Source organism: Stenotrophomonas sp. Sm2128, assembly GCF_030985535.1.
GTDB classification, from domain to species: Bacteria; Pseudomonadota; Gammaproteobacteria; order Xanthomonadales; family Xanthomonadaceae; genus Stenotrophomonas; species Stenotrophomonas maltophilia.
The window spans coordinates 111,844-162,595 of the sequence record NZ_JAPTFQ010000002.1 but is presented as its reverse complement, the minus strand read 5'-3'; the positions used below and the strand labels follow the sequence as shown (position 1 = coordinate 162,595).

At 61.7% G+C, this 50,752-nt stretch carries 41 protein-coding genes, 1 rRNA gene and 2 pseudogenes (1 of these 44 cut by a window edge); 28 read left to right on the top strand and 16 right to left on the bottom strand.

Annotated elements, in window-relative coordinates; all coding sequences use genetic code 11:
- Positions 1 to 540 (bottom strand): 16S ribosomal RNA (locus O0K41_RS01650); the annotation flags it as partial.
- A 519-nt stretch (positions 541 to 1,059) separates the two neighbouring features.
- A complete protein-coding gene (gene tyrS, locus O0K41_RS01645) occupies positions 1,060 to 2,271 on the bottom strand; it encodes a tyrosine--tRNA ligase (protein ID WP_005407778.1) in 1,212 nt (403 codons plus the stop codon).
- Positions 2,272 to 2,438: 167 nt separating this feature from the next.
- Here tyrS and O0K41_RS01640 point away from each other — a divergent pair, with 167 nt between their 5' ends.
- Positions 2,439 to 3,911, top strand: a complete 1,473-nt coding sequence (locus O0K41_RS01640) for a peptidoglycan DD-metalloendopeptidase family protein (RefSeq protein WP_005407777.1) — start codon at positions 2,439 to 2,441, stop codon at positions 3,909 to 3,911.
- A 65-nt stretch (positions 3,912 to 3,976) separates the two neighbouring features.
- Positions 3,977 to 5,104: an anhydro-N-acetylmuramic acid kinase gene (locus O0K41_RS01635; protein ID WP_164222215.1), complete on the top strand. Its 1,128-nt coding sequence runs from the start codon at positions 3,977 to 3,979 to the stop codon at positions 5,102 to 5,104.
- Positions 5,105 to 5,183: 79 nt separating this feature from the next.
- Here O0K41_RS01635 and O0K41_RS01630 read toward each other — a convergent pair whose 3' ends face one another.
- The 3 genes from O0K41_RS01630 to O0K41_RS01620 all read right to left on the bottom strand — a co-directional run bounded on the left by O0K41_RS01630 (position 5,184) and on the right by O0K41_RS01620 (position 7,662).
- Positions 5,184 to 5,414: a hypothetical protein gene (locus O0K41_RS01630; protein ID WP_005407775.1), complete on the bottom strand. Its 231-nt coding sequence runs from the start codon at positions 5,412 to 5,414 to the stop codon at positions 5,184 to 5,186.
- 77 nt (positions 5,415 to 5,491) lie between these two features.
- Complete coding sequence (locus tag O0K41_RS01625; RefSeq protein ID WP_049449546.1) at positions 5,492 to 6,865, bottom strand: muropeptide MFS transporter; 1,374 nt, start codon at positions 6,863 to 6,865, stop codon at positions 5,492 to 5,494.
- Positions 6,862 to 7,662 carry an exodeoxyribonuclease III gene (locus tag O0K41_RS01620; protein ID WP_024956358.1) on the bottom strand — a complete coding sequence of 267 codons (801 nt, stop codon included), beginning with the start codon at positions 7,660 to 7,662 and terminating at the stop codon, positions 6,862 to 6,864. Before O0K41_RS01620 ends, O0K41_RS01625 begins: the two co-directional genes overlap by 4 nt.
- A gap of 162 nt (positions 7,663 to 7,824) precedes the next feature.
- Here O0K41_RS01620 and pyrE point away from each other — a divergent pair, with 162 nt between their 5' ends.
- From pyrE to O0K41_RS01580, 8 genes are all read left to right on the top strand, one after another.
- Positions 7,825 to 8,484: an orotate phosphoribosyltransferase gene (gene pyrE, locus O0K41_RS01615; protein ID WP_005407772.1), complete on the top strand. Its 660-nt coding sequence runs from the start codon at positions 7,825 to 7,827 to the stop codon at positions 8,482 to 8,484.
- Positions 8,485 to 8,503: 19 nt separating this feature from the next.
- Positions 8,504 to 9,169, top strand: a complete 666-nt coding sequence (locus O0K41_RS01610) for a hypothetical protein (RefSeq protein WP_005407771.1) — start codon at positions 8,504 to 8,506, stop codon at positions 9,167 to 9,169.
- Between the two features lie 174 nt (positions 9,170 to 9,343).
- Positions 9,344 to 9,436, top strand: a complete 93-nt coding sequence (locus tag O0K41_RS01605; protein WP_005407770.1) for a potassium-transporting ATPase subunit F — start codon at positions 9,344 to 9,346, stop codon at positions 9,434 to 9,436.
- Positions 9,437 to 9,448: 12 nt separating this feature from the next.
- Positions 9,449 to 11,158 (top strand): potassium-transporting ATPase subunit KdpA, encoded by a 1,710-nt coding sequence (gene kdpA / locus O0K41_RS01600; protein ID WP_164222219.1) that lies wholly within the window; start codon positions 9,449 to 9,451, stop codon positions 11,156 to 11,158.
- A gap of 10 nt (positions 11,159 to 11,168) precedes the next feature.
- Positions 11,169 to 13,226, top strand: coding sequence for a potassium-transporting ATPase subunit KdpB (gene kdpB / locus O0K41_RS01595; protein ID WP_049449545.1), 2,058 nt, complete (start codon positions 11,169 to 11,171; stop codon positions 13,224 to 13,226).
- The gene (gene kdpC / locus O0K41_RS01590) at positions 13,223 to 13,873 is read left to right on the top strand and encodes a potassium-transporting ATPase subunit KdpC (RefSeq protein ID WP_049449542.1); all 651 of its coding nucleotides are present in this window, start codon (positions 13,223 to 13,225) and stop codon (positions 13,871 to 13,873) included. The genes kdpB and kdpC overlap by 4 nt, the downstream gene beginning before the upstream one ends.
- A 36-nt stretch (positions 13,874 to 13,909) precedes the next feature.
- Complete coding sequence (locus O0K41_RS01585) at positions 13,910 to 16,570, top strand: sensor histidine kinase KdpD (protein ID WP_164222221.1); 2,661 nt, start codon at positions 13,910 to 13,912, stop codon at positions 16,568 to 16,570.
- Complete coding sequence (locus tag O0K41_RS01580; protein ID WP_005412001.1) at positions 16,551 to 17,264, top strand: response regulator transcription factor; 714 nt, start codon at positions 16,551 to 16,553, stop codon at positions 17,262 to 17,264. The genes O0K41_RS01585 and O0K41_RS01580 overlap by 20 nt, the downstream gene beginning before the upstream one ends.
- 96 nt (positions 17,265 to 17,360) lie before the next feature.
- Here O0K41_RS01580 and O0K41_RS01575 read toward each other — a convergent pair whose 3' ends face one another.
- The 3 genes from O0K41_RS01575 to coaBC are packed head-to-tail and all read right to left on the bottom strand — an operon-like array spanning position 17,361 to position 21,448.
- Positions 17,361 to 19,703, bottom strand: a complete 2,343-nt coding sequence (locus O0K41_RS01575; RefSeq protein ID WP_164222223.1) for a phosphomannomutase/phosphoglucomutase — start codon at positions 19,701 to 19,703, stop codon at positions 17,361 to 17,363.
- Positions 19,704 to 19,715: 12 nt separating this feature from the next.
- A complete protein-coding gene (gene dut, locus O0K41_RS01570) occupies positions 19,716 to 20,189 on the bottom strand; it encodes a dUTP diphosphatase (RefSeq protein WP_005411999.1) in 474 nt (157 codons plus the stop codon).
- A complete protein-coding gene (gene coaBC / locus O0K41_RS01565; RefSeq protein ID WP_049449536.1) occupies positions 20,186 to 21,448 on the bottom strand; it encodes a bifunctional phosphopantothenoylcysteine decarboxylase/phosphopantothenate--cysteine ligase CoaBC in 1,263 nt (420 codons plus the stop codon). The genes dut and coaBC overlap by 4 nt, the downstream gene beginning before the upstream one ends.
- Before the next feature lie 228 nt (positions 21,449 to 21,676).
- Between coaBC and O0K41_RS01560 the strand changes: the two genes are divergently transcribed.
- The 5 genes and pseudogenes from O0K41_RS01560 (at position 21,677) to O0K41_RS01540 (ending at position 27,693) form a co-directional block, all read left to right on the top strand.
- Positions 21,677 to 22,303, top strand: a complete 627-nt coding sequence (locus tag O0K41_RS01560; RefSeq protein WP_049449535.1) for a response regulator transcription factor — start codon at positions 21,677 to 21,679, stop codon at positions 22,301 to 22,303.
- Positions 22,304 to 22,372: 69 nt separating this feature from the next.
- Positions 22,373 to 22,813: pseudogene (locus O0K41_RS01555) on the top strand (UPF0758 domain-containing protein); the annotation flags it as partial.
- Between the two features lie 617 nt (positions 22,814 to 23,430).
- Positions 23,431 to 24,180, top strand: a complete 750-nt coding sequence (locus O0K41_RS01550; RefSeq protein WP_143566034.1) for a site-specific integrase — start codon at positions 23,431 to 23,433, stop codon at positions 24,178 to 24,180.
- Positions 24,167 to 25,822, top strand: coding sequence for a hypothetical protein (locus tag O0K41_RS01545; protein WP_146257716.1), 1,656 nt, complete (start codon positions 24,167 to 24,169; stop codon positions 25,820 to 25,822). The genes O0K41_RS01550 and O0K41_RS01545 overlap by 14 nt, the downstream gene beginning before the upstream one ends.
- A gap of 956 nt (positions 25,823 to 26,778) precedes the next feature.
- Positions 26,779 to 27,693: a hypothetical protein gene (locus tag O0K41_RS01540; protein WP_143566036.1), complete on the top strand. Its 915-nt coding sequence runs from the start codon at positions 26,779 to 26,781 to the stop codon at positions 27,691 to 27,693.
- 1,062 nt (positions 27,694 to 28,755) lie between these two features.
- On the opposite strand, the gene O0K41_RS01535 is transcribed toward O0K41_RS01540, so the two are convergent.
- On the bottom strand, positions 28,756 to 29,169 hold the full coding sequence (locus O0K41_RS01535) for a hypothetical protein (protein ID WP_049426894.1): 414 nt from the start codon (positions 29,167 to 29,169) through the stop codon (positions 28,756 to 28,758).
- Between the two features lie 629 nt (positions 29,170 to 29,798).
- Between O0K41_RS01535 and O0K41_RS01530 the strand changes: the two genes are divergently transcribed.
- Both O0K41_RS01530 and O0K41_RS01525 read left to right on the top strand, forming a co-directional pair.
- Positions 29,799 to 30,791 (top strand): hypothetical protein, encoded by a 993-nt coding sequence (locus O0K41_RS01530; RefSeq protein WP_049418418.1) that lies wholly within the window; start codon positions 29,799 to 29,801, stop codon positions 30,789 to 30,791.
- 261 nt (positions 30,792 to 31,052) lie between these two features.
- Positions 31,053 to 31,442, top strand: coding sequence for a hypothetical protein (locus tag O0K41_RS01525; protein WP_146257717.1), 390 nt, complete (start codon positions 31,053 to 31,055; stop codon positions 31,440 to 31,442).
- Between the two features lie 146 nt (positions 31,443 to 31,588).
- Here the strand turns inward: O0K41_RS01525 and O0K41_RS01520 are convergent, their stop codons facing one another.
- From O0K41_RS01520 to O0K41_RS01505, 4 genes are all read right to left on the bottom strand, one after another.
- Positions 31,589 to 32,764 (bottom strand): PD-(D/E)XK nuclease family protein, encoded by a 1,176-nt coding sequence (locus O0K41_RS01520; protein WP_049418419.1) that lies wholly within the window; start codon positions 32,762 to 32,764, stop codon positions 31,589 to 31,591.
- Positions 32,764 to 35,139 carry a DEAD/DEAH box helicase gene (locus O0K41_RS01515; protein WP_111144207.1) on the bottom strand — a complete coding sequence of 792 codons (2,376 nt, stop codon included), beginning with the start codon at positions 35,137 to 35,139 and terminating at the stop codon, positions 32,764 to 32,766. The genes O0K41_RS01520 and O0K41_RS01515 overlap by 1 nt, the downstream gene beginning before the upstream one ends.
- Positions 35,140 to 35,725: 586 nt before the next feature.
- Positions 35,726 to 37,093 (bottom strand): DGQHR domain-containing protein, encoded by a 1,368-nt coding sequence (locus O0K41_RS01510; RefSeq protein ID WP_099470495.1) that lies wholly within the window; start codon positions 37,091 to 37,093, stop codon positions 35,726 to 35,728.
- Entirely contained in the window at positions 37,090 to 37,866 is a 777-nt protein-coding gene (locus O0K41_RS01505) for an HNH endonuclease (RefSeq protein ID WP_158230272.1), read from the bottom strand. Before O0K41_RS01505 ends, O0K41_RS01510 begins: the two co-directional genes overlap by 4 nt.
- A gap of 449 nt (positions 37,867 to 38,315) precedes the next feature.
- On the opposite strand from O0K41_RS01505, the gene O0K41_RS01500 reads away from it, so the two are divergent.
- The 7 genes from O0K41_RS01500 (at position 38,316) to O0K41_RS01470 (ending at position 46,147) form a co-directional block, all read left to right on the top strand.
- The gene (locus O0K41_RS01500; RefSeq protein WP_049419326.1) at positions 38,316 to 39,257 is read left to right on the top strand and encodes a DUF6884 domain-containing protein; all 942 of its coding nucleotides are present in this window, start codon (positions 38,316 to 38,318) and stop codon (positions 39,255 to 39,257) included.
- Positions 39,254 to 40,381: a DGQHR domain-containing protein DpdB gene (dbpB, locus tag O0K41_RS01495; RefSeq protein WP_049419327.1), complete on the top strand. Its 1,128-nt coding sequence runs from the start codon at positions 39,254 to 39,256 to the stop codon at positions 40,379 to 40,381. The genes O0K41_RS01500 and dbpB (O0K41_RS01495) overlap by 4 nt, the downstream gene beginning before the upstream one ends.
- Positions 40,381 to 41,661 (top strand): tRNA-guanine transglycosylase DpdA, encoded by a 1,281-nt coding sequence (gene dpdA / locus O0K41_RS01490; RefSeq protein ID WP_049419328.1) that lies wholly within the window; start codon positions 40,381 to 40,383, stop codon positions 41,659 to 41,661. The genes dbpB (O0K41_RS01495) and dpdA overlap by 1 nt, the downstream gene beginning before the upstream one ends.
- Entirely contained in the window at positions 41,658 to 42,752 is a 1,095-nt protein-coding gene (gene dbpB, locus O0K41_RS01485) for a DGQHR domain-containing protein DpdB (RefSeq protein WP_049419330.1), read from the top strand. Before dpdA ends, dbpB (O0K41_RS01485) begins: the two co-directional genes overlap by 4 nt.
- Positions 42,739 to 43,371, top strand: coding sequence for a 7-carboxy-7-deazaguanine synthase (gene queE, locus O0K41_RS01480; protein WP_049419332.1), 633 nt, complete (start codon positions 42,739 to 42,741; stop codon positions 43,369 to 43,371). The genes dbpB (O0K41_RS01485) and queE overlap by 14 nt, the downstream gene beginning before the upstream one ends.
- A 369-nt stretch (positions 43,372 to 43,740) precedes the next feature.
- Positions 43,741 to 44,502 (top strand): 7-cyano-7-deazaguanine synthase QueC, encoded by a 762-nt coding sequence (gene queC, locus O0K41_RS01475; RefSeq protein ID WP_049419335.1) that lies wholly within the window; start codon positions 43,741 to 43,743, stop codon positions 44,500 to 44,502.
- A 599-nt stretch (positions 44,503 to 45,101) separates the two neighbouring features.
- Positions 45,102 to 46,147 (top strand): IS3 family transposase gene (locus O0K41_RS01470; RefSeq protein WP_219630559.1). Its coding sequence is split into 2 segments (ribosomal slippage): positions 45,102 to 45,300 and positions 45,300 to 46,147, totalling 1,047 coding nucleotides; the frame shifts between segments, so codons are not numbered across the junction.
- Positions 46,148 to 46,183: 36 nt separating this feature from the next.
- Here the strand turns inward: O0K41_RS01470 and O0K41_RS01465 are convergent.
- The 3 genes from O0K41_RS01465 to O0K41_RS01455 form a co-directional block, all read right to left on the bottom strand.
- Positions 46,184 to 46,642, bottom strand: a complete 459-nt coding sequence (locus O0K41_RS01465) for an NIF family HAD-type phosphatase (protein ID WP_080354274.1) — start codon at positions 46,640 to 46,642, stop codon at positions 46,184 to 46,186.
- A 118-nt stretch (positions 46,643 to 46,760) separates the two neighbouring features.
- Positions 46,761 to 47,228: a cyclin-dependent kinase inhibitor 3 family protein gene (locus O0K41_RS01460; protein ID WP_232092436.1), complete on the bottom strand. Its 468-nt coding sequence runs from the start codon at positions 47,226 to 47,228 to the stop codon at positions 46,761 to 46,763.
- Between the two features lie 448 nt (positions 47,229 to 47,676).
- The gene (locus O0K41_RS01455) at positions 47,677 to 48,024 is read right to left on the bottom strand and encodes a hypothetical protein (RefSeq protein WP_049419342.1); all 348 of its coding nucleotides are present in this window, start codon (positions 48,022 to 48,024) and stop codon (positions 47,677 to 47,679) included.
- Positions 48,025 to 48,107: 83 nt separating this feature from the next.
- Between O0K41_RS01455 and O0K41_RS01450 the strand changes: the two genes are divergently transcribed.
- The 4 genes and pseudogenes from O0K41_RS01450 to O0K41_RS01435 all read left to right on the top strand — a co-directional run.
- Positions 48,108 to 48,332, top strand: coding sequence for a helix-turn-helix transcriptional regulator (locus tag O0K41_RS01450; protein WP_049419344.1), 225 nt, complete (start codon positions 48,108 to 48,110; stop codon positions 48,330 to 48,332).
- Positions 48,333 to 48,509: 177 nt separating this feature from the next.
- Positions 48,510 to 48,788: pseudogene (locus O0K41_RS01445) on the top strand (JAB domain-containing protein); the annotation flags it as partial.
- A 113-nt stretch (positions 48,789 to 48,901) separates the two neighbouring features.
- Complete coding sequence (argS, locus tag O0K41_RS01440; RefSeq protein ID WP_088436380.1) at positions 48,902 to 50,590, top strand: arginine--tRNA ligase; 1,689 nt, start codon at positions 48,902 to 48,904, stop codon at positions 50,588 to 50,590.
- A 21-nt stretch (positions 50,591 to 50,611) separates the two neighbouring features.
- A protein-coding gene (locus O0K41_RS01435; protein WP_088436379.1) for an SPOR domain-containing protein crosses the window boundary here: on the top strand, positions 50,612 to 50,752 show its 5' portion. It continues 759 nt past the right edge of the window; 141 of the gene's 900 nt are visible here — the first part of the coding sequence; the start codon lies at positions 50,612 to 50,614; its stop codon lies beyond the right edge, outside the window.

Genomic DNA, 50,752 nt, shown 5'->3' with positions numbered 1-50,752 from the left:
CTTCGTATTACCGCGGCTGCTGGCACGAAGTTAGCCGGTGCTTATTCTTTGGGTACCGTCATCCCAACCGGGTATTAACCAGCTGGATTTCTTTCCCAACAAAAGGGCTTTACAACCCGAAGGCCTTCTTCACCCACGCGGTATGGCTGGATCAGGCTTGCGCCCATTGTCCAATATTCCCCACTGCTGCCTCCCGTAGGAGTCTGGACCGTGTCTCAGTTCCAGTGTGGCTGATCATCCTCTCAGACCAGCTACGGATCGTCGCCTTGGTGGGCCTTTACCCCGCCAACTAGCTAATCCGACATCGGCTCATTCAATCGCGCAAGGTCCGAAGATCCCCTGCTTTCACCCGTAGGTCGTATGCGGTATTAGCGTAAGTTTCCCTACGTTATCCCCCACGAAAAAGTAGATTCCGATGTATTCCTCACCCGTCCGCCACTCGCCACCCAGAGAGCAAGCTCTCCTGTGCTGCCGTTCGACTTGCATGTGTTAGGCCTACCGCCAGCGTTCACTCTGAGCCAGGATCAAACTCTTCACTTAAAACTACATGATCCGAAGATCAAAATTTAAAGCTGCAGATGATTGATGCTGGCAACGTATCGCTTGCTTTAAAACAATTAATAGTTGCTTGATCAAACGTCTGCAAGATGGACAATCATCCTTCCTGCAGGCGCCTTCACAAGATACCTGCGCATACTTTCAAAGATCCGGGGAAGTGGCCTCAGCGCCGTTCCCGTGTGCTGCGAAGTTTCCTTCGAAGCGAGCCGCCCATTATGCCAGACTTTTTCAGTCCGTCAACACCTTCGTTCGATCATCTCGTTCGGCGGTGGTGGGCGCCCTGTTGCCGCTGAAGCCCCTTGGTGGCGACCCCTGCGACGGGGGAGGAGAAGTATGTCCCTATTCCCATCGTTTGTGAAGGGGGTGTGGCGATTTTTTTCACCGGATGTTGCATCCGTTCATCCGTCGCGCTGCGGGAGGACCGCCCGAAGAGCAGCCAAGCGTGGGCTTGGCTCTACAAGAGCATAAGGAAGGGCCGGCTGCGCCGGCCCTTCCTTTGTCTCAGGCAGCGACCAGGCGTACGCGGGCGAAGGTACGCTTGCCGACCTGCAACAGGCCTTCGAAGCCCGGCTGCAGCACCTGCTGGCCGTCTTCGACCACCTCACCGTCCACCTTGACCGCGCGCTCCTTGAGCTTGCGGTTGGCTTCGGAGTTGCTCGGGGTCAGGCCGGCCGCGGTCAGCAGCGCAGCGATACGCAGGCCTTCGACCGGGATCGCCACGTCCTGCAGCGGCAGCTGGGTGATGTCGCCCTGCCCGGTCACCGCCGCTTCCCAGCCGGCGATCGCCTGCTCGGCCGCTGCAGCGTCGTGGAAGCGGGTCGCCAGTTCACGCGCCAGGCGCAGCTTGACCACGCGCGGGTTCAGGCCGCCATTGGCCACCTGCTCGCGCAGCTGCACGGCTTCGGCCTGGCTGATGTCGAAGGACAGCAGCTCGATCCAGCGCCACATCAGGGTGTCGTCCACCTTCATGGTCTTGGTGACGATATCGATGGCCGGTTCGCTGATGCCAATGTAGTTGCCCAGCGACTTGGACATCTTGTTGACGCCGTCCAGGCCCTCCAGCAGCGGCATGGTCAGCACCACCTGCGGCTTCTGGCCGTGGTGCTCCTGCAGGCCACGGCCCATCAGCAGGTTGAACTTCTGGTCGGTACCGCCCAGCTCCACGTCGGCCTCCAGGGCCACGGAGTCGTAGCCCTGCACCAGCGGGTACAGGAACTCATGGATGGCGATGGACTGCTGGGCGGCGTAGCGCTTGGCGAAGTCGTCGCGCTCGAGCATGCGTGCCACGGTGTGCTGGCCGGCCAGGCGGATCATGTCGGCCGCGCCCATCTTGCCGAACCACTCCGAGTTGAAGCGGACTTCGGTACGGCTGCGGTCCAGCACCTTGAACACCTGCTCCTCATAGGTACGGGCGTTGGCCAGCACGTCCTCGCGGCTGAGCGGCTTGCGGGTGAGGCTCTTGCCGGACGGGTCGCCGATCATGCCGGTGAAGTCGCCGATCAGGAAAATGACCTGGTGGCCGAGGTCCTGGAACTGGCGCATCTTGTTCAGCAGCACCGTGTGGCCCAGGTGCAGGTCGGGCGCGGTGGGGTCGAAGCCGGCCTTGATCCGCAGCGGGCGGCCCTCCTGCAGGCGCGCACGCAGATCCTCGAGCTTGAGGATCTCGTCGGCACCACGGCCGATCTGGGCAAGGGCTTCTTCAATCGAGGACACGTGACTACTCCCGGCAACGCCGATTCTTGTGTGGGGTGTTAAAGCAAAGTTAACCCGATTGGCTTCACAAAAGCCAATGGGCACAAGGGTTTGACGCGGTTTTCTCAGGTGTCTATGGTAACCGGCGATCAGGCCCCCGCTCCCGGGCCACCAGGAAAAAACCGCCGATGCACAATTCCGAACAAGGGCGCGCACGCAAGCAGCGCTTCCAGGAACGCCTCCACGTCCTGCACGACAACGCCCTGCATCGGAAGCTCAGGCAACATCTTCCCGCCGCCTTCAACGAGCGCTGGACCCGGCGCCATTGGATGCATGCCAGCCTGTTCGCGACCATCGGCGCCCTGGTGGCGACGATCGTGCCGGGCTTCTCGCACACCATCGACGCCCCCTTTGCCGACAGCCATACCAGCCTGGCACTGCCGTTGCCGCCGCTGGCCATGGCCCGCCAGCAGCAGGTGCCCGGTGACAGCTGGCAGGTGCTGCGCGTGGAACGCGGCCAGACCCTGAGCGATCTGTTCGACAAGGCCGGTATCCCGGCGACCACCCTGCACCGGGTACTGGACCACCCGGGGGCGCGCGAGGCGCTGACCAAGCTTCGCCCGGGCGCCGAGATCGCCTTCGACATGCCGCTGTCCGGCGACCTGCGCAGCATCCGCTTCGACCGCGATGCCGACAACCGGGTGGAGCTGAGCCTGGCCGGTGACGACATCAAGGAGAAGGTGACCAAGCGCGAGACCTCCACGCGCACGGTGGTCACCAGTGGCGAGATCACCAGCTCGCTGTATGCCGCGGCCCGCCGCGCCGGGCTGTCGCCGTCGGCGATCGCGACGATGACCGACGACATCTTCAAGTACGACATCGACTTCTCGAAGGACCTGCAGCCGGGCGACCGCTTCAGCGTGGTGATGGATGAAACCTGGCGCGAAGGCGAGAAGGTGGACACCAGCAAGATTCTGGCGGCGACGTTCACCACCGGTGGCAAGACCTATTCCGGCTTCCGCTTCGACCGCAACGGCAAGTCCGAGTACTACGACATCAACGGCCGTTCGCTGAAGAAGAGCTTCATCCGCATGCCGATCCCGTTCGCGCGGCTGAGCTCGACCTTCGGTGCGCGCAAGCACCCCGTGCTGGGCAAGATGCGCATGCACAAGGGCGTGGACTACGCCGCGCGCACCGGCACCCCGATCATGGCCGCCGGCGACGCCCGCGTGCAGTTCGCCGGCGTGCAGCGCGGTTACGGCAACGTGGTGATCCTCGACCACGGCCGTGGCCACACCACCCTGTATGGGCACATGTCGCGCTTTGCGAACATCAAGACCGGCCAGCGGGTGGCCCAGGGCACGGTGATCGGTTATGTCGGCTCGACCGGCCTGGCCACCGGCCCGCACCTGCACTACGAATTCCGCGTCAACGGCGAGCACCGCAACCCGCTGACCGTGACCATGCCGCCGCCGGAGCCGCTGAAGGGCGCCGAGCTGGTCGCCTTCCGCGCGCAGACCGCGCCGGCGATGGCCCGCATCCAGGGCATGGAGAAGCTGATCTACGCCGATGCCAGCCCGGCACCGACCAGCCGCGACGAGGCCGCCCCCGAGGTGGCCAGCGCCAAGGACAAGAGCAGCACCGGCCGCAAGCGCGGCTGAGCCCCTGCGTTGACGAAGAAGGACGCGGCAGCACAAGCTTGCCGCGTCCTTTTTTTATGCTCGCCATGAACACGACTGCCGACACTGACGCCCCCCTGTACCTTGGCCTGATGTCGGGCACCAGTGCCGACGGCATCGATGCCGCGCTGGTGCAGTTTCCTGGCGGCGGAGGCTGCCGCTTCGTGCACGGCCTGACCGCCCGCTGGGAGCCGGTGCTGCGTGCACGGCTGGTGGCGCTGGGCGAAGGTGGTCCACTGGATTCGCTGGAGGAGCTGGGCGAGCTGGACGCCCGGATCGCGATCAGCTTCGCCGGGGCCGCCAACCAGCTGCTGGCCGAGGCTGGCGTGGACCGCAGCCAGGTGCGTGCGATCGGCTCGCATGGGCAGACCGTGCGTCACCGGCCGCTGGCCGACCCCGCCTTCACCGTGCAGCTGGGCGACGGCAACCGCATCGCCGAGTTGACCGGGATCACCACGGTCTCCGACTTCCGCCGCCGCGACGTGGCGGCCGGGGGCCATGGTGCGCCACTGATGCCGGCCTTCCACCTGGCCATGCTGGGCACGGCCGACGAAGACCGCGCCGTGCTCAATCTGGGCGGTATCGCCAACCTGACCCTGATTCCGCGCGAAGGTGCGGTACGTGGCTTCGATACCGGCCCGGCCAATGCGCTGATGGATGCCTGGTGCCAGCGCCACACCGGCCGCACCTTTGATGCCGACGGCGCGTACGCCGCCAGCGGCGCGGTGGACGAGGGCCTGCTGGCGGGCTGGCGCTCGGACCCGTGGTTCGCGCTGCCGCCGCCGAAGAGCACCGGCCGTGAGCAGTTCCACCTGGCCTGGGCCGAGGCGCACATGGCCGAGGGCCAGTACGCGGCGGCCGACGTGCAGGCGACCCTGCTGGAGCTGACCGTGGCAACGGTGGCCGACGCGCTGCTGGCGCAGCAGCCGCAGACCCGCCGCCTGCTGGTCTGTGGCGGCGGGGTACGCAACCGGCAGCTGATGAAGCGCCTCGCGGCCCGGCTGCCGGACGTGCAGGTGGAATCCAGCGCCGTGCACGGGCTGGACCCGGAGTACGTGGAAGCAATGGGCTTTGCATGGCTGGCGCAGCGGACGATGGACGGGCTGGCCGGCAACCTGCCAAGCGTGACCGGAGCTAAGGGCCCGCGGATCCTGGGTGCGATCCACCTGGCGTGAGGTGGCGCCATCCACGCGTGGCGTGGATCTACCGGGCAGCCGGACGTGGGCTCGTCTCTACAGCATTGCGGCGCGGCCGCTAATCGAAGCCCTGCCCTGCGGGCAAGGCCTGCAGGGCGGCAATGGCATCGGACAGGGCATCCACTTCCGGATCGCCGAAGCCGGAGCGGACTTCCAGTTCACTGCTGAACAGGCCCTGCTCCAGCAAGGCGGCACAGGTCTGTTCGTGGGTCCAGCCGCGGGCGACCGCGACGCGTTTGATACGTTCCAGCAGCAGCGGGTCCAGATCCCGCAGCACAACGTCGGCCATGCTCACTTCCCCGTTCGCAAGGCACCGCCCCCTCGGCGCGTCGGGGCGATGATCCCGCAGACCGGGCGGGCAGGCAATCAGGTCGAGCCGGCGGCCTGGCGACGGCGCTGCTGCAGGATCAGCAGGGCGCAAAGGATCACTACCGGGATCGCCACCAGCGCGGTACCGACGAAGAACAGCGCGTAGCCTTCCAGCAACGTCCGGCCCTGTGCGAGCGTCTGTACCGACCACCCCGAGAGCCCCTTGAGTGCCTTGCCGGGCATCGCGTAGAACGAACTCAGCAGTGCGTACTGGGTTGCGGTGTACCCGATGCTGGTCAGGCTCGACATGTAGGCGATCAGCGCCGTACCGGCGAAGCCGCTGGCGAAGTTGTCGATTGCCATGGCCACGGCGAAATGGGTTGTGTCCGGGCCGGAATAGGCCAGCCAGGCAAACGCCAGGTTGGAGGCCGGCCCCAGCACGGCGCCTACCATCAGCGCCGCCAGCACCCCCCAGCGGACCGAGACCAGGCCCGCTGCGGCAATACCGACGAAGGTCGCGACCAGCCCGACCGAGCCACGCACCGCGCCCACGGTGTCCTCGTCCAGGCCGAGATCGACGTAGAACGGGTTGGCCATCGGTCCCATGACGAAGTCGGCCATGCGATAGACGCTGATGGCCACCAGGATCAGGATCGCGCCGCTGCGATGCTCGCGGACGAAGGCGATGAACGGTCCCGCTACGGCGTCGAACAATCCGCGCGGTGTCCACAGCGAGGTCGCCTGTGCCTGCACGGCAGCCACTTCCCGCGCGGGTTCGCGGGCCATGACCACGGCCACCACGCCAAGCGCCATCAGCACGGCCATGATCTCGTAGGAAACCTGCCAGCCGACACGGGCCGCGATGATCAGGATCAGCGCATCGGTGACCAGCAACGCAGTGCGGTAGCCCAGTGCCGAGGATGAGGTCAGCAGTCCAAGCTGCTCGCTGTTGTCAGCACTTTCAATGCGCCAGGCATCGATGACGATGTCCTGGGTGGCCGAAGCAAACGCCACGATCACGGCCATCACGCCGAACACGACGATGTGCTGCCAGGCGATACCCAGGAGCTGGATCTGGCCCCCCTTGGGCTGGACCAGCGCCATGCCGACCAGGCCCACCACCACAACCAGCTGCGACAGCAGCATCCAGCCACGGCGGCGGCCAAAGCGGCCGAACAGAGGCACGTCGGTCTTGTCGACGATCGGTGCCCACAGGAACTTCATGGTGTAGGCCAGCCCGACCCATGACAGGAAGCCGATCGTACTCAGCTCGATGCCTTCCTTGCGCATCCAGAAGCCGAGCGTGTTGCCCACCAGGTAGATCGGCAGGCCGGAACTGAAGCCGAGCAGCAGCATCGCCAGCACCTTGCGCTGGCTCAGGTTGGACAACACCTGCTGCCACGGTCGGCGCGGCTTGGCAGCCTCGGTCACAGGTCGTAGTCCACGGTGAACGGGGCGTGGTCGGAGAAGCGCTCGTCGCGGTAGATCGAGCAGCTTCGCAGGCGGTCACGCAGGCCCGGGGTGATGAACTGGTAGTCGATGCGCCAACCGACATTGTTGGCACGGGCGGCGCCGCGGTTGCTCCACCAGGTGTAGTCCTCTCCGGTGGGGTTGAGCAGGCGGTAGGCATCGGCCCAGCCGCGACCGGCAGCGACATCGGTGGCCTGGCCGTGGTCGGCGCAGAGGGCGTTGAGCCAGTCGCGTTCCTCCGGCAGGCAGCCGGAATTCTTCTGGTTGGACTTCCAGTTCTTGATGTCCAGCGCCGAACGCACGATGTTCCAGTCGCCGCACAGCACGTAGTCGCGGCCGCTGCGCGCCCACTCCTCCAGGATCGGCCGCAGCCATTCCATCACTTCGAACTTGAAGCCCTGGCGCAGGTCGCCCGAGCTGCCGGACGGGATATAGAAGGAGACCACGCTGAGGTTGCCGTAGCGTGCCTCGATGTAGCGGCCTTCGTCGTCGAACGGGGCCCAGCCCAGCGAAGTGATGACCTGGTCCGGCTCGCGCTTGCTGTAGATCGCCACGCCGCTGTAGCCCTTCTTGGTAATGGCGTCGCGGTAGAAGCAGTGGTGGCCGTCCGGGCGGAACATCGGGTCGCTCAGCTGGTCTTCCTGGGCCTTGGTTTCCTGGATGCACAGGACATCGGCATCCTGGGCACGGAACCAGTCGAGGAAGCCCTTGGTCGCGGCGGAACGGATGCCATTGGCGTTGAAACTGATGATGCGCATGCGGAAGACCTACGGCGGGAAACCGGGCAAGCATACCGGTTGACTGCAGGGCTGCGCAGTCCGCCGGGTGGGCCCGCCAGCGCCTTCACACGGGGCCGGACGAGCGCGAAACGCCCAGCTGGATTAGGATTTGTGCTCCAAATGAAGATGAATCGAGTTTTGATGAGCGACCACCGCCACCGTTTCCTGCAGCTGGCCCTGACCGCCGACGCCCTTCGCTTCGGCCAGTTCACCCTCAAGTCCGGCCGGCTGAGCCCCTATTTCTTCAACGCCGGGCGCTTCGACTCCGGCTCGCTGCTGTCCCAGCTCGGCGCGTGCTATGCCGATGCCATCGATGCCAGCGGGATCAAGTACGACGTGGTGTTCGGCCCGGCCTACAAGGGCATCCCGCTGGCCACCGCGATGGCCTGCGAGCTGGCCCAGCGCGGCCGCGACCTGCCGCTGTCGTTCAACCGCAAGGAAGCCAAGGACCATGGCGAGGGTGGCCAGCTGATCGGCGCCGACATGCAGGGCAAGCGCGTGCTGATCGTCGACGACGTGATCACCGCCGGTACCGCGATCCGCGAAGCGCTGGGCATCATCCGCGCCGCCGGTGGCACCCCGGCCGGCATCGTGGTGGCACTGGACCGCCAGGAGATCGCTTCGGAGACCGACCGCCGTTCTGCCGCGCAGTCGGTGGCCGAAGAAGCCGGTATCCCGGTGATCGCCGTGGCATCGCTGGCCGATCTGCTTGATTTCGCCTCCGGCAACCCGGAACTTGTGGGTTACCGGCAGCCGCTGGAAGCCTACCGGGCCCAGTACGGCGTTCGTTCGATCCGCTGACCGACCCAGGGGAAAGGTCATGTCCCGAGTTCCTGCTGTCCTCTTCGCCGGCCTGCTGCTGGTCGTGCCGTTCACCGTACCGGCGCAGTCGCGCGACAGCGGCAAGGCGGAAAAGAAGCTGTACTGCTGGAACGAGGGCAAGGAGCGGATCTGCAGTGATTCGCTGCCGGCCGACGCGGTCAACCATGCCCGCGAGGAATTCAATGCGAGCACGGGCCTGCGCAATGCGCAGGTCCAGCGCGCGTTGACCGACGAGGAGCGTGCCGCTGCCAGCACCGCTGCGCAGCAGCAACAGCTGGACCTGATGGCCGAGCAGACCCGCCAGCGCACCGAGCAGGCCATGTTGTCCACCTACGGCAGCGAGGCCGACCTGCGCCGGGTGTTTGCCGAGCGCCAGGAAGTGCTGGACAACAACCTGAAGACAGCCGAGTACAACGTCACCAGCCTGCGTGAGTCGCTGGTGGCGCTGCTGTCGGCGGCGGGGGACCGCGAGCTGGCCGGCGCCAAGGTGGCCGACAAGCAGGCCGAGGCGATCCGCAAGCGGCATGCGCAGCTGCAGGCGCAGCAGCGCCTGCAGGCCGGGCTGGTGCAGCAGCAGCAGGCGTTGAAGGCCGAGATCGACAGCACCCTGCAGCGCTATCGCGAGCTGAAGGGGCTGGTGCCGGCGGACGCTCCGGCGGGCTGACGGCGCTGCCTTCGCCGGGCATGGCCCGGCGCTATCCCGGGCCTGGTTACGGGTTGGCCCACGGAATTTATGCACTCTTTACGCGTCGGCCCGGTCCGGCGCGTAGTGCGTTTATGGGGGGTAGGACGACGATGGCGGCCTGAGGTGGAGGGGTTCCACCAGGACGCTATTGCAATGTCCCCCTGGCTGTCGTTGTTGTGTGGCGTGCTGGTGCTGGTTGCCGCCGCCTATCTCCTTTATGTCGTGCTGCGGCCCGAGTCGTTCTGAGCGGAGCCGGCCATGACTGAGATGCTTGTGATTATTGCCGCCAGCCTGCTGCTGGCGTGGCCGCTGGGCCTGTACCTGGCCCGCGTGATGCGCGGCACGCCGATGAAGATCGACGTGCTGTTCCACTGGATCGAGAAGCCGCTGTACAGGGTGTTCGGGGTCGATCCGTCGCGGTCGATGTCCTGGCGCGGCTATGTGCTGGCCTTCGTGCTGAGCAACGTGGTGGTCGCGGTGCTGACCCAGGCGGTGTTCATGACCCAGGCCTGGTTGCCGTTGAACCCGGACCAGATCCCGAACATGCGCTGGGACACCGCGCTGCACACGATGATCTCGTTCCTGACCAACACCAACCAGCAGCACTATTCGGGCCAGGCGCAGCTGTCCTACTTCTCGCAGATGACCGGCATCACCGGCCTGCAGGTGGTGACGCCGATGATGGGCCTGGCGCTGGCGGTGGCGACGCTGCGCGCGTTGTTCTCGCGTGCGCCGCAGGCTGCGGCGACCACCGGGGCCGGCGATGACCGCCAGGTGGCGGTGGGCAACTACTACGTGGACGTGGTGCGCCTGTGCGTGCGCTTCCTGCTGCCGCTGTGCCTGGTGTGGACGCTGGTGCTGACCAGCCAAGGCGTGCCGTCGACGATGGCCGGTGGCCCACAGGCCACGCCGATCGATGCCAGCGCCGGCATGGCCGAACAGAAGCTGCCGTTGGGCCCGGTAGCGGCAATGGTCGCGGCCAAGCAGCTGGGCGCCAACGGTGGCGGCTGGTACGGCCCGAACAGCAGTTTCCCGCTGGAGAACCCGACCCCGCTGTCGAACGCGCTGGAGATCGTCGGCATCCTGCTTGTGCCGATGGCGGTGATCTTCATGATCGGTGCGTTCACCGGCCGGCGCCGCTTCGGCGCGCTGGTGTTCAGCTGCATGCTGGGCATGTCGCTGCTGTCCACCGGCGCGATGATGTGGAGCGAAGGGCATAGCGCCAGCGCCGCCACCCCGCTGCTGATGGAAGGCAAGGAAGTGCGCTTCGGCGCCGACGGCACTGCGCTGTGGGCGGCGGTGACCACCCAGGTCTCCAACGGCTCGGTCAACGGCATGCACGATTCGCTGGCGCCGCTCAGTGGCGGCATCGCGATGGTCAACATGCTGGTCAGCGCGATCTGGGGCGGCATCGGCTGCGGCCTGCAGCAGTTCATCGTGTACCTCCTGCTGGGCGTGTTCCTGGCCGGTTTGATGACCGGGCGTACGCCGGAACTGTTCGGCCGCAAGCTGGAGACGCCACAGGTACGCCTGCTGGCCCTGCTGGTGCTGCTGCAGCCGATCACCCTGCTGGTGTTCACCGCGATCACCCTGGCCGTACCCGGCCTGGCGGGCACCTCCAATCCCGGCTTCCATGGCATCAGCCAGGTGTTCTACGAGTACGTCTCGGCCTATGCCAACAACGGTTCGGGCTTCGAAGGGCTGGGTGACGCGACGCTGTGGTGGAACCTGAGCTGCTCGCTGGTGCTGCTGCTGGGCCGCTTCCCGCTGCTGATCATCCCGCTGGTGGTGGCCGCACAGCTGGCTGCCAAGCGCCAGGCGCCGGAGTCTGCCGGCAGCCTGCAGATCGAAACGCCGACCTTCGCCCTGACCCTGGTCTCGGTGATCATCATCCTGACCGTGCTGCAGTTCATGCCGGCGCTGGTACTCGGCCCGATCGCCGACCACCTGAGCCTGGGACTGCACTGAGGACACCGCAATGAGTACCCACGCAAGTTCAACCCGTAGTTCCCTTGCACCGCGCCCTGCCCTGCTGGATGGCGCAGGCCTGCGCCGCGCACTGGTCGAGGCAGTGCGCAAGCTGTCGCCGATGCATCTGGTGCGCAGCCCGGTGATGGCGGTGGTGATGGCCGGCACGATCGTGGCCGCGATCGTCACTCTGACCGGCAATGCGCCGCTGGGCTTTGGCCTGGCGGTGACCGCGATCCTGCTGGTGACCGTGCTGTTCGGCAATTTCGCCGAAGCCGTGGCCGAAGCACGTGGCCGTGGCCAGGCCGCATCGCTGCGCCGCGCCCGCCAGGACCTGGTGGCGCGCCGCCTGGCCGCACCGCAGCCGGATGCCGCGGAAACCCAGCTGCCAGCCGCCGAGCTGCGCCCGGGCGACCATGTGATCGTCAGTGCGGGTGAGCTGGTACCGGCCGATGGCGAGATCGTGCAGGGCCTGGCCACCATCAACGAAGCAGCGGTGACCGGCGAATCGGCACCGGTGCTGCGCGAGGCCGGTACCGACCGTTCCGGTGTGATCGGCGGGACCAAGGTGCTGTCCGACCAGATCATCGTGCGGGTGACCGCCGAGCCGGGCCACAGCTTCCTGGACCGGATGATCGCGCTGGTGGAAGGCGCCAACCGGCAGAAGACGCCGAACGAGATCGCACTGACCCTGCTGCTGGCGGCGATGACGCTGACCTTCCTGGTGGTGGTGGCGACGCTGCCGGCCATTGGCGCAGCGGTAGGCGTGCAGGTTGACCCGCTGCTGCTGATCGCGCTTCTGGTCTGCCTGATCCCGACCACCATCGGCGGCCTGCTGCCGGCCATCGGCATCGCCGGCATGAACCGCGCGTTGGCCGCCAACGTGCTGGCCAAGTCGGGCAAGGCGGTGGAAGTCGCGGGAGACGTGGACGTGCTGCTGCTGGACAAGACCGGCACCATCACCTACGGCGACCGCCAGGCCAGCCACTTCCATCCGCTGGCCGGCATCGACGCCAGCCAGCTGCGCGAGGCGGCACTGCTGTCCTCGCTGGCCGACCCGACCCCGGAAGGCAAGTCGATCGTGCGCCTGGCGCGCGAACAGGGCTGCGCCACCGCCGAGCCGGACCATGCCGACTACCTGGCCTTCAGTGCGCAGACCCGCATGTCCGGCGTCGATCTGGAACATGGGCGGCAGATCCGCAAGGGTGCCGCCGATGCGATCCGTGCCCACGTGCAGGCACTGGGTGGCAGTGTGCCGGCTGAACTGGCCGGGCGTGTCGAGCAGGTCGCACGCAACGGTGCCACCCCTCTGGTGGTGGCCGAGGGCCGCCACGTGCTGGGCGTGATCGAACTGTCGGACGTGGTCAAGCACGGCATGCGCGAGAAGTTCGCGCAGCTGCGGGCGATGGGCATCCGCACGGTGATGATCACCGGCGACAATCCGCTGACCGCCGCTGCGATCGCTGCCGAAGCCGGTGTCGACGACTACATCGCCGAGGCGCGACCGGAAGACAAGCTGGCGCGCATCCGCCAGGAGCAGGCCGGTGGCCGTCTGGTGGCGATGGTCGGTGACGGTACCAACGACGCCCCGGCACTGGCCCAGGCCGACATCGGCCTGGCGATGAACTCCGGTACGCAGGCGGCGAAGGAGGCCGGCAACATGGTCGACCTCGATTCGGACCCGGCCAAGCTGCTGGCAGTGGTGGAAGTAGGCAAGCAGCAGCTGATCACCCGCGGCGCGCTGACCACCTTCTCGCTGGCCAACGACGTCTCCAAGTACTTCGCGATCCTGCCGGCGCTGTTCGCCGCGGCCGTTCCGACCATGGCCGCACTGAACGTGATGCAGCTGTCGAGCCCGCGCAACGCGGTGCTGGCGGCGCTGATCTTCAACGCCCTGGTGATTCCCGCCCTGATCCCGCTCGCCCTGCGTGGCGTGCGCTTCCGCCCGGCCACCGCAACGGCGCTGCTGCGCCGGAACATGCTGGTGTACGGCCTCGGCGGCGTGCTGCTGCCGTTCGCAGCGATCAAGGCGATCGACCTCCTTCTTGTCCTGGTATTCGGCGCATGAACCGTTCTGCTTCCACCTCCACTTCCCTGTCCCGCGAACCGAAGGCCGAGGCCCGGGTGGCCAGCCTGCAGGACGGCGCCAGCTGGCGCCCGGCGATCGGCCTGGGCCTGGCCACCCTGCTGCTGGCCGGTGCGGTCTACGCCGGCATCGCCACCGGCTTCGCCGGCCTGGCCTACCCGACCCAGGCCCAGGGCAGCCTGCTGCGCGATGGCAGCGGCCAGGTGCGCGGCTCGGCATGGCTGTCGCAGCCGTTCGCCGGTGACGGCTACTTCCAGGCACGTCCGTCGGCGGCCAACTACGACCCGATGGCGGCAGCCGGTTCCAACATGGCGCGCAGCAACCCGGCGCTGGCCGAGCGTGTTGCCGCCAGCACCGCGGCGGTGGCCGCACGCGAAGGCGTCGCCCCCGCGCAGGTGCCGGCGGACCTGGTCACCCAGTCCGCCGGCGGCCTGGATCCGCAGCTGTCGCCGGCGGCGGCGCAGCTGCAGGTAGCCCGCGTGGCGCGTGCCCGTGGCCTGCCGGTGGAACGCGTGCAGGCACTGGTGCAGGCGCATACCGAAGGTCGCCAGTGGGGCCTGTTCGGCCAGCCGCGGGTGAACGTGGTGACGCTGAACTTCGCGCTGGACCACGCGGCCAAGGCGCCGTGATGCCGGCCGGCACCGGCTGCGCGCACAATGGCACCCATGACTGATGCGCGTACCCGCCAGGCCGATGCCCTGGTCGAAGGCCTGCAACGCGAAGCCGGCGGCAAGCTGACCGTGTTCCTCGGCGCGGCGCCGGGCGTGGGCAAGACCTACGCCATGCTGACCCGCGCGCAGGAACAGCTGCGTCGCGGCGTCGACCTGGTGGTCGGGTTGGTGGAAACCCATGGCCGTGCCGATACCCAGGCGCTGCTGGAGGGCCTGCCGCAGCTGCCGCTGAAGGACGTGGCCTACCACGGCCATGCCCTGCAGGAGATGGACCTGGATGCCGTGCTCGCACGGCATCCGGCGTTGGTGCTGGTGGACGAACTGGCCCATCGCAATGCACCCGGCAGCCGCCACGAGCGGCGCTGGCAGGATGTGATGGAGCTGCTGGACGCCGGCATCGACGTCTGGACCACGGTCAACATCCAGCATCTGGAAAGCCTCAATGACGTGGTGATGCGCATCACCGGCGTACGCGTGAGCGAGACCGTGCCGGATGGCGTGCTCGACCGCCTGCACGACATCGTGCTGGTCGACCTGCCGCCGCGCGAGCTGATCGCGCGCCTGCAGCAGGGCAAGGTCTATGTGCCCGAACAGGCCGCGCAGGCGCTGCAGGCGTTCTTCTCGCCGGCCAACCTCACCGCACTGCGCGAGCTGGCCATGCAGGAGGCCGCCGACCGCGTCGACAACAGCCTGCGTGAAGCGCGCGCCGCGCGCGGCGAGAGCAACCTGCCACTGCGTCGTGGCGTGCTGGTGGCCATTGATGGCGGCGGTCAGAGCGAATACCTGGTGCGGGTGGCGCGGCGCATCGCCGAACGCCGCGATGCGCCGTGGACGGTGGTGACCGTGCAGGGCCGACGCCAGGACGAGGCGACCCGGCGCGAGATCGATGCTGCGTTCGCCCTGGCACGCCGCCTCGGCGGCGACGCCGAACTGCTGCACGGATCAAGCATCGCCGATGCCCTGCTCGACCATGCGGCGCACAACGGCGTGTCGACCCTGGTGCTCGGCCGGACCCGCGAACGTCCACTGGCGCGGATGTTCAACCGCACCCTGACCCAGCAGCTGATCCAGCGCGGCGCGCACTACGAGATCACCATCATCAGCACCCCGCAGGCACGTGCGCGCTCGCGCCGCGAGGGCCTGCTGCCGCCGATGCGCGGCATCAGCTACGAACCGGTGCAGGCGCTGATCGCCACCGCGCTGGCCTGTGCGGTGGCATGGCTGGCCGAACGCTGGGTCGGCATGGCCGACCTGTCGATGGTGTTCATCGTGGCGGTGGTGCTGGTGGCCGCACGCACGCGCGCCAGCGTGGCGGTGATGGCGGCGATCCTGTGCTTCCTCGCCTACAACTTCCTGTTCATCGCGCCGCGCTTCACCTTCGCCATCGGCGCGCGCCAGGGCGTGATCACCGTATTCCTGTTCCTGGCCGCCGCGCTGGTGGCCGGACGCCTGGCCTCGCGCCTGCGCATGCAGGTGATCGCGCTGCGTGCGGCGAATCGACATGCGCGTGCGCGCCAGCAGCTGGGCCGCCAGCTGGCCAGCGCCGCCGGCAACGGCGAGGTGGCGCAGGCGGGTCGGCATGCACTGGAACAGGCCATGGACGTTCCAGCGTGGCTACGGATCGGCGCCGATACCGCAACCGGTGGCCGCAGCCAGCCGGGCGATACCGACTTGGCCGCCGCCGATTGGGCACTGCGCCACGGCCAGCCCAGCGGGCGCTTCACCGACACCCTGGCCGGTGCGCAATGGTGGTTCCTGCCGCTGCTGGATGGCGAAGACCGCGCCATCGGCGTGGCGGGCCTTTACCTGCCCGGCGCACAGGCGCGCCTGCTGCCCGAGCAGCGGCAGCTGGCCGAGGCGATGGTCGACGACATCGCCCAGGCCGCGCTGCGCACGCGGCTGGTGGCCGAACTGGAGCAGGCCCACGTCAGCAACGAGACCGAGCGGCTGCGCTCGGCCCTGCTCTCTTCGGTGTCCCACGACCTGCGCTCGCCGCTGGCGGCGATGATCGGTTCGGCCGACAGCCTGGCCAGCTACGGTGCGGCGATGGATACGGCCGATCGCCGTGCCCTGCTGGACACCATCCTGGTCGAGGGCGAGCGGCTGGACCGCTACATCCAGAACCTGCTGGACATGACCCGGCTCGGCCACGAAGGGTTGAAGATCAACCGCGACTGGATCGGCGTGGACGAGCTGATCGGCTCGGCGGCGCGGCGCCTGCAGCGCTACCAGCCCAAGGTGCGGCTGGAGCTGGATATTCCGGCCACGCTCGCGCCGATCTGGGTACACCCGGCGCTGGTTGAACAGGCGGTGTTCAACGTGATGGAAAACGCGGCCAAGTTCTCGCCACCCGATGCCGCCGTGCAGGTGCAGGCGCGCGAACTGGACGGACAGCTGCGCATCGATGTGATCGATGCCGGCCCCGGCATTCCCGATGACGAGCGCGCGCGCATCTTCGACATGTTCTACAGCGTCGAGCGCGGCGACCGTGGCCGCCACGGCACCGGCCTGGGCCTGACCATCTGCCAGGGCATGGTCGGTGCGCATGGCGGCAGCGTGCAGGCGCTGCCCGGACGCGACGGTCGCGGTACCCTGATCCGCATCACCCTGCCCCTGCTCAAGCCAGCCTCCCACGATGAGCCCGACTCCGATTGACGCCAGCGCGCCGGCCCCGCGCGTGCTGGTGATCGATGATGAAACCCAGATCCGCCGGTTCCTGGACATCAGCCTGCGCGCGCAGGGCTACCAGGTGCGGCAGGCGGCCACCGGCCAGGAAGGCCTGCAGCTGGCGGCCAGCGAGGACATGGACCTGGTGATCCTGGACATCGGCCTGCCGGACATGGAAGGCCATGAGGTGCTGGAGCAACTGCGGCAGTGGAGCCAGGTGCCGGTGATCATGCTGACCGTGCGTGCGGGTGAAGCCGAAAAGGTGCGCGCACTGGATACCGGCGCCAATGACTACGTGACCAAGCCGTTCGGCACCCAGGAGCTGATGGCGCGGGTGCGGGCGCTGCTGCGCACACGCAGCGTGCCCAGCGACGGCACGCCACCGGTGTTCGACGATGGCCATCTGCATGTGGATCTCGTACGCCGCGAAGTGGCGCTGGATGGCGAGCCGGTGGCGCTGACCCGCAAGGAGTACGCACTGCTGTCGCTGCTGCTGCGCAATGCCGGGCGCGTGGTGACCCAGCCGCAGATCCTGCAGGAGATCTGGGGGCCGACCCACCAGCACGACACCCATTACCTGCGCATCCTGGTCGGCAAGCTGCGGCACAAGCTGGGCGATTCAGCGCTGGATTCACGCTACCTGTTCACCGAGCCAGGCGTGGGCTTGCGTTTCAAGGGGTAGTGCCGGCCGCTGGCCGGCAACTGCAGGGTGTGTGGGGTTCATGGGCTTGCCGGCCAGCGGCCGGCACTACCCATTCTGCTGCAGCTTCCAAAGGAGTCAGAACCCCAGCGGGGTGTCGCCCAGCACCGGCTGCAGCTGGCTGCGGAACAACGCCTGGATGCGTTCCAGTGCCGCCTCGTCGTTGCCCTCGAAGCGCAGCACCAGCACCGGCATGGTATTGGAAGCACGCACCAGGCCCCAGCCATCGGGGAAGTCCACGCGCAGGCCGTCGATGGTCGACAGGCGGCCGCCCACATACGGGTTGTCCGGCGACTGTGCCGCCGCCACCAGCATCGCCACCAGCGCATGCGGCGTGCCTTCGGCCACCGGTACCTTCAGTTCCGGCGTGGCCACCATCTCCGGCAGCTCGGCCAGCACCTCGTCCGGGGCTTCCTCGCGCTGCGCCAGGATCTCCAGCAGTCGCGCGGCGGCATACAGGCCATCGTCGAAACCGAACCAGCGCTCCTTGAAGAAGAAGTGGCCGCTCATCTCGCCGGCCAGCTCGGCATCGGTCTCGCGCATCTTCGCCTTCATCAGCGAGTGCCCGGTCTTCCACATCAACGGGCTGCCACCATTGCGCAGCACGTGATCGGACAGCTTGCCGGTGCACTTCACGTCGTAGATCACCAACGCGCCGGGGTTGCGCATCAGCACGTCGGCGGCGAACAGCATCAGCAGGCGGTCGGCATAGATGATCCTGCCTTCGCCGGTGACCACGCCCAACCGGTCTCCGTCGCCATCGAAGGCGACGCCGAGGTCGGCGCCGAAGCGCTTGACCGTCTGCACCAGGTCTTCCAGGTTGGCCGGCTCGCTCGGGTCGGGATGATGGTTGGGGAAGGTACCGTCGACATCGCAGTACAGCGGGATGACTTCGGCGCCGATGGCTTCCAGCAGCTGTGGTGCAAGCGCACCGGCGACGCCGTTGCCGGCATCGGCCACGACCTTCAACGGGCGGTCCAGCTGCACGTCGTCGGCGATGCGCTGGATGTAGTCGGCACTGACATCGCGCTGCTGGTAATCGCCCGGCTCGGCCGCCTGCGCCAGGCGCCCCTCGACGATGCGCTGGTAGAGATCGGTGATGGCATCGCCTGACAGCGTCTCGCCGCCGATGACCACCTTGAAGCCGTTGTACTCGGGCGGGTTATGACTGCCGGTGACCGCCACGCAGGTGCCGGTGCGCAGGTGGAAGGCGGCGTAATAGACGACCGGCGTCGGTGCCAGGCCGATGTCGATCACCGCGCAACCGGTGCGACGCAGGCCTTCGGCCAATCCCGCAGCCAGTTCCGGGCCGGACAGGCGGCCATCACGGCCGATCACCACCTCGCGCAGGCCCTGTTCCAGCGCCACGGTACCGATGGCCTGGCCGATCAGCGCGGCGGTCTTCGGCGTCAGTTCGCTGCCGACCACGCCACGGATGTCGTAGGCGCGGAAGATGCCGGCGGCCAGTTCCCCGGCAGGGACCGGTGGTGGCGGCGGCGCAGTGTCCACGGCGCTGGCGGCGGCCACCGGTGGCGGCGCCATCTGCAGGCTCTCGCTCAGGGTCGGGCCATGATCCGCTTCCGCCACGGCCGCACGGCGCGGCAAAGGCAGCGACTTCGGCAGCCGGCCGCGACCCACCACCAGCAGCACGGCGATGAACGCCAGCAGCAGCGCGACGATGGCACTGGCCAGCGAACCCAGGCCCAGTGGACCCGCTTCGACATTCGGTACGGCGGCCACCAGCCGCAACGGCGTGCCCGGAACCGGGCGCGCCAGCGCTTCGGCGCTCTCGGCCAGGCCGGCGTCGCCCTGGGCAACGAGGTCATGCGTGCCTTGGCGCAGGCCGAGGAAACCGGTGGACGGGGCGCTCACCTGGTCCAGCGGCGAGGTCAGCCGCAGCAATGGCTGGCGCACGTATAGCACTGCCGGGCCAAGGCTGCCCAGCTGCACCGGAGCCGCCAGACCCAGGCGATTGCCACCTGCATCGCGCACCACGCGCAGGCCAGGCTTGCCCTCGGCCAGCGCTTGTTCCAGCAGGGCCAGGCGTGCGTAGCCGAAGGTGGCCGGGTCGGCATAGGCCGTGGCCAGATCGGCGGTCAGCACGTCAGCCTGCTCCACGCCGGTCCAGCTCTCGCGCACGGCCAGCGCCGCTGCCGCGGCGTCACCGGCCTGCAGTGCCTGCTGCACGCGTTCGTTCTTCAACTGCTGCTGCAGCTGCTTCAGCTGGCCGGCTGCCGCCTCCTGCAAGCCCTGCACGGCCTGGTCACGCGCTTCTTCCAGCGCCTGGCCGTTGGCCTCCTGCCGCCATTGCTGCACCGCGCTCCATCCGAACCAGCCGGCCAGCAGGACCAGCAGCACCCCCAGTAGTGGCGCACTGCGTCCCAACGACCGTTCCCGCTGCCCTTCCCCGATGCCGCTCATCGATGTCCCCCGTCAACGCACCCCGGTATGGCCGAATCCACCCGTTCCCCGCACGCTGTCGGTGAAAGTATCCACCACCTGCAGGCTGACGCGGGCAATCGGCACGACCACCAGCTGCGCGATGCGATCGCCCGGCTCGATGGTGAAGGCCTCACGGCCACGGTTCCAGACGCTGATCAGCAACGGGCCCTGGTAATCGGCGTCGATCAGGCCGGTGCCGTTGCCGAGCACGATGCCGTGGCGGTGGCCCAGCCCGGAACGCGGCAGGATCACCGCGCACAGGTGCGGATCAGCGATATGGATGGCCAGGCCGCTGGGCACAAGCGCGGTGTCGCCCGGCTGCAGGGTCAGCGCGGTATCCAGCGCCGCGCGCAGGTCCATGCCGGCGCTGGCTTCGGTGGCGTAGGCGGGCAGCGGCCAGCTGTCGCCGAAACGCGGATCAAGCAGCTTGACCTGCAGCGGTTGGGAAGTGAAAGCCTGGGTCATGCCTGGAGTCTCCGCGCGATCAGCGCCAGCAGTTGTTCGGCCAGCTCGCGCTTGGAGGTGGCCGGGAATACCTGTTCACCGTCCTGCCAGAAGGCCGTGGCGGCATTGTTGTCGCTCTCGAAACCGCCGCCACTGATGCCGACCTGGTTGGCGATCACCAGGTCCAGGCGCTTGTCGACCAGCTTGCCACGCGCATATTTCTCCACGTCGTGGGTCTCGGCGGCGAAGCCGACCACCAGCTTCAGCGACTGCGTCTGTGCAGCGACTTCGGCGAGGATGTCCGGCGTGCGCACCAGCTCGATCACCAGCGACTGGCTGTCGGCGGTCTTCTTCAGCTTCTGCGGCGCGACCTGGCGTGGCGTGTAGTCGGACACTGCGGCAGCACCGATATAGATGTCGGCCGGCAACGACTTCAGCACGGCATCGCGCATCTGCGCGGCCGAGCGCACGTCCACGCGCTGCACGCCGGCTGGCGTCGGCAGCTGTACCGGGCCGCTGACCAGCACCACCTGGGCGCCCATCGTCGCGGCGGCCGCGGCCAGGGCAAAGCCCATCTTGCCGCTGCTGCGGTTGCCGACGTAGCGCACCGGATCGATGTCTTCATAGGTCGGGCCAGCGCTGATCAGCAGCCGAAGGCCCTGCAGCGCGCGGGTTTCCGGTGCGACAACCGCCGCTGCAGCACTGCCATTGGCAGCCAGCGCGGCAACGATGTCGCCCGGTTCGGCCAGACGGCCGGGACCGGATTCGCCTTCGGCCAGCGGACCGTCGACCGGGCCGACCACCTGAGCGCCGCGCTGGCGCAGCAGGGCGATGTTGGCCTGGGTGGCCGGATGCAGCCACATGCGGTGGTTCATCGCCGGGCAGATCGTCAGCGGCGCGGTACTGGCCAGGCACAGGGTGCTGACCAGATCATCGGCGTGGCCCTGGGCCAGCCGGGCCAGCAGATCGGCGGTACCCGGGGCGACCACGATGCGGTCGGCCCAGCGGGCCAGCTCGATGTGGCCCATGGCCTGTTCGGCGGCGCTGTCCCACAGCGTGGTGCGGGTGGGCTGCCCGGACAGGGCCTGGAAACTGAGCGGAGTGACGAACTGCTGTGCTCCGGCGGTCATCGCCACCTGCACCTGGGCACCGGCGTCGCGCAGGCGCCGCACCAGTTCCAGGGCCTTGTAGGCCGCGATCCCGCCTCCGACGCACAACAGCAGTTTCTGACCTTCCAGCGCGCGGGCCGGCGCGGGGGAAGCGTTGGGGGAGTCAGCCACCTGGAATTCCTGTGCAAACGAGGGCGCTAGCTTACCCGATGGTCGGTAATGTCCCGGTGCATGGCGCACATAGCGGGCGGCTATCAGCAGATGGAGTCCGTCTCCGTTGACCCGGGATTCACCCGGTACCAGTTTCGGACCTTTCCTATACCTCTACGGGTCTGCGCTTTTGCAGAATCAGGCATTGGCTGCCGCCCGCCGTGGCCTGTTCGACCTTCGAGGAGCAGCGTGCATCCGCGCATCATCATCGCCGACGACCATCCCGTGGTCCTGCATGGCATCCGTATCGTGCTGCAGACCTACCTGATGGACATCGTCGGCAGTGCGCGCGACGGCGCCCAGCTGCTGGAGCTGGTTGATCACCACGACTGCGATGCGGTGCTGACCGACCTGTCGATGCCGGGTGCCGGTCCGGACGGTCCGGAGCTGATCGACGCGCTGCGCATGCGCCGCCCTGGCCTGCCGGTGGTGGTGCTGACCGGCGCCCGCCATCCCGGCCTGCTGGACAGCCTGCTGCGGGAGGGTATCAGTGGCCTGGTCGACAAGTGCGCCGATTTCGCCGAACTGCCCCACGCGCTGAACGCCGCGCTGGCCGGGCAGGTATTCGTCTCCCAACAGCTGCGCCACCACCTGCAGGCGCGCGACCTGCTGTTTCCGCGTCAGCCGGCGCCGTTGTCGGCACGCGAACAGCAAGTGCTGGAGCTGCTGGCAGCCGGCCTCAGCGTGAACGAAGTCGCCGAGCGCTGCGGGCGCAGCCCGAAGACCATCAGCCGGCAGAAGGCCGAAGCCAAGCGCAAGCTGGGCCTGCAGAACAACCAGGAACTGTTCGACTACCTGCAGACCCGGCGCGGCTGAGGCAACCTCCGACCCCAGTCCGCGGCATGCCCCGATGGGAGCCACCGCAAGGTCTGGCGATGATGGGCCATGCCCATCCATGACTGGCCCGAACAGGAACGCCCCCGCGAGAAGCTGATCGCGCGCGGGCCCACGGCACTTTCCGACGCCGAACTGCTGGCCCTGTTTCTCGGCTCCGGGTTCGGTGGCCGCGATGCCGTGCAGACCGCGCGCGACCTGCTGCAGGCGCACGGCCCGTTGAGGGTACTGCTCGACCGCCCCGCCGCCGAGCTCGCCCGCCTGCCCGGGCTCGGCCCGGCACGCAGTTGCACGCTTGCTGCCGGGCTGGAACTGGCCCATCGCTACCTGGCGGCCGAGCTGGAGCACGGCGAGGCGGTTGGCAACAATCCGGCGGCGGTCGGCCGCTACCTGCAGCACCGGCTGCGTGGCCAGGCCCGCGAGGTCTTCATGGCCCTGTTCCTGGACAACCGCCACCGCCTGATCGCCTGTGAAGAGCTGTTCCACGGTACACATTACTTTTATGCAATGGACAGCATCGACTCTGGTGCTGTAGTGTCAGGAAAAGCTGTACAGGCAGAATTCAGGGGCGGCCAATGGCAATGCTCGAGCTGTTTCAGTTTCAGCGATTCGACCATAGGGAGGTTGACGGCAGTCATCTTTGGTCGGTCTCCAAGTCCATCAGTGACGTTCCTGAACCCAAGCGGCAGTTGCCTTACATTCGCCTGGCCTCCGGCCTACCTTGGACGGAAGCGAACACTTGGCTCGCGAGTCGCGCTTGCGACCCTGCCGACGACCTAAGCGCAAAGACGATCATTAGAGACGCTCGAAGCCTAGTCAGCTACGCCAATTTTCTGGAAACCAATGGATTGGTATGGAACGACTTGGATAAGCCGGATTCGGAAAAGCCGACCTACCTGTACAAGTCGCATAGGAACATCAACGTAAAAGAGGGTACAGGCGCATACTCGACCGCTCAAACGGAATTGCGAGCGGTCGCCACCTTCTACATTTGGTGCACCTCTACCGGGCAGCTTCCAGACAACTGTAGGCCCTTCTTGACTCGAACGAACCAAGTCCACGTCTTAACAAAGTTCGGGTCAAAGACAGTCGAGAGAACAGTCTCCAACATGCCCCTGAAACGACGAAGGACAGCGGCCAGATCGACCTTGGAAGATGGCCTTAAGCCAGTATCAGCAGAACTTCAGAAGCAAATCCTGACACTATCGGAAGCACATGCGGGCACAGAAATTACGTTGATGCTCGCCATTGGCTTTTCTTCTGGAATTCGCTTGGGAAGCATCACAGACCTCAAATGTGAAACCATCGAAAAGGCGGCAGCGTCGAACCTCAAAGGCCACAAGTCCATCAGGATCGGTCCCGCATACGGGGTGATGACGAAGTTCTCAACAAATTACTCCCCCGTCGTACCAGACGCGCTCGCCCAGCGCCTAACTAGCTACATAACTTCAGTCCGGCGCCTAAAACGCGCCATCAAGCATGGAGGCCGGTACTCTCAGCACCTTTTCCTAACCCCGCAAGGACGCCCCTACCATGATGACAACGGTGTTCCGAGCAGCGCCATTGGCGTAGCGATTCACAGGATAAGGGCAATCGCAAAAGCCAGCGACCTCCCTATCGAAGATTTTCGATTTCACGACTCTCGAGCGACGTTCGCGTGCAATTTGCTAGATGCCGCTATGGCCATAGGGATCCCTGTGACATCCGCGCTTTCAATTATCACGGAGTTCCTGGGTCAATCAGATGAGCGAACCGCTCTGCGCTATGTCCAGTATGCGCAGAAGAGGCGAGTAGTAGAAAAGTACAACGACCTCTATGGGCAATGGCTGCTTGAGCGTACTCAGCATGAGACTCCCTGAGCCACTCATTATTCCTGGCCCCAAGGCTGGAAGATCCTTGCCATGGGATCTCTCCAGACTGGCCTTCATTGGTGCCGCCAAGCACCCGACCAAGACGGTTGATACAGAGATACGCTCCGGGACTTTTGGGAAATACGACCCCCTGCGATATGAGCTTCTTAGATCCATTCACCAACACATAGTAGAAAGGCATGTCCTCGGCGAACTCGCCGACGCCACGCGCGAAACAATATTCAATACGATCAGGATCTTCTTCGACTACTGCGACCGAGAGTCAGTTCAGGTCTCTTCGAAAACATTTTTCATCGCAGTCCAACGTTGGACCAGATCGTACCGAACGAATTCCAGGCACGATCTCACACAGCAGCAGTACGTCGTTAGAATTCTAGCCGGCGTAACTGGTCAAGACTCAACACTACTCTTGAAGTCGCTTGGGATCTCCAAGCGCGGCGCATCCATGGCACTGCGGACAAACAATGCGAGAAGCGAAGTCGTCCAGCAGTACGTCGCAGATCTCGTATCACTTATCGACTGCCTCCAGCCCGAAAAGCTCTATGCGCCCCTTCCGGTGCCAATTCAGATCAGAAAAAATGGTCCGATCTATTACCACTACTCGGGAATGTGGAGATCGACATCGACCGAATACTCCTACGATGTCGCGAGACGACAAAAGTGCCTAAAGGGCAAAAGCCTAAATCGAAGATTCCCTCTACTCAACCTCAGGGTGACAGCAGAGGCATTTCTGTTCATAGCGATGACCGGCATGAATCTTGCCGAAGTTCAAAAGATGAAGATGGAACAGTACAGTAGGCGATCCGCAGGAGATCACTACGAATTTAGGGAATTCAAGGCTCGCGCCGGACATGACGTCCTGTTCACCATTCCCAAGCCATATCTTCCCATCTTTTCTGCCTATCTGAAATTCCGTTCCACCCACTTGACCGAATTCAAGTCAAGCCTGCTCTTCCCAATATATCAACGAGGCGGCCCGGCAAGCCGAAAATTCCACAGTGGCAACCTTAGAATAATCTTCAATGAGCTTGGCGTTCCGTTCATTACGACCGTCGAACTCAGAAGAATCAAGTCCAATAGCATCATGGAGGTAAGCGGAGATCCTGACACGGAATCACAGATTCTCCAACACAGCCGTGCAACGTTCACCAAGAACTATGCGCGCAGAAGCCCGCAACGAGCGGCGAGTGAATTCACTGCGTTCTTCAAGTCAGAAGTGGCCGCGCTTCGGGTGTCGCGTGCAGTTGATGGTGCGCCATGCACTCAGAAGGACACCCCCAAGCCATTGACGATAGCTTCGCCCGATGCCCCCACTCCCAACTGCGACACAATGGCAGGATGCCTGTTCTGTGAAAACTACAAGGGGGTATCGAGCCTAGACTACATATGGAGATTGAAGAGCTACCTTCAGTTAAAGCGACTCGAACTCAAAAGTCATCTTCACCCAAACAGAGAACATTCGCGACCGATACTTGAAACCATGCGCCGCATACGATCAATCGCCCGTGCCTTCTCGCAGAAAAACAAGCAACACGAGGAATGGGCAAAGATCGCGGATCGAAAAGTGAATGACGGACAGTTCCATCCATCCTGGGACCTTCTCATTAGATTCGCGCAGGGAGATGCTTGATGCTCACTTCTCGACTGACATCGAAATACCGTGACGTCCCTCTGCCTAGCGACCTTGCCAGCATTCACGACGTGCCACCCGATTTCGTAGTGTCCTACAAATCAGATGGCTCGCCTTGCAGTCGGCACGGAGACAACCGCTGGATATTCTCCGCATACCACTCGTCGTCCATCTCCATACGGTTCGCCAACGATGGGAGCACGGATGCCCTAGAGCAGAGCAACGCAGCCGCGGCGAAGGTCGTAGTGCTGGCACTACTCTATATTGGACACCATCCCCTAGGCGCCGGCAGCCTTCAAACAAAATTGTGCCGTCTAAGGGAAATCCTCAAGGCTTGCAACTCCTCACGAACTCCGATTTCTGAGTTCGGAAACTCAAAAATATGCCAGGCGGAGCTTCGAAAGCACATCCGCCCCAGCTCACTTGGATCCACGCCACTGCTTATGCATGAACTGGCCCTGCTGAGTGAAGAAATAGGCTTTACACTTTGCCCACCCGCGCTTATCCCAAGCTTCTACCCAGCAGGATATTCAGCCAATCAAACCCTCTACATCCCTAATCGGATCCATTCCTACGTCTTGAATCAATGCGATGCAATCGTATCGCTAGCGACCACTCATATCGACCTACTTAAGAATTCAATACGTAGCCAACTGTATGAAGCGTTCAACCTCGCTCCTCCACTAGGCAGCCAACTTGCCACGGAAGATCCTTCCATATTACCTGCGAGACTCGTGGGCATCTTCGATTCCGTATACGGCACACTAGATCACCGATACCCATTCCTGACTTACATCACGGCGATACGGGATGCCGCCATGATTTTGCTGTGCGCGCATAGCGGCATGCGCATTTCAGAGGCTCGCACACTCAAGCGCGGGTGCCTCCGTCAGCATCAGGATCCTGCCATTGGACCTGCAAATTTGATAGTCGGAGTACCCGCAAAGATACACCCCATGACGGAATCGACTTGGATATGTAGCGACTTAGCAGCAAAGGCAATCCATGTGCTGGAAGCCATTTCCGCGGTACACCATGAAATGCGCCACACTAGGCTGGTCTCAGGAAGCTTCAGCAACTGGCTATTTACGTCCATCCTGGGCTGGAAGAAGAAGCAGCATAGTATCGACCCACCGCGGGTTTCGATGATCGAGAGGATGGACTATCCGTGGCTATTTGATCCTGAGGCCCTGAAGGTCACTGCAGACGATCTTAGAGTGTCCGAACTCATCAACGGTAACTCTGGAGGGCGCGTTGTACTTGGAGAGCCGTGGCCGTTCGCCTTCCATCAACTGAGGCGCACATTGGTGGTGAATTCCGTTCGCTCAGGGACAGTCGCTCTCGGCTCGATCCAGCTTCAGCTGAAGCATCTTCATCTTGGAATGACCGAGTACTATGTGCGCGGTTACCACAGCCTCTCGCTCAACGAATCGATGCGCATTGAACTTGCGGAGGAACTGGCCAATGAGGCGGCACGAGTCGCGAATGGGCTCGCTGACTCGAAGCACTTTTCTCCCCACGGCTCGGCCCATAAGAGTCGCCTTCTTGAGTTGATCAGCACCTCGGATCTCAAGGGGCTTGCGAAGCTCGCTAGTCAGGGCACGCTTTCCGTGAGACCTACCCTGCTAGGCGTCTGTCTGAAGAAGGGCGACTGTGCGCATGGCGGCTACGACACGCTGTCCCATTGCGTAACGTGCCCTGAAGCACTGCTGGACAAGGGACATGTAGTACGTGCAGAGATGTTGATTGCTCACAGCGAGCCTCTGCTGGAAGCACTTCGCCCTTCCGGCGACAGTCCTAGAATGCGAGCGCTCGAGGGTCAGGTCGGGGCGCTTAGAGAGTTCGTCATCAGAGTGAGATCCAATGAGTAATTTGCCTGCCCTATCCGATAGATTGAAAGCTGCATTCGAAAGGCTGAAATCGGGACAACCAGTAGTATTGCCACCTGGAACAATCGTTAGTCAGAACAACGTGGCGAGAGAAGCTGGTGTTCCGCCTGCCCATTTCAAGAAGTCCCGTTTTGGCCCGTTAATTGCCGAAGTCCAAGCCTATGTTGCCCAGCGAGACGGCCCCCTACTCCGCGAGCGAGCTAGGCATAGCTCTCTCGAGCGAGAGTTGGCAGAAGCAGTTTCGCGAATCTGGGAACTAGAATCTGAGCGCGATCATCTGCGCTCACTTTTACTTAGCGCTGAAATGAAGCTGGCCGAGATATTTCGCCGTTGAAAAAAGGTGGCGAACTCGAGACCTTGCCATCTTCACTTCCCGTGCAGACGGCGCTGTTAAGTCAGACAGCGATTAGGACGGGTCCGGCGAGCTGCATCGGCTCCAACTCAGCGGGGGTATCACCTAGATCACCCCAACTGAGCTTCCAGATAGGTCCGCACTGCCTCAAGGCTACCCGCATCCCCGCCGCACAACAGCCTGATGGCCCGCTCAGCACCGAACAGTGGAGCGGAGTTGGCTCGATGGATCCAAGTGTTGGGTTGATTGGCTTCCAGGAACAAGGTGTGCAAGATCCATAGATCGAAAGGATGTACCCGATCTGCATTAGGACCGAGTCATCAATCATTCCCTGCACTTCCTCATATAACCGAGGCAAGTCTGGCACCGCCAAGATCTGCCGCTGCTCATTGGCAGTGAGCCGCCATGCCTGCGATATCTGCTTGAAAGTCCGAACTGCGGAACCTTTCAAGTCTTCGATTAGACCCACCGGTGGCAGTGGCATACTCCGTGGACCTCCCCGTGATCTGGTCCGAGAAGACTCTCAAAATCCAACCATGTCCTGCCCAGGTGCGAGACCGGACAAGGCAAATGCTCATATGACAACCCGGAACGGAAGCGCAAGACTCCATCCAAGAGAAGAAGGGCGTACCCGCTACGGCACACCCTACAGTCAGGCCCTTCGAGTTCTCAAGAATTCGGACAGTTCGTCCTCAAGATTCACCAGAACTATTACCACGCTTGCGCGCGGACCAGAAACTGGCAGCGGCATTCACGGGCCCCTGGTATTCCAGAACCGCCTGCGCCAGCTCCTCAGGAGATTGGGCAGACAAGATCCGTTCCTCCAGACCCTCCATGCCAGACTGGAGATCATCGATCTCTTGGTCAACTGGACCATGAAGGGGATGAGCGCTGTTCATCTCGTCCTGCAGAGCCTTGAGGTTGGTCCACATATGGCTCTTGGTACCTTCTAGCTGCTGATGGCTACCGGAGCCCTGTGCCCAGTTCATGAATGCGTGCTTGCGATCAACACAGAGGCCGGACGCTGCACTGAAGGTCGTCACCCCAAAGTCGGTGATGAGGTCTACCGTGCTAGGCGTATAGGTACTTGCTTCATTCGTTTCCATATCTCTAATCACTGATAAAAGTACTCGCCGCCGTCCTCCTTGGAGGGCAGGTCAAGGCTGGGAGTTCCAGCAACTATGTTGTATCACGTCCCACACCGATTGAAAGTTGCCAGCTCAACGTGCCACCTCGCGAAATCAACGACTTAGCGTAGCAGCGCCTGAAATTGGCTAAATGGTGACTCAAAAACGGCAGATCCATTCATAATTCCGACCCCATTCGCCCTGCTACAGATCTGTCAGTCGGCCCTCCTATCACGACGATCCAGCCGGCTCGTCAGTTGGCCAAGCCGAAGACACGAGGGGCCAGCGCCGAGGCGTCTCGGCGCCGTCCTTGCTCTCCAAGAGTGAAAGATTCTTAGCTGCCACTCAATTTTCGCGATACGACATTCTTGCAAGGCCTCGAGCATCCAACTGTACGAATGGACCGGTGATTGCCGAGAGCTCTACAGGTGGGGCGAAAGCGAGGGTTTGCGTCGAATACGAATTGAGTGCCTAGAGTTGGCTAGGCTACCCTGTCGACTGGAACTGGCCGTGGCGAACTCGAGGCCGCCGCACCTATCGAATTTTGCTGATGTGTTAGCGGCCATTCCAAATCGCTAGGTTGCCTCCAACGAGGCCAAAGGAGAGCCATGAGCTGGCTTAAGACACTCGGAACGATGTTTAGGAGGAATGGCGTGACCCAAGATGGCCTTATCGGCGCGAAGAGCCGAACCAATGACCTTAGCTTCTTCTGGTTTCTTGTGGATGCCCCAATGGCAATGGACACGCTCCTCATTGAGCGCTTCCACGATGCTGTCATCCGGCCAGAGAGCATAGTCCGGACCGAGTCCGAGATGACGGCAAAAAAGGAAACAGCAGAGCGCCGACTAGGTGCGGAAGGAAGGGGGTCGGGGGAGGTTCCGTTCGTGGTCAAGCTCGCCTTGAAGGGCAAATTTGAGCATCGCGCAACTGGTGAGGACGCCGCCTCTCTTACCCGACAACTGGACATCCCCCGTACACACGAGCGTCTGCTTGAGGAGATCGTTGCGTTCTACCTGTTGAACTTCCCTGAGCGTGTCCTAAGGGTTGATCCGGTTAGTACCAAAGTGTTCACTGCCGACTCAACGACCGAACGGAAGTACGAGATCCTAGACGAAACCTGCGCTACGCCTGGTCCCCGGCCAATCGTTCTCATCGACGCTCCCAAGTTCACCAAGATCATGCCGATAGCTGGCGAGTTCATGAATGGAAAGCTCGATGTGGTCTATGACTCACTGATCCAAGCACTATCGACTGCAGATGATCCGCTTAAGCGCTTTGCGCGAGGCATGGATCAGGACAAGAAAGCGGAACGCTGGAAGGAACTGGCCGATCGTTTCGATGCGAGCACGGCCATGCAGGTGCTCGAGGATGCGGCACGAAGGAATGACAACTCTAGGTTTGATTGGGTTGACTTCCGAATGGCGTGGGGTGAGACAGGATTCCCTTCTCCGCTTCATCTGCATGTGGTGCCTAACGGCCGATATCCGACTGGGGTGTTCGGGCATGCGTTCATACGCAGGGCGTTCAGTAACGGCGTTCGCATCGTTGGAACGCTCAAAAGCGGTGGCGACATCAACGTACTAGCGATCTATGAGCGTTGAACAGGATTCGCCCGCAACGCCCCCCCGCCTTCCCTATGAAGAGAATTTTGCGTCCGCAAGACGTGACTCAATGATGTCGCCATCTCCACCGAATGCAATGATTCAGAAAAGTATCCCGCCAAAAACGTTGTTCTATCGTAACTGGGGGCAATGCCTTGGCGCCAGAATTTAGAACGCTCCAAGTGCCAACGGCTGAGGGCTGGCACGCTGTCATTTCCCTCATCCAACGCCGTATCGAAGACTGATACAGGGTTTGCAATGATGAACAAGCAGTTAGACTTCGAAAGCGTCGAGATGCAAAGAGTTCTTGATGAGCTTGTGCGAATCGAGATGGAGATTTCAGCGTCGGCAAGTGCAGGGCACGCGCTTCGCGAAGCACCAGCTTGGAAGTTCGCTCCCTACCGAGATCGGCTCATCGCATTGAAGGCCGATCTAAAGCGGCATGCCAAGCATGGTGCGTTGGATATCAAAAGAAGAGCAAAGACTGCAATGGAGCAGGCTTGGTTTTCCACTCCTATCTCCCACGCATCTTCTCACTTCCATCTCCAAACCAACGCGGGGCCTCAGCATTGGGCTGCCGGTCTTTCCGAGGTAGGTATGGATATCTCTTGGGGCGTATCGCGCCTAAAGAACGCACTGGGGAAAGTCTGACCTTCTGCCCTTACACGCAGACTATCGCCTCCGTATAGAGTTCGCCGCAGAAGAACATCCAGAGGGAAAGAGAGTGGAGAGCAGGACCTCTCCCCACCTCTATTGTTCCGGTGGTCAATGCCCGAGGCTAGCGGCGCCTCCTTAGCTCATGGTGCTATCGGCGCCTGAATTGGCCGTACCGTGTTCGTTGGGGCTGGAGTAGTACACGAGTGGCGAAAATCACACGCCGCGCATGTTTCTTCCTCTTTGCAGTTCCCCTCCCAAGTCCCGACGATGGTGCCCACTTCAGCCTCTTTCCGAATGCTCAACTCGATCTCAGCCACCACCTCGTCGAACTGACTGGTTGCATACTGGAGAGACTGCTCCGTTACAGGAACAACCCGGAGTGCGCGCCTAAAGCGGAATTCTGCAGACAATTGGTCTGTATCCTGCCCCGGCTTCCAGTTTCTAATGATCAAATCATCCATAGAGCCAGGCACAGGCATCACGTCAGTGTCGCCCGTCTCAATCTGCTTGCGGATGTTGGGCATGTCGTTGCTACCCGGGGCAAGCTCATTGATATAGATCAGCAAGCCAGCGATGATGGGTACGCCCTTGGCTTGATGGCGCCTTAGCCAGGCATAGGTCTGCACCTGCCAGTCGCCGAGTTCCCAGTGCTCATCGCTCAGGGCAGGCCTAGGGGCTCCCTTGTAATCGGCAAGAATCTCGAACACAGGCGGCAAATTTTCGCAACCATCCTCAATCGCTTTGCGGAGGGGATTGTTCGTATCGACTGCGCTCAATTGTATCTGGGTCACCACATCAATTACGCCGTGCAACTCATACCTGCCAGCGCGCATATCCGGCGACGTGGCCTGAACAGGGATGGAGCGCGTACCGATCACCTTCTTCTCGGCATCAGCGATCAGCGGAAACAGGAATGGCCCCAAAGTATTGACCGCGGCTTCAGCACGCGCGTATGCGGCCATCCGAGCCTTCCGACTACGAGCCTCCTTGCCTTGGGCGCGGAGTACCAGCTCAATCCGATCCCCTATCTCACCGATATCATGAGATTCACGTACGGGGCGGTCCTCTCCCCACTGGCTCGGCTTGCAGGGCCAAGGGAACGCCGGAGCTCCTCCGGCCTGCCAGATGCGGAATGCTGCCTCTAACACGCCATGGATGAATTCTCCATACCAGAGCTGCACCGGCCTCGAAGGTGGCAGTGAACTTCCGTTGTAGTACCGGTACTGGCGATGACAGCGCTTGTAGGAGAGCAGATCTCCCGTAAGGCTGTAGGAGGGAACCACGTGGGCCGGCCGTTTGATCTCAAGATTGACCATTAGATGAGCACCAGAGGGAGATTATTGGCGATGGTTGGCTTCTTGGCCCCAGGAATGTGCCAGGCCCATGTGTCATCTCGGGACCAGCCCGTCGCCACAGATTTCACGGTCTTTCCCGCAGCGATAGTCTTCTCTAGACCCACCAGAAGCAGAGCTGTCTGTGGCCTTGAGTAGGCCACATAGTAAAGACGCGCAAGGTCGTCAAACGTCCGGTCAATTGCGCTACGAGCCAGTCTGTCCTTCCCAACCTGCGTGAACGGCGCAAGATCATCCTCAAGCATTGTTGTAGTTGAAGGATTCTTAGGAAATCGGAATGCGGCCTGCGCAGCATGATTCATCGTGAATCTGGACGACACGTCAACAATGACCAGCGGGAACTCGAGCCCTTTCGCCTGGTGGATAGTCATGATCGACAAGCGATCACGTGGAACGCTGGTGATCAGCTCCTCTTCGAGCTCCAAGAGACCATCCGCGATCGGTCTCAGCACGTCCATGATGGCAGCCTTGCGGCTGGGAACGACCAGATTTCCCTTGTTCTGGATCATGCCACCGAATGCGGAGAACAGGCGCGCCTCCACCATGGCGCGAGATACGGCCTCAAGCCAAACCTGATGTTCCGGATCGGATGAGAACTTTGGCATCCAAGTTGTGAGCTTGAAGCACAGCTCCAACAAGGGCCACTCATCGGGCCAATCAGTTCCTTTCTTCGGCGTCCGCGTGTGCCACGCATCAACGAAATCCCGGAGCTTTCCGGGCGCGGGATCAGTGGCGATGAAGGCGGCAGCCTGCTTTCGCCAAGACGAAAACTTGTTGAAGACCGTAGTGACCAATCTTTGCTCACCAACAATCTTTCCACTTGGGTTGTCTGCTGAAGAGCGATCGAGACACTCTAAGACCAAGCCTAGGAGGATCTGCACATCGACCTGGTCGGCCAGTGCCTGCCCTCGAGGATTGAATACTCCAAGGCCTCGGCTGTTCAGTTCGCGCCTCAACTTCATCGGAAGACGCTCGGTCGCCTCATCCTTCTGCGACGCCCAGGATAGTTCGTCGGCCGAGAAGCTGAGCATCACCGCGTCCCCAAGATCCCCCTGTCCAGGTGCACCCGCGAGGTGAATAGAGTTGTCATCCACGAGGATTGATCGCCCACCACCACGGAAGATGTCCTGGAGGAACTGAGCCAGATCCGACGCTAACGTATCTGCGTCCGGACGGAACATACCCATCACAGGTAGGCCGGACGGTTCTCGATGCGCCTGAATCCGGGGCTTCGGAGGTTGGATCCGCGCTGCCGCGAAACCTGCGTCGCCTTCGATGAAGCTGTTGAAGAACTCAACGATCTCCGGTGTCGACCGATAGTTTCGAGTCAGATACGTAGTAGCAGCGTCAAGTGACGTTGCTGCCTTGAGCCGGGACACGAACTGGGTGAAGAGCTCCACGGTTGCGCCGCGGAAGCGGTAAAGAGACTGATCATCATCACCTACGACGCTCAATGAAGCTCCGCTCCGGCGGACGGCTTCAAAGTAGATCTGTTCCTGAAGTGGATTGGTATCTTGGTACTCATCAACCAGGATGACCTCCCATGTATTGATGGTTTCATCGAGCATTCCTGTCTGCATGCGCTCAAGGAATTGCTGCTCGAGAAGCGCAAAGTCCATCTGCGACTGGTCGCTCAGGTACTTCGCATAGGCCTCATGAGCCGTAGCGATCTCAATCCGGGCAGCCGAATCCGTAGAAGCCTGCTTGAAGGCTCCCATGTCTACACGATCATGAACAAACCGGTCTACTATGGTTCTAACCGTCCGGAGCATTTCGCCCTGATTCCGAGGACGGTCCCCAGTAAAGGAAAACCTCGCCAGGTAAGTATCGATCGCTTCTCTATTGGGACCATAGTAGTTACTGAAGGCCTTCCACATCAGCAACTGATCGGCCGGAACACCCTGAATCAGCACTGGTGGGACGGTACCGGCCGGTCGCAGGTCGCTCAGTATCTCTTCGCATATGGAATCCAAGGTTCCGGTAGTGCAGTGATTCAGATCTACATTGCGCAGCCAAAGTTGGTCATCCGGTGACTGCAGGCTTGGGTGCTGCTTTGCCAACTCGACGAGAGGCAATCCCCAGTCGAGCCAACGGGTACGGACTTCCTCGGCCGCCTTCTTGGTGAAGGTGGTGATCAAGATCCCCTCGGGCGAGATACGGTCGACCAAGAGATGCCGCAAGGCCCTCAGCACCAGCACGGTGGTCTTTCCGGTCCCTGGTCCCGCGATGATCAACAAAGGCAGGTCCTTTGTCGCTACTACGCACTGCGACTGCTCTTGGTTCAAGGCTCTCTGTTGATGCGCCTGAACGAGATCGACGAATTCCTGTTCCGAAAGCATGCATCCCCCCTGGACGCTTCGCTGATTATTTATGACGGGCACCCTGGCGGTGCGGACTACTGATAGGACGATGCAACTGCGAGCACCGTCACAGCCTGTTGCGCAGGCGCACTTCGCCACGCAACCTTCCTGAGGCAGGCTTTGAACTAAGTGACGTGCTTTGCATCCCCTCCCGAGCGAGGCAATGACCCAGTCACGACAAAGGTGGGCCGATCCAACACGATTGCCCAGATACGAATTGGGGATATGGCGTACAAGAGCGGCTTGAACACGCAGGCCACGCCCCCTGAATCGTAGACATCTCCGAGATCAGAACGTGGAGCCGGCTCTCGTTGCAGGAGACCAGAGACAGCACCTACTCCATCGGCACGATAGCCATCGAATGCATAAAGCCTGGAGGCACTGTGACTCCTTGCCCGGAAGAAATCACGCTGAATCCGCTTCGCAAAGCCTGGCCGTGCTGGGAGACTACCCAACGGACGGCCCCCAATCTCCTCTACAAGATCTGCGTAATCCTTCACCGGCAATCATTCCTCTTCTGGCTAGCATCATGCCGCCTTATGCGGGCGGCCGGCTGGATGTGAGACTACTTTCGAACGGCTTTGCGTGCCCCAGCCTTCTTAAGGACCTTCTTTGCTGAGACCTTCGATCTGCTTAGTGAGGACTTTCCAGCAATGGTTGATTTGGTGAGAGCTTTAACGGCCAACTTCTTCGAGGCGGCGGGTTTTGATACAGGCACCTTCGCCTTCTTAACGAGCTTCCTGGCAGTCTTCTTGGTCGCCTTCGCTCTCGCATTGCTCGCACCCCCGCTTTCGACAACCTGATTGGCATCCACGAACGAAACCCGCTCATACCAAGGACGATTGAAGCGAGCGTTGGAGTCGATGATCTCCAACGTCTCAATCAGCTTGGCCCGCCCCGAACTGGTGTCCATCTCCTTGGACTTCCACTCCATCGTCCAGAACTGTTCGGGAATTCGCCCAACTACGCGGTTGACTTGCTCTTCCAGAACTTGGGTATTGGAGAAGTCGATGACGTCATCGGAGTTACGCTGTCGGGAGATCATGCTTTCCAGCAGGTACACGGTCAAAGCGTAGATGCCCACCTTCTGCAAGAGCTTGCTGTCGCCAGCGCGCCAAGCATTCCCACGCAGGTCCTTGATTGTCGACCAGATTGACAAGAAAAGTTCAAGCTCATCGCCATCAATACCGAGCAGCGCGCTGCGCTCGTAGGTCTCAGCCAGCGCACTTTCGATAGCGCTAGGAGGGATGAACCCCTTGGCATTGGTCGGGTACTTAAGTAGTCCTCGGAATGGCTCATTGACATCAACAACTTGAAGGTCATCGTACTTTTGACCGGCCATACCTAGGCCAACACCAGAGCTCGAGATCAGTCGGCCGTTAAGCTCATCTTTGTCGAACTGCAAGTTGAGGGCCTGGATGTGATCACGACTGATGCGGGAGGCCGTGTTATTGATCACCACGAATTGGAAAGCACGCTCAGAGTCGTCATTTCCCAGAAACGCAACAATGTTCAGGTGCATATCGGGTAGCTCGGCGGCAGCGCCATGTACTCGGTGCTGCCCATCAATAATCAGGCCTGGCTTAGCAATGCGTGCATTGATGGTCACCTCTCCAACTTTTCCCGCCTGCATGTCGCCTTCACCATTGAACTTTACGGATGCAGGATCTAGCGCAACGATGATGGACGTAGGAATTGTGTTGGCCGGGTCGGCTCTAATGAACTTTGAGACCTTTTTTACCTTCAAGTCTTTGAGTGGGCGCTGAGCACCTGTTCGGGATTCGGGCGTGAGTCGATGGACATCTGCCCATTCGACGATTTCCCGGGCAGGAGCGTGGAATACCACGAATTCCGGAGCGCCCTTTACATTGCGCTGCGAATACATGAGCGCGCTGTACGTAAATTGCCTTTGGGTCTTGATCTTCTTGGTCATTGCCTGGCCTGCGGAAGAAGTTCGAAGTAAAAATGGTGTTTGTTCGGCTCCAGTTCAGGCTGGAAGCTAACCGGCTGGCACTGAAGAATTGCGTCTCGGAGGGTTCTAGTACGCCCTCCGCGCCAAGCGTGATGAGCAACCTTGGCCAGCCCAAGAGAAATCCTCAGGTCGTTGCTGAGGCTCTCATTCGCATGTACGAGTGTTGAGAGTACCGGACCCGTTGTCCAAGAGAATGCGTGCCCCTTCCTTTCATTGCAGGGTACGCAGGAAGGGAGGAGATTCTCCAGGATCGTCTGCCCGCCAAAGAGATGGGGCCAGACGTGTTCGATGGACAGGACAGCGTGCCCCCCTTTACCTTGCTTGGACACCGAGCGCCCGCACATGTAGCAGACACGCCTCAACCCCTGCAGCGCATCCTTCTCCATGGTGCTGCTGGCCTTACGTGGCCCGGCATTGACCGCGACAACCTTGAGCAACTGTTGAAACTTCCTCTCCCCCCAGAACGTCGATGGAAGGTCAATGTTGCGACGGACGTCATTGGCAAGTGCCGCCGGAGTGACATCGCCGTAGTTCTCAAGCACCAGGCGCGCGTCGCGCACGCATCTCATGAAGAACTCGATACTGGCCGACAACTTCATGTAATCAATGAAGTCGTCGGAAGAAATGAGAAATCCTAGTTCCGAGCCAAGCTCGTTCCCAGAGAACACGTGCCGCACGTGCTCATGCATGACGAGGAACAGTTCCTCGCCATGCGTCACAGGCTTCCAGAGCATAGTCATCCCGCCTTGACTAGTGGATCAGCACTGCGCGCGGCGTGACCGCCGCATTTTCAGGGGTCCGCCCAAGCCGATGTCTACTGTTGTGCCATGCATATGCCACTTCCCTGTTCTGACCCAAGACCACGTTGCCTTAACAATCTAGCCTAACCCCCAACCCATTCCAACCAGTTGAACCGCCTAGTGCCCCTCTCCACCGATAAGGGGTATGAGGACACCGGCCTAGACGATGACGCGAAGCGGGCGGGAAATCGCAATTTTTCGAGCCCCCCTGGGTGAGCCATCCCGGGTGAAGTGAGCGGCACAGAAACTGCTCACGCCCCCTGTTCGGCCAGAATGCAGTTTTCAAACGCCAAGAAATAGGCAAAAATGCGCACTTCATCTTGACCTGTTTCGCCGGCCGTGAGCTAATGGCGCTCGCGTCGGACCCCCTGCGCAGGAATGAAATGCAAGTCATTGAAAACATGGAAGATCCAGTAGAGCGAGGCGTATCAGCCCTTGTCGTTCCCTGCAGCGCAAGGAAGGCAAAACTGTCTGCCCAGACCCTCACCAGTGGCAGCCTTACTGCAGGGAAGCAGGCTACGTTGGCTCAGCAGTGGCTTAGGAAACTGCAGAAATCCAATCCTTGCGCCAAGGCCGGCCACCTCTATTCAGGGGCCGCGTTCCGGAGAGTCTATGAGCATGGGCTGTCCCATGGCACGCCTGTTTGGGTGATCTCTGCTGGTCTTGGGCTCGTGTCCGCTGAGCGACGAGTCCCGCCCTACGACTTGACGCTTTCTGCCAGTTCCCCAACCTCGCTGGTCCACAGGGTTGTTGGGCATTTCCGTCATGAGAGGTGGTGGGATCAGGTACAAGCCGGCCCTTTCGCCAGCCCCCTCTCGTCCATTGGAGATTCCAACGGCCAGGGACGGGTTCTGATCGCCTTGACCAAGCCGTACGCCCAATTGATCAGCAAGGCACTGGCGGGGTTGCCAACCGAACTGAGGTCACGCCTTAGACTATTCGGGCCTGGCGTAGCAGCCAGCCTACCGGCAGACCTGCGCTCGCAGGTGCTTAAGTATGACCAACGGCTGGACCTGATTGTCCCGGGCATCCAACTCGACGCGGCTGCGCGAGCCTTGGTGCATTTCGCGGAGTTGGCTGCAAACATCCAGTTGGTCAGCATGGAGTGCGACCAAGAGCTAATCGAGCAGGCGCTGGCGCCCGTTCAGGCCCGCCCGGTCGTATTGCGCACCCGACTAGACGACGATGCACTTCGTGAGCATCTCCGTCCTTGGGCTTCGGAAGGGCTCTCCTTCAGGACGGCACTTCGTCGGCTTCGGGACGACAGCAGGGTGTCTTGCGAAGAGCAGCGCTTTCGTCGCCTTTACAACGAGGTCAGGGCATGAGCAAGGCCACTCTGGTAACAATTCGCGCCGTTCGGACCGAACAAGCTGGCGTAGCGGTCTATGCCTTTTTCCTGCCCGGATCCAAGGTACTTGAGATTGCCGACATTTCGCGACTGGAACGAACCAAGGAGGGTCTGGAAGGGTTCCAGCGGGATGCGATCCAAAAGCACATTGCCGGTATGGTCGACTACCTCAACAGCGGCCCGGTTCTGTTCCCTAATGCCATATTGCTGGCGCTCTCGCCGCGCGCCTCGTTCACCAGATCCCGCGGCCCAACACCGGAAGGGCTGATCCCCTCCGGCGACGCCGGCGTGCTTAAGCTGCCTATTGCCAAGGACGGCAGCAAGTGTGCGTGGATCGTCGATGGTCAGCAGCGCTCCACTGCGCTTGCCAGGGCAACAGACAGTACCTTGCCGGTGCCCGTAATCGCATTCGTATCAGATGATCTGCAGACCCATCGGGAACAATTCATCTTGGTCAACAAGGCCCGGCCCCTCCCTAAGCGTATGGTAGATGAACTACTTCCCGAAATTGATGCGCGAAGGCTTCCGGCCGACATGGCAACCCGGCAGATTCCCAGCGCGCTGGTGGAACGACTTGATGCCGATCCAGAGTCACCGTTCCACGGGTTAATCAGACGAACCTCATCCAACAAGGATCCTGGACGCATCGTTACCGACTCGGCTTTGGTACGCATGCTTCAGAAGCAAATCAACAATCCACTTGGGGCCCTGGCGTCCTTCCGTTCGCTTGATGGTGGCAGTACCGATCCTACTGCCATGTATGCACAGGTCCTGAGCTTCTGGAATGCAGTGAAGAACGCCTTCCCAGAAGCATGGGGCCTTCCTCCAGAGCAAAGTCGACTGCTTCACAGCGCAGGTATCACGGCGCTGGGTGCCCTGATGGACTATCTCAGCCCGCGTGTAGTACAGCGAAGCAATGCTGGCAAGTTCTATGCAGGTGTGCTGGAAGCTATTGCCCCCTACTGCGCTTGGAACTCTGGGCGCTGGATCGACATGGACTGCGACTGGAATCAGATCGAGAGCACCGCCAAAGACATCCGACTGCTCAGTGACCAATTGATCCGCCTCTCCCAACTTCACAATTTGAGGCATATGGCCTAATGAAGTTCATTTACGCTGATGCCCTGGACTTCGTTGATCCGGAGTTTGATTTCGCTAATGACCGAACCTCTGAAGGTCGCGTTGTCCAATGGGACGATGAGTACCCCCATGAGTTCTTGGCGCGCCCCCCATATGATGGGATCCTTGTGTCGCGTGGTGTTGTGGGCGACATCCAGCACCAAGGTAAGTACACCCTGCCGCAGGTGATGCGTTTCCGCCGAGAAGGCGCTCGGAAGTTCCTGCGTTACACAGCGGACAAGTATCCGAACAGTCTTCTGTTCGGAGATTGCGGTGCTTTCACCTACCGCGACCAGGAAGTCCCTCCATACACCCCCGTCGACACCATGGAGTTCTACGGCGACGGGGGCTTCACCCATGGTTGCTCCGTAGATCACATCATCTTTGACTTCGACGAAGGCCAAGGCCGCACCCGGCTGGAAATGCCACAACCCATACTTGACCGTTATGACCTCACGCTGCAACTCGCCTCTGAGTTCCTGATCGAAAGCAAACGCGTCAAAGGATTCGTACCTATGGGCGTGATCCAGGGTTGGTCAGGACCGAGCATGGCGACGGCGGCACGCGAACTCGTCAAGATGGGCTACACCTATCTTGCGGTGGGAGGTCTGGTGCCACTGAAGATCCCCCAGATCCATGCTGCGCTCGCCTCCATCCGCCAAGCCATCCCCAGCAAGGTCAAGCTTCATCTTCTGGGATTCGGCAAAATCGAGCATCTGGCCGAATTCGAGCAGTATGGGATCGCCAGCTTCGATACCACCTCTCCCTTAGTGCGTGCCTTCAAGGATGCGGTGAAGAATTACTTCTCGCGCGATACCCAAGGCCAACTGAGCTACTACACCGCAATCCGTGTACCGCAGGCCCGTGACAACAACAAGCTCAAGGCCAAGGCCCGCCGCGGCGTCCTCAACCAAGAAGTAGCCATGAAGCTGGAGGCAGCAGCGCTGGATTCTATACGCACGTTCGCCGGTGGAAAAATGCCTATTGAGCCTGCCCTGGACAACATCCTCGCTTACTGGAAGGCGCTGAACTGGCGCGAAGACCATGACGATGCCAGTCAAATGCGATCTTTGGCCAAGCAACGCGCAATCTACCATCGCACGCTGACAGAGCAACCATGGACTCGCTGCAACTGCCGGGTTTGCACGGAAGGCGGCGTTGAGACCCTTCTGTTTAGAAGCAGCAACCGCAACAAGCGTCGCGGCTTCCACAATCTTCACGTGTTCTATGAACACCTCCTCGCTCACAGGCACGCAGCATGACCAAGCAACTGACTTTCAACGTGATTGCGCCAAAGCAATCTGCCAACGCCCACGTCGCGTTCTTTGTGGCAACTGCCACGCAGATCGATCAAGTTGCCACAATCCAGCGTCTGGCACGTGATGAAGAGGGCATGCCGACTGGGTTCCAGCGTCCCCAGATCGCCAAGCACATTCGCGAGATTGGCGATTACCTCGCCCGTCCCGATGCCATCTTGGCCAACCCCATTGTTCTAGGCTTCGTCGGCGGCGCCAAGATCAAAAAGTCCAAAGACGGCTCTACCCAGTTGGTAGTAGACGTAAGCAAAGGCGCTCCGGGATTGATTGTGGACGGCCAACAGCGCTTCAGCGCACTGCGCGAGATCGGCCGTGAGGACTTTCAAGTGCCCGTTTCGGTCTTCATCTGCGACAGCCTGGAAGAGCTCACTCAGCAGTTCATCCTGATCAACAACACCAAGCCGCTCAACAAGGGCATGATCTACGAATTGCTGCCACTCGCGCGTCAAGGTGGCATGCCGTTCCGACTCGAATCGCGTCGGGAGGCCGCCGATTTGGTCGGAATGCTCAACTTCCGGAAGGGCTCGTCTCTCAAAGGGATGATTCGCGGCCAGACCACGCCGCACGGTGTCATCCAGGACACGGTCATGCAGAGACTGATCATGAACTCGATGTCCGATGGTGCGCTTCGGATGTATCGAAATGACCATAAGCTGCTTCAAAGCAAGGGCTTTGAGCTCATTAGTGAGTACTTTCATGCCGTTGCCCACATCTTCCACGATGCCTGGAAGGACCACACACCGACGAGTTCGCGTTTGGTTCACAGTGTCGGCATCACGGCGATGGGATTCGTCATGGAGTACCTGCACTCTGCACTGGGCGCTACCACGCGCGAGGATTTCATCCAGCCGCTGACCGCGATCCGACCTGCCACCGCCTGGACAGAGGGAGAGTGGGTGTTTGGACCTGAGACCCGTCGTTGGAACGGGCTCCAACAGGTATCAGCCGACTGGAAGCTACTCTCGTTCTACCTGGTCCAGAAGGCACGGGAGGCGGTGGAAAATCCCAAGGGAGCCAAAGCTCATGTACGCCGTTAAAGAGATCTTCTACACCCTTCAGGGCGAGGGCTTCCAGGCTGGGCGGCCGGCAGTGTTCTGCCGGTTCTCTGGTTGCAACCTATGGTCTGGTCGGGAGCAAGACCGCCCCAAGTCGCAATGTACTTTTTGCGATACAGACTTCGTCGGCGTCAACGGGTTGAATGGAGCAAAGTACGGAGACGATGGGTCCCTGCCATACGTGATCGCCGACCTATGGCCTCACCATGCCATCGAGAATAGGCTGGTTGTCTTCACCGGCGGTGAGCCATTGTTGCAACTAGATGAACCACTGATTCGTGCAATGCACGCACTTGGGTTCAAGTGCGCTGTCGAGTCCAATGGAACGATCGAGCCACCAAACGGCATCGACTGGCTGACAATCAGTCCGAAAGGATCGGCCCCCTTAAAAGTTCGTCGGGCCAATGAGCTCAAACTGGTTTTCCCGCAGCCAGATGCGCCCCCCGAAGCATTCGATGAATTCATTGCGGACCAGTACTTCCTCCAGCCAATGGACGGACCGGACCAAGTTGCCAACACACAAGCGGCCGTGGAGTACTGTAAGGCTCATCCGAAGTGGAGATTGAGCATGCAAACTCATAAGTACCTGGGCATCCCATGACTGAGCCAATCTTCAACGTTTGCAAAGAGTTCCGATTTGACGCGGCCCATCAGCTGGATGCTGGCCCCAATGGCGATCCTCGCTATCGTAGTATTCACGGACACTCCTACCAAGTCGAAGTATGGGCACGGGGTCCGCGCAATGCGCGTGGCTGGGTAATCGATATGGGGGACTTGGAACGCCGCATCGCACTAACCAACGCCAAGATCGACCACGTCTTTCTCAATGAAATAGAGGGCATGGGGCCACCTACGATGGAGAACATTGCTTACTTCATCTGGTGTGACTTGAGAGATCTCCCCCTACTACGCAGGGTGGTAGTCAAGCGCGGACAGAATGGTGAATCTTGCGAGTTCCACGGAGAGTACGATGTCGGATGAGCGTTTTGTCAATGATGACGGCACGGGAGAGAGATCGGCGCTGGTCGTGTTCTCCGGAGGCCAAGATTCGGCCACCTGCTTGGCGTGGGCGCTTGATCGGTTTGATCGAGTGGAGACGCTGGGGTTCCAGTACGGTCAGGTCCACCATGTGGAGATGTCTGTCCGTCAAAGTGTTCGTGATGCCATCAGTGCCCTAAAGCCAGAGTGGACCGAGCGTCTGGGTATTGATCACGTCTACGATGCGGGCGTCATCGGGCAGATCGGCCAATCCACCCTAACAGGTACCAGTGAGACGAAACTTCGCACAGCTGGCCTGCCTGCCACTTTTGTACCAGGTCGTAACTTGGCTTTCCTCACCTTGGCGGCCGCCCTTGCCTATCGCCGAGGATCAAAGCACATCATCACAGGCGTATGCGAAACAGACTTCTCCGGCTATCCCGACTGCCGCGATGACGCAATCAAGGCGGTGCAGTTGGCTGTGAATCTCGGCATGGATGCTCGCTTCGTCATTCACACTCCGCTGATGTGGATCGACAAGGCCGCCTCTTGGGAGCTTGCGTTTGACCTCGGAGGCCATAGATTGGTCGAAGTGATCAATGAGAAGACCCACACCTGCTACGTAGGCGATCGCTCAGATCGACACGCCTGGGGATTTGGTTGCGGCCAGTGTGACGCCTGCAAGCTGAGAGCGTCCGGTTGGGACAAGTACCTAAACCCCAAGCACCGACGTGGCAAAGGAGTGCTTCAGTGACTGGCTGAAGGTGATCATCCACCCTAGGTAGTTCGTTGGCCTCACGGAGTTGCCTGCTCCCCGATCAGTTGAACAGCTTGGCGAGCAGCCCCGTGACGCCTAGGCGAAGTCCCTTGGGAAGTTGGCACCTCTCCAAAAGCAAGGCGTAACCATCCGCCTCGTCGAGTGCGCATTCCTAATGCCTCACACTGCTTGCGCTTCGTCGCTACTGTTGGCACCCGCCCAGTAACGGCTGCCACTAGAGAGACTGACCACACCTCTGAAGCTGTACCGGTTCGGGCTGAGCGGAGAGGTGTATAGGCGTACGCTGAATCAGCTAAGAAGGCCTAGCAAAAGGCTCGGCACGTGCGTCAGCAAGCTCCCCATCTTCTTGCCCATGCTTAGAGAACCCGCGCAGGAGACCAAGGGCGAATTCAGGCTTCGTCTGCATGGAGCGATCAACCCATCGCAATGGTGGCCGTTCCATGCCCCCGACGTCCCCCCGAGATTCAGTAGCGCGACGGTTTGGAGTCCAATCCTCAACGACAAGGAGATTGGACGTGAAGAAGCGCTTTTCCGAAGAACAGATCATCGGCTTCCTGCGCGAGGCCGAGGCGGGCATGCCGATCAAGGACCTATGCCGCCAGCATGGCTTCAGTGAGGCCTCGTACTACCTGTGGCGCAGCAAGTTCGGTGGGATGAGCGTGCCCGACGCCAAGCGGCTCAAGGACCTGGAAGCGGAGAACACACGCCTGAAGAAGCTGCTGGCCGAGCAGGTGTTCGACAACGACGTCATCAAGGATGCGTTGCGAAAAAAGTGGTGACCGCACCGGCACGCAGGTTGCTGGTGCGGAGCATGGTCGAGAAAGGGCTGAGCGAGCGGCGCGCGTTGGTGGTTGCACGCATGAGCGCCAGCGCGCTGCGTTACGAGCCCAGGCCGGACCACAACGTTGAACTGCGCGAGCAGATCGCTGCACTGGCACACAGGCATCGACGTTACGGCGTGGGCATGATCCATCTGAAATTGCGACAGAAGGGGCATGTCGTGAATTACAAGCGCGTGGAGCGCCTTTATCAGGAAGCAAGTCTGCAGGTGCGTCGCAGGAAGCGCAAGAAGGTACCTGTCGGTGAGCGTCAGCCTTTGCTGCGCCCGTCCGCCGCCAATCAGGTGTGGTCGATGGATTTCGTGTTCGACCGCACCGCGGAAGGCCGAGTAATCAAGTGCCTGACCATCGTGGACGACGCCACCCACGAGGCCGTGGCCATCGAGGTGGAACGGGCTATTTCCGGGCAGGGCGTTGCCAAGGTGCTGGACAGATTGGCCGTTCAACGCGGTCTGCCGCAGGTGATCAGGACAGACAACGGCAAGGAGTTCTGCGGAAAAGCAATGGTGGCGTGGGCTCACGAGAAGAGAATTGCCCTGCGCCTGATCGAGCCGGGCAAGCCGAACCAAAACGCTTACGTTGAGTCCTTCAACGGGCGGCTACGCGATGAATGTCTGAACGAGCACTGGTTCCCGACGTTGCTCCATGCCAGAACCAGTATCGAAAGCTGGCCGCGCGACTACAACGAGGAAAGGCCTAAACGAGCACTTGGCGGGCTGACGCCCGCCCAATACGCCGCGCAGTTGGCTGGCAAGAGGGATAAGATCAGCACCGGACTCTAAACCCGACCGCTACTGAGGACGGGGGGACGTCGCACCCTACCTACTATGAAGTGCCGGATCTCGGCCCAAGAGTTTGATACGCGCCATGAGCCGTTCCAGTGCGACACTGAGACCGTCGTCTTCTGCAGAATAGGGAGACTCGAATAGCGGAATCTGAACCCATAGGTGCTCTTGACCAGGATGCACATAGGGGCCGTGATCATCCAGAAGCAAGACATCATCCACCTGTGAAGACACGAAGCGCAGATCCTTCGTAGCTCCATGCCAATTGATGTACGCGAGTGTTGAGAACCACTCAGGCGCAGCACCCTCTAGAACCAGCAACTCTGCGATGGACTGTACGCGCTCTCGCGAAACCGTTGTAAGTATCACAAGCTGATCGAATTCTGATCGAACCCGTTCAAGAAACCTATAGAGCCCTGGACGCGGGATCTGACTAATAGCATTAGAAATAAGCGTCCCTTCAAGGTCGAGCGCCAGAATGGCTGGCTTCATACATCGTCTCATTGAATTAGTGAAAGTCTGGCGTGGCGCCTCCACGCTCTATGCGTCCATTGTGCGATCCCTCAGGTGCGCATAGTGAACCGGAGAGTTTCTTTTCTTTGCTTCGCGGCTAGGGCCCCTTCATATGCCAGCCCTTCAGGGAGGTGGCCCATGTCCGGATAAACACCTCCTGCTCGGAAGTCTCAATAGCACCCGGACGCGCCCGGCGAACTCTAGCCATTGCGTCTTCGCCATCGATTGCTGAATCACTCTCCAAGAGAAGCATGGATGCCACAGTTCCCGCTCGACCAAGCCCCCCCTTACAGTGGACGACAACTTTCGAACCTTCACAAAGTTCGGTCGAGAGCATTGGTCCCAGACGCTTCCAGCGTTCAAGGAAACGACCGTCCGGTGCTGCTCCATCAGTGATCGGCAGGGAGTGCCAGATCAATCCGTGCTCGGCAGCTCGCTGAGGCAGTGCAGTGATACGCAACTCGTCAAACTCCCACGGCTCTATCAAGGTGAGTAGACGCTTAGCACCCCACTTGTAAATCACGTCGAGGTCCAGATCGATATCTCTAGCCCAAGTACCAGTCATTGCGGCCTCTTGATGCTTCCCAGGTGCAAAGGTGACACCTATTGCTCCACCAACGCTTCCTACTGGGATGCTTCCAATGAGCAAAGGATGAGTGAGACTTGTCCTGACCAATGAATTCTCCATATCGAAGTTGACCGTTGCTGCCCTTGGGAATTGGAGCCCACAAACTCACATTCGGCGCACGCCCGTGCACTAGTCCGCCATGACTCAACATCGCGCCCGAGCGTAAGTACGGCCGCTGTAGGACTCCTCAGCTTTCTGGGCTGATCAGCACTACATCGCGAGGCATAGTGCGATCCAGTGTTATTGCACTGCTCTCGAATCATTAAGTAATGGACGAGATCTGTCCCGAGTCAGTAGGTGAGGAGGCTCGGAGCATGCCTACTTCGGCTTTGCCAAGGTCAGAACGAGTGTTGGGTTAGCTATGTCTAATGGCGCCCCCCGGAGGCTAGCTCTCGCCGTTACTCCGCTTCGCGCGCAGTTGGAGCATCGATTCCTCGAGAAATTCCTGCATTGAAGGTCGAGAATGAAGTGCTGGCGACGGGATCTGGCAGTCGAGTTGATTACAGAGTGACTTGGCAAACGCCAGTTGTGCTTTGGTCGGGGGTTTGAGATCCCAGTCAGTCAGTTCTGGAATGATCTTTGCCACCTCTTCAGCAAGACGAATTTGGAACCCAAGCCGCCCCCCCTCTTCTTGAACCCGTAAGAGCTGTCTAGCGACCTGTGCACTCCTGCTCTTGGGCAGTGGGATTTCAATGGAGAAGTCGAAGTCGGTGCAGATGAGGTACAGGTCCACGGGATCAGAGCTCATTGATACATATATGTAGACTACATATATGGGCGTAGTGTTAAAAGTGTCTGCCTCCTAGTTTTTTCGGGATGGAAGAAGACACCGTCATCACAGCCTTGGCTCACGTCATTCGGTCGAGGCGCGTTGCCCTGGGCTATAGCCAAGATTCGTTTGCGGATCACATTGGTATGCATAGGTCCTACTACGCCGCACTGGAGCGTGGGCGGCGGAACATGACTTTGGCTACCCTTGAGCGCGTAGGGCGCGGCCTGAACTCGACTCTTGCCCAGTTGTTTGCAGATGCAGGCATCTAGCCCCTCGCGTCCAACTGATTGGAAGAACAAATGACGGTACGGCGTCGCGTTGAGCAGGTGCGTACTGCAAAGGCTGCCCTCGATAGGGAGCAGCGACATCAGGTATGGACAAGGCGAATCTCAGAAAACGCCTTAAAAATCAATGATTTTCATATCGCCCATATCCCCCATTGTAATGTGTGCGCCGGCACCATCAACGCCGCACCGGTCTACCCCCGCGAAGTGGTGCGGCGCGCCCTGCTGCACAACGCGGCGGCGGTGATCCTCAGCCACAACCACCCTTCCGGCGACCCGGAACCCTCCAGCGCCGATACCCGCATCACCGACGAACTGCAGCAGGCGCTGGCGATGGTGGACGTGCGCCTGCTGGACCACTTCGTGGTCGGCGAGGGCCGTCCCGTTTCATTTGCTGAACGGGGCCTGCTATCCCCGCCCCAGCCGCGGCTGTTCGGCTGAGCGCGGCCCTTCAGGCGCCATCGGTCGCCCCCACAGGCATGTTCTGGTCAGCGTGGGCGCGGGTATCTGCGCTAAAATGGGCGATTCCGCCGCTCATTCTCACAGCAGGCCTCGTGAAAAATCTCCTCCGCGCCCTGATCAGCCAAGGCATCGAAGCCTTGCGCGCCAATGGCACCCTGCCCGCCGACTCCCTGCCGCCGGACTTCGTGGTCGAGCGCCCGAAGACCCGCGACCACGGCGACTTCGCCACCAACGCCGCGATGCTGCTGGCCAAGGCCGCGCGCAGCAATCCGCGCGCACTGGCGCAGGCGCTGGTCGAGGCGCTGCCGCGCAGCGAGGACGTGAGCAAGGTCGAGATCGCCGGCCCCGGCTTCATCAACTTCCACCTGGCCCCGGCCGCGTACCAGCGCGAAGCCGCGTCGGTCATCAAGGAAGCCCACGACTACGGCCGCAACCTGTCCGGCAATGGCCGCACGGTGGGCGTGGAGTACGTGTCGGCCAACCCGACCGGCCCGCTGCATGTCGGCCATGGCCGCGCGGCGGCGATCGGCGACTGCGTGGCGCGCGTGCTCGATGCCAACGGCTGGAACGCCAAGCGTGAGTTCTACTACAACGACGCCGGCGTGCAGATCGAGAACCTGGCGCTGTCCACCCAGGCACGGATCAAGGGCATCGCGCCGGACCAGGACGGCTGGCCGGAAGGTGGCTACCGCGGTGAGTACATCGCCGACGTCGCACGCGCCTACATGGCCGGCGCCAGCGTCGACCTGGAAGGCAGCACCGTGGTCGGCGCCAAGGACCCGGACGACATGCAGGCGATCCGCCGCTTCGCCGTGGCCTACCTGCGCAACGAGCAGAACCTGGACCTGGCCGCGTTCGGCGTCGACTTCGACATCTATTTCCTGGAAAGCTCGCTGTACGCCGACGGCAAGGTAGCCGAAGCGGTGGCCAAGCTGCAGGCGTCGGGTCATACCTATGAAGAAGGTGGCGCGCTCTGGCTGCGCAGCACCGACTTCGGTGACGACAAGGACCGCGTGATGCGCAAGTCCGACGGCACCTTCACCTACTTCGTGCCCGACGTGGCCTACCACCTGTCCAAGTGGCAGCGCGGCTACGAGCGCGCGATCACCGAGCTGGGCGCCGACCACCACGGCTCGCTGGCCCGCGTGCGCGCCGGCCTGCAGGCGATGGAAGTGGGCATCCCGCAGGGGTGGCCGGAATACGTGCTGCACCAGATGGTCACCGTCATGCGTGGCGGCGAGGAAGTGAAGCTGTCCAAGCGTGCCGGCAGCTACTTCACCCTGCGCGACCTGATCGAGGAAGCCGGCCGCGATGCCACCCGCTGGTTCCTGATCGCGCGCAAGCCCGATTCGCAGCTGACCTTCGACATCGACCTGGCCCGCCAGCAGAGCAACGACAACCCGGTGTTCTACGTGCAGTACGCGCATGCCCGCGTCTGCAGCCTGCTGCGCCAGGCGCAGGAGAAGGGCCTGGTGTACGACCAGGGCAACGGCCTGGCCAACCTCGGCCGCCTGGCCGACGACGCCTCGCTGCTGCTGATGAACGAGATCTCGCGCTATCCGGAAGTGGTGGAAGCGGCCGGCGTGGCGCTGGAACCGCATCTGGTGGCGCAGTACCTGCGTGAATTGGCGCATGCGTTCCACACGTGGTATCACGGGACGCCGGTGCTGGTGGAAGATGCCGCCGATCGCAACGCCAAACTGACCCTGGCCTGTGCGGCGCGCCAGGTACTGGCCAATGGCCTCGAACTCCTGGGCGTCAGCGCCCCGGAAAAAATGTAAGCATCAGGAGACGCAGTACACATGGCAGCACGACGCGGCAAAAGCCAGGCACGACGCAACAGCGGCAGCCAGGGCACCCCCGGATGGGTGTGGCTGGTGGCCGGTGTAGCGATCGCGGCCGTGGTGTTCCTGGCGGCGCCGAACCTGTTCAAGGGCGAGGGC

Coding starts and splice junctions, on each gene's coding strand:
- O0K41_RS01530 (WP_049418418.1), top strand. CDS start 29,799: ATGAGCTGGCTTAAGACACTCGGAACGATGTTTAGGAGGAATGGCGTG.
- O0K41_RS01610 (WP_005407771.1), top strand. CDS start 8,504: ATGTCCCGAGTTCCTGCTGTCCTCTTCGCCGGCCTGCTGCTGGTCGTG.
- dpdA (WP_049419328.1), top strand. CDS start 40,381: ATGAAGTTCATTTACGCTGATGCCCTGGACTTCGTTGATCCGGAGTTT.
- pyrE (WP_005407772.1), top strand. CDS start 7,825: ATGAGCGACCACCGCCACCGTTTCCTGCAGCTGGCCCTGACCGCCGAC.
- O0K41_RS01465 (WP_080354274.1), bottom strand. CDS start 46,642: ATGAAGCCAGCCATTCTGGCGCTCGACCTTGAAGGGACGCTTATTTCT.
- O0K41_RS01535 (WP_049426894.1), bottom strand. CDS start 29,169: ATGGAAACGAATGAAGCAAGTACCTATACGCCTAGCACGGTAGACCTC.
- O0K41_RS01585 (WP_164222221.1), top strand. CDS start 13,910: ATGACTGATGCGCGTACCCGCCAGGCCGATGCCCTGGTCGAAGGCCTG.
- O0K41_RS01545 (WP_146257716.1), top strand. CDS start 24,167: ATGAGACTCCCTGAGCCACTCATTATTCCTGGCCCCAAGGCTGGAAGA.
- O0K41_RS01630 (WP_005407775.1), bottom strand. CDS start 5,414: ATGGCCGACGTTGTGCTGCGGGATCTGGACCCGCTGCTGCTGGAACGT.
- O0K41_RS01605 (WP_005407770.1), top strand. CDS start 9,344: ATGTCCCCCTGGCTGTCGTTGTTGTGTGGCGTGCTGGTGCTGGTTGCC.
- O0K41_RS01510 (WP_099470495.1), bottom strand. CDS start 37,093: ATGACCAAGAAGATCAAGACCCAAAGGCAATTTACGTACAGCGCGCTC.
- O0K41_RS01540 (WP_143566036.1), top strand. CDS start 26,779: ATGACGGAATCGACTTGGATATGTAGCGACTTAGCAGCAAAGGCAATC.
- O0K41_RS01500 (WP_049419326.1), top strand. CDS start 38,316: ATGCAAGTCATTGAAAACATGGAAGATCCAGTAGAGCGAGGCGTATCA.
- O0K41_RS01620 (WP_024956358.1), bottom strand. CDS start 7,662: ATGCGCATCATCAGTTTCAACGCCAATGGCATCCGTTCCGCCGCGACC.
- O0K41_RS01580 (WP_005412001.1), top strand. CDS start 16,551: ATGAGCCCGACTCCGATTGACGCCAGCGCGCCGGCCCCGCGCGTGCTG.
- queE (WP_049419332.1), top strand. CDS start 42,739: ATGTACGCCGTTAAAGAGATCTTCTACACCCTTCAGGGCGAGGGCTTC.
- O0K41_RS01450 (WP_049419344.1), top strand. CDS start 48,108: ATGGAAGAAGACACCGTCATCACAGCCTTGGCTCACGTCATTCGGTCG.
- O0K41_RS01505 (WP_158230272.1), bottom strand. CDS start 37,866: ATGCTCTGGAAGCCTGTGACGCATGGCGAGGAACTGTTCCTCGTCATG.
- kdpA (WP_164222219.1), top strand. CDS start 9,449: ATGACTGAGATGCTTGTGATTATTGCCGCCAGCCTGCTGCTGGCGTGG.
- kdpC (WP_049449542.1), top strand. CDS start 13,223: ATGAACCGTTCTGCTTCCACCTCCACTTCCCTGTCCCGCGAACCGAAG.
- O0K41_RS01550 (WP_143566034.1), top strand. CDS start 23,431: ATGCCCCTGAAACGACGAAGGACAGCGGCCAGATCGACCTTGGAAGAT.
- O0K41_RS01525 (WP_146257717.1), top strand. CDS start 31,053: ATGAACAAGCAGTTAGACTTCGAAAGCGTCGAGATGCAAAGAGTTCTT.
- O0K41_RS01515 (WP_111144207.1), bottom strand. CDS start 35,139: ATGCTTTCGGAACAGGAATTCGTCGATCTCGTTCAGGCGCATCAACAG.
- dbpB (WP_049419327.1), top strand. CDS start 39,254: ATGAGCAAGGCCACTCTGGTAACAATTCGCGCCGTTCGGACCGAACAA.
- dbpB (WP_049419330.1), top strand. CDS start 41,658: ATGACCAAGCAACTGACTTTCAACGTGATTGCGCCAAAGCAATCTGCC.
- O0K41_RS01575 (WP_164222223.1), bottom strand. CDS start 19,703: ATGAGCGGCATCGGGGAAGGGCAGCGGGAACGGTCGTTGGGACGCAGT.
- O0K41_RS01520 (WP_049418419.1), bottom strand. CDS start 32,764: ATGGTCAATCTTGAGATCAAACGGCCGGCCCACGTGGTTCCCTCCTAC.
- O0K41_RS01640 (WP_005407777.1), top strand. CDS start 2,439: ATGCACAATTCCGAACAAGGGCGCGCACGCAAGCAGCGCTTCCAGGAA.
- dut (WP_005411999.1), bottom strand. CDS start 20,189: ATGACCCAGGCTTTCACTTCCCAACCGCTGCAGGTCAAGCTGCTTGAT.
- O0K41_RS01460 (WP_232092436.1), bottom strand. CDS start 47,228: ATGACTGGTACTTGGGCTAGAGATATCGATCTGGACCTCGACGTGATT.
- kdpB (WP_049449545.1), top strand. CDS start 11,169: ATGAGTACCCACGCAAGTTCAACCCGTAGTTCCCTTGCACCGCGCCCT.
- O0K41_RS01635 (WP_164222215.1), top strand. CDS start 3,977: ATGAACACGACTGCCGACACTGACGCCCCCCTGTACCTTGGCCTGATG.
- queC (WP_049419335.1), top strand. CDS start 43,741: ATGTCGGATGAGCGTTTTGTCAATGATGACGGCACGGGAGAGAGATCG.